This window comes from Streptomyces sp. SAS_281 (assembly GCF_052542855.1).
Genome location: NZ_JBMNDO010000041.1, coordinates 1 through 56,546, shown reverse-complemented (window position 1 = coordinate 56,546; position 56,546 = coordinate 1). Strand labels below are relative to the sequence as shown.

Sequence of the window (56,546 nt, the reverse complement as noted above, 5' to 3'; positions counted from 1 at the left end):
GACGACCTTGCGGATGCGGACGGCCTCCGGGGTCACCTCGACGCACTCGTCGTCGCGGCAGAACTCCAGGGACTGCTCCAGCGACAGCTTGCGCGGCGGGACGATCGCCTCGAACGAGTCGGCCGACGAGGACCGCATGTTCGTGAGCTTCTTCTCCTTGGTGATGTTCACGTCCATGTCGTCGGCGCGCGAGTTCTCGCCGACGATCATGCCCTCGTACACCTCGGTGCCGGGGTCGGTGAACAGCACGCCGCGCTCCTGGAGGTTCGTCATCGCGAAGGCGGTGACGGCACCGGCGCGGTCGGCGACCAGCGAGCCGTTGTTACGGGTCGTCAGGGTGCCGAACCACGGCTCGTGGCCCTCGTGGATGGAGTGCGCGATACCCGTACCGCGGGTGTTCGTCAGGAACTCCGTACGGAAGCCGATGAGACCGCGCGACGGGACGACGAACTCCATGCGCACCCAGCCGGAGCCGTGGTTCGACATGTTGTCCATACGGCCCTTGCGGATGCCCATGAGCTGCGTGACGGCGCCCATGTGCTCCTCGGGCACGTCGATCGTCATGCGCTCGACGGGCTCGTGGGTCTTGCCGTCGACGTCCTTGGTGACCACCTGGGGCTTGCCGATGGTCATCTCGAAGCCCTCGCGGCGCATCTGCTCGACCAGGATGGCCAGCGCCAGCTCACCGCGGCCCTGCACCTCCCAGGCGTCCGGGCGCTCGGTGTCCAGCACGCGGAGCGACACGTTGCCGATCAGCTCGCGGTCCAGGCGGTCCTTGACCTGGCGGGCGGTGACCTTGCGGTCCTTGACCGCGGCCTTGGCCTCCGCGCCCTTGCCGGTGCCGCCCCGGCCGACGAGCGGCGAGGTGTTGGTGCCGATGGTCATGGAGATCGCGGGCTCGTCGACCGTGATCAGGGGCAGCGCGACCGGGTTCTCCGGGTCGGCGAGCGTCTCACCGATCATGATCTCCGGGATACCGGCGACGGCGCAGATGTCACCGGGGCCGGCCACCTCGGCGGGCTTGCGGGTGAGCGCCTCGGTCATCATCAGCTCGGTGATGCGCACGTTCTGCATGGAGCCGTCGCGCTTGATCCAGGCGACCGTCTGGCCCTTGCGCAGCTCGCCCTGCTCGACGCGGAGGAGCGCGATGCGGCCGAGGAAGTTGTCGGCGTCGAGGTTGGTGACGTGGGCCTGGAGCGGCGCGCCCTCCTCGTACGTCGGGGCCGGGACGTGCTCCAGGATCGCGGAGAAGAACGGCTCCAGGTTGGTGGAGTCCGCCGGGACCGTGCCGTCCTCCGGCTTGGTCAGCGAGGCGATGCCGTCACGGCCGCACGCGTAGACGATCGGGAACTCGATCTGCTCCTCGTCCGCGTCCAGGTCGAGGAAGAGGTCGTAGGTCTCGTTGACGACCTCGTCGATACGGGAGTCCGGACGGTCCGTCTTGTTGATGCACAGGATGACGGGCAGGCGCTGCTGGAGCGCCTTGCGCAGCACGAAGCGGGTCTGCGGGAGCGGGCCCTCGGAGGCGTCGACCAGAAGCACGACCGCGTCCACCATCGACAGGCCGCGCTCGACCTCGCCACCGAAGTCGGCGTGGCCGGGGGTGTCGATGATGTTGATGGTGATGACGTCGCCGCCATCCTTGGGGTGGTACTTCACGGCCGTGTTCTTGGCCAGGATCGTGATGCCCTTCTCACGCTCCAGGTCGTTCGAGTCCATCATGCGGTCGTCGAGGGACTCGGCGGCGTGCGCGGCGAAGGAGCCGGCCTGCTTGAGCATGGCATCGACGATGGTCGTCTTGCCGTGGTCGACGTGGGCGACGATGGCTACGTTACGGATGTCGTGGCGCGTGGGCATGGTGTGGCTTGCGCTTCTCTCGGATCGGGGATTCAGGCGCCTGGGTCGGTCTTGAGTCCTCGTACGCCCGCCGGGCGGACGCGCCACGGCTAGTCCCATGGTACGGGGCGGCCGCTGCTGCGGCTTCCCGGGCGGTTTCTAGCGGGCGCAGGAGAGCCTGACGGCCTCGCGCTGCGCGGCGGACGCGTCCTTGTCCAGGCGCTCGTCGCAATTGACCGCGCCCCCGCCGGAGGACCCCCAGGTCGACACATGCCCGATGACCGGCTTCCCGCCCCCGGCGCACCTGTAGCGGAAGTCCGTCTCGATCAGCTTGAAGTGGCTGAAGCTCACCAGCCGCACGCTGCCCTTCCCCCCGCTGACCAGGCCCAACGGCTCGTCGAGCGGCGCGTACGTGCCCGGCTCCCCGAGGGCGGAGCCCTCCTTCGGATCGCCGTCCGCGGGCACCAGTCCGAGCTTCGTGCCGAGGGCGTGGAGGACGAGGTCCGGGTCCAGGTCCGCGCCCTCGGTCACCACGGAGGCCGGGTCCGTGCGCAGCCGCCGGATCGGTTTCGTCAGGCTGCCGGGCCCGGTCAGGGTCTGCGCCTCGGCGACCCCGTTGATCACCCAGTTCTGGCGCAGGTTGAACCAGGTGTACGTGCCGCCCCGGCATGCCCGCGGCTCCCGGGCGACGGCCTTGTCGGCCGTCGCCGCCGACGACCGGGCCGGGGCCGGGTCGTCGGCGGCCCGGCCGTCCGGCGTCGAGGTGCAGCCCCCGACGAGAAGGCCCGCCGCCGTCAAGACCGCAGCCGTGGTGACCGCTCGTGTCCGCTTCATGGCCCTGCCCCCGTGGTCCGTTCTTCCGGTGGAATTCACCGGTGGTCGGGACCACGGTTGCCGTAACGGACTTCACGGACAAGTGACTTGAGCAAGTCCAGAGGTGCGGATGTCCCCTACTTCTTCTTCTGGGCCGGAGCGCCCGCCGCCTGCGGGGCCTTGTAGCCGATGTCCTGGTAGTGCGGCACCCCGAAGCCGAAGGCGCCGACGTTCACGAGCTGCTTGCCGGTGGCGACGAGCTGGGGGCGCTGGAAGAGGGGGATCGATCCCGCGGCGGCCCAGATGCGGGCGTCCGCCTTGCGCATGAGGTCCTGGGCGGCCTTCTCGTCCAGCTCCGACGCCGCCTGGTCGAAGAGCTGGTCGATGTGGTCCGTACCGACGCGGGTGTAGTTCTGCTCGACGAGCAGCGAGCCGTCGGACGCGGGCAGCGGCTTGGCGAAGATCGGGCGGTCGTCGGTGGCCGGGTAGGCGGTGGCGGGCCAGGAGTACAGGGCCATGTCGTAGTCGCCGGAGGCCACGTGGTCGCGGAAGTAGCTGTCGTCGGAGACCTTGGTGATCACGGTGCGGATGCCGATCGTGTCGAGCATCGCGGCGATCTTCTCGCCGACGGTACGCAGCCCGGCCGAGCCGGGCCCGGCCGGCAGGACGAAGCGCAGGCTCAGCGGCTTGCCGTTCTTGCCGAGCGGACCGCGTGCGGTGTCGGCCGCCCGGGCCGGAGCCGCGGTGCCCGCCGGGGCATAGGCTCCGGCGGCGCCTCCGGGCTGCCGGTCCTGGGCCCGGACCGCGTCCCGGACGTCCTCCGAGGTGCCGGTGGGGCCGAGGTGCCCGGCCTGGCGCAGCAGGGCGGCGCTCTGCGCGGCGGCGTCGGGGGCCGGGGCGAGGGCGAAGGCGTCGCCGGGCTTGCCGTCGTCGCCCACGATGTAGAGGCCGTCGTCGGCGGGCCCGGCCGGGGCCGCGCGGTCCGCCTTGCCGTCGTCCGCCGCGTCCTTGCCGGCGCTCCCCTTCTTCTCGTCGGCCTTCTTCTCCGCGTCCTTCTCCTGCTTCTCGCCCTCGCTGCCGGCCTTGGTGCCGTCGCTCCGGCTCAGGGCCCCCTCGCGCGTCCAGCCGGCGTCGGCGAGCAGCGCCTGCGCCTGCTCGGTGTCCTGCTTGCCGAGCGCGTCGCTGCCGTCCCGGTAGGCGGGCTGTCCGGCGACGGCGAGGTGGCTGCCGAGCGGCTGCGCGGGCAGTCCGAGCGGCCGCAGCACGGCGTCGGCGAGCTCCTGGCGGTCCAGGGCGCGGGCCACGGCCCGGCGCACCCGGTCGTCGGCGAGCGGTCCGGTCTCGCCGTTCAGCGCGAGCTGGGTGTAGGCGGGCTCCAGGGACTTGCGGACCACGTAGGCGCGCAGCCCGCTCTGCTCGGCGGCGTACGCGTCGGCGGCCCTGGCCTTGTCGTCCCGCGCCTCCTGCTCCTCCTCCGCCGCCTCCTCGTCGGTGCCGTGCGCCACGGCCCAGGAGCGCAGGGCGTCCGCCGGACTCCGGGCGGCGCCGGGGCCGTGGGCGGGCGGTGCGCCGGCCGCGCCCTCGCGGGCCGCCTGGGCGATGCGGTGGGCGGTGGTGGGGTCGATGTCGGCCACGTCCACGGCGCCCTCGGCCAGCGCGTCGGTGCGGTCCCCGGGCTCGACGGCCTTGAAGACCAGCGAGTCCAGCTTGGCGCGCCCGCCCCACCAGCGCGGGTCGCGGGTCAGCGTGACGGACCCGGTCTTCTTGTCCACCTCGCGCAGCCGGAACGGCCCGGCGGTCGCCGCGAGCGTGGTGCGCGCGCCGTCGTTGAACGCGTCCGGGGAGCCCGTCACCTGCTTCGGGTAGAGCGGCGAGAACAGCGAGCGCCAGTCCGCGTACGGCTTGGCGAAGGTGACCTTGACCTCCAGGTCGTCGTGGCCCCGCTCGATCTTCTCGATGCGTTCGTACCCGGCGTTGCGGGCGGTCCAGAACGCGGAGTCCTTGCCGCTCAGGGCCCGCCACTGGGCAACGAAGTCCGGGGCGCCGATGCCCCGGCCGTCGCTCCAGACGGCCTGCTGGTTGAGCCGGTAGACGACGACCTGGCGTGGCTCGGTCTCGGTCACCTTCGCGGATTCGAGGTAGTCCGGGTTGAGCTGCGGCCGGCCCTGGGCGTCGAGCGGGAAGAGGCTCGGGAGCAGGGCGCCGGTGATCCGGGTGGTGGCGCTGTCGGCGTCCGCCTGGAAGGCGTTGAAGGTGGCGGGCAGCGCGTCGATCGCCCAGGTGACCTTGCCCCCGTCGGCCACCTGGGCGCGGGCGGCGCGGGCCACGTCCTGCGGTACGGCGGCGACGGCCGCGGTCTCGTCCCCGCCCGAGCTGCATCCGGCCAGTACGGGGAGGGTGAGGACGCCTGCGGTGAGGAGGGCGGGGATGCGCCTCTTCCGGGCCGTCCCGCGCGGGATGCCGACGTGGGCCATGGCTGATACCTCCGGGGACGGCCCGGCCCGCGCCGGGATGGGGCCTGATTGAGCGTTTTTGGTGGCATTTGCAGTTGATCACACTGGTTTCGCCCCTCTACTGAAAACGCCCTCGCGCGGGAAGGCCGCGCCGACACGGCGCGTACGCCCCGAAGCCCACCCGTACGGCGGAGCGCCGCGGCCCGGGTGGGGGCCGCGCCGCTCCGTTCCGAGCGGGTCCGGTCAGCCGAGGAGCTTGACGATCTCGTCGGTCGTGCCGGTCTCGCCGAGGCGCGGGAAGATCCGCTGGAGGCTGTTGTCGTGGGCCTCGCCGCTCATGTCGGTCATCGCGTCCGTGGCGAGGGTCACGTGGTAGCCGTGCTCGTGCGCGGAGCGGGCGGTGGATTCGACACCGATGCTGGTCGCGATGCCGGCCACCACGACCTGGGTGACGCCCCGGCGGCGCAGCTGGAGGTCGAGGTCGGTGCCGTAGAAGGCGCCCCACTGCTGCTTGGTGACGATGATGTCGTCCTCGCCCGGGCCCATCTCGGGCACGATCTCGGCCCAGTCGGCGGCCGGCTTCCCGGACCGGGCCGGACCCTCGGTGCGGCCCGGGGCGCCGCCGGTGACGCGGACGAGGACGACGGGCAGGCCCTTGGCCCGGAAGGCGTCGGCGAGGGTCGCGGCGTTGGCGATGACGTCCGCGGCGGGGTGGGCGGTGGGCAGGGCGGTGATGCCCTTCTGGAGGTCTACGACGATCAGCGCGGTGTGGGGGTCGAGGACGGTGGCGGTCATGGTGGTGCTCCTTGGGGTGGTGCTTGCGGATGATCAGGTACGCCCGCGCAGGGCGCGGTCGGTGACGGTGAGGACGATGAGCAGGACGCCCAGGACGGCGGCGACGGCGGCCATCAGGTGCAGACCCCGGTCGCCGGCCGACTGTCCGTAGGCCAGGGCGATGAGGCTGGAGGCGGTGATCGCCCCTATGTACTGGGCGGTGCGCTGGAGGCCGGCGGCCGAGCCGACGGAGGCGGGCGGCGCGTACGCCTGCACGGCCGCCTGATTACTGGTCCCGATCAGCCCCTGCGGGATGCCGAAGCAGGCGCCGGCGAGCAGCAGGAGGGCGACCGGTGCGTCGCCGGACAGCAGGAACAGCATTCCGGCTCCGGCGGTGAGCAGGACGCAGGCCAGGACGAGCGGGCCCCGGATGCCCTTCGTACGGGCGCCGAGCAGCGAGCACACCAGCGCCGCGACGGACATCGGCAGCATCAGGAGCCCGGTGTGCCCGGACGAGTAACCGCGGGCTTCCTCCAGCCACTGCGTGTATCCGTACATCACGCAGTAGATCAGCAGGTAGCTGATGCCGTGCCGGAGGTACGTACGCGAGAGCGCGCCGTTGCCCGCGAGCATCCGCAGATCGATGAAGGGGGCGGGGGTCCGCAGCTGCCACCACACGAGGGCGGCGCCCAGCGCGGCGAACGGCGCGAGCAGCCACCACACCGGGTGCGCGAGGTCGAGCAGGAAGAACGCCAGGACGGTGAGCGCGCTCGCGAACAGGCCGATGCCGAGCGGGTCGAGCCCCAGCCGGGGCGCCGGGCCGCCGGCCGCACGGGCGCGGGGCGGGTCGGCGGGGATCCAGCGCAGGGCCGCACCGAGGGCGATCAGCGCCACGGGCACGTTGACGGCGAAGATCCCGCGCCAGCCGGCCGTCATGACGAGCAGTCCGCCGAGCGTGGGCCCGACCGCCGCACTGCCGAGCGCGGCGAAGGAGAGCCGGGCCAGCACCGGGCGCGGGGTCGGCCGCCCGATCCGGGCCGACTCGTCGCGCAGCACCGCCATCGCGGCCGGGTAGGCCGCCGACGTACCGATACCGAGCAGCAGCCGCGAGACGATCAGCTGGCCGAAGCCCTGCGCGAAGGTGCCGACCAGGCCGGAGGCGACGACCACGACGAGCCCGGCGACGAAGACCCGGCGCGGCCCGAGGACGTCGGCCAGCCGGCCCAGGACGGGCTGGGCGACGGCGCTGGCCAGGTAGAGGACGGAGATCAGCCAGGCGGTGTCGGCGGCGCCGACGGAGAAGTGGTGCCCGATCGCCACCAGCGCGGTGGAGATCATCGTGGTGTTCAGCGGGTTGAGCAGCGAGCCGAGCAGCAGCGGTGCGGTGAGCCGGGCGCCGAAGCCGGGGTCGGACGCCGTCCGGTCCGGGCGGGCCGCCGCGCGCACCGCCCCGGGGAGCGCCTCGCGAGCGGTCACGAACCGACCAGGCGTTCGATGAGGGCCACGGCCTCGGTGACCGTCCGCCGCTCGTGCCCGTCCAGCTCGGCGGCGACGGCCTCGGCCAGCCAGTTCCGCTTGGCGGCCCGGACCTGGGCGAGCGTGGTGCGCCCGGCGTCCGTGACCGACATGACGGACTTCCGCCCGTCGGCCGGGTCCGGCGCCCGCTCGACCAGCCCCTGCGCCTCCAGCGCCCCCAGGGTCAGCCGCATGGACTGCGGGCGTACGAATTCGGCGCGGGCCAGGTCCGCGGTGGTCGCGGCGCCCCCGTCGTCCAGCCGGGCCAGCACGGAGCGCTGGGTCGGCGTCAGCAGCGACTCCGAAGAGGAGGAACGCAGCCGCCGCAACAGCCGGCCCACCACGGCGGCCAGCTGGTTCGCCACCTCTTCGGCCGTGGGGTCGGGGGCCGCACCAGATGCTTGCGTCATACATTCACCGTACGAGAAAGACAGGCCACCTTGCAAGGCAGCCTGTCGTTCCCCGCCTGGACGGCTACCGCGCCGGCCACGTCCCGAAGAACGCCCGCCGCGCCTCCGCCGGCGCGGCCATGTCCTCGGGCAGCCCCCTGTGGACGAAGTGCCCGGCCGCCGCCGCCAGCAGCTCCCGCTCCCCCGCGACAGCGTTGTGCACTGCGAACCGCCCCGGCGGCGGCACGGCTGCGACGGGCCCATGGCGAAGGCGCTGCCCCCGGTCGCCTCGTGTCGCGGCCGCCCGGAGAGGGACATAGCCTCTCAAACGTGACGCCGCCCGTGAGCCGAACCCGGATTTTCATACCGGGCCGGGCCCTGCTCGCCGTGCTCCTGACGGTGTGCTGGCTGGCCCTCGCCCCCGCACCGGCCGCCCGCGCCGACGACCCCGTCACGCTGTCCCGCGACGGGCAGATCACCGACAGGGCGGGCGCCCTCGGCGACCGCCGCCCCCCGGTGGTCACCGCCCTCGACCGGCTCTACGCCGAGCACCGCCTCCAGCTCTTCGTGGCGTACGTACGCGACTTCTCCGGGCGCTCCCCGCAGGACTGGGCCGACGCGACCGCCGACCGCAACGGCCTCGGCCGCGACGACATCCTGCTCGCCGTCGCCACTCACGCCCGGCAGTACGCCTACTCCGTCGACCAGGACGCCCCCCTCACCGACGCGCAGCTCCGGGACGTGGCGAACACCGCGATCGAGCCGGCGCTGAAGGAGAACGACTGGGCGGGCGCCGCGATCGGCGCCGCCGACGGCTACGCCGCCGTCCTCTCCGGCGAGCCCGTGCCCGCCCCGGCGATCACCCCCGGCGCCGCCGACCCGGGCTCCGGCTCGGGCGGCACCAGCACCGGCGACCTCCTCCTTCCGATCGTCCTGCTCTGCGCGGTGGCGGCCGTCGCCGCGTACGCCTTCCTGCGGCGCAAGCGGCGCGCCACCACCCGTACGACGCCCGGCACGACCGGCTGGGGCGGGGCCGCGCCGCCGCCCGCTCCGCTGCCGGAGCTCGACGCGAAGGCCAAGGAGACGCTCGTCGCCACCGACGACGCGGTCCGCACGAGCGAGGAGGAGCTGGGCTTCGCCACCGCCCAGTTCGGGGAGGAGGCCGCCGCGCCGTTCGCCGAGGCGGTGGCGTACGCCAAGGGCGAGCTGACCACCGCGTTCCGGCTGCGCCAGCAGCTGGACGACGCGTTCCCGGAGGACGACGCGACCCGGCGGCGGATGCTGGACGAGATCATCAGCCGCTGCGCGGACGCCGACGGCCGCCTCGACGCGGTCTCCGAGGACTTCGACCGGCTGCGCGAGCTGGAGCGCGAGGCGCCGCAGGCCCTGGCCGCAGCCGAGACCGCGCTCCGCGAGCTGACCGGCCGCGTCCCGGCCGCCCGGACCGCACTCGCCTCGATGCGCGAGCGGTACGCGGACCAGGCGTCGGCCCCCGTCGCCGAGGACGCCGGCCAGGCCGGGGACCGGCTCGACTTCGCGGCCGCCTCGCTCGGCCGGGCCCGGCAGGCGGTGGACGGCGGCGACCACGCGGCGGCGGCCGTCTACGTCCGGGCCGCCGAGGGCGCGCTCGACCAGGCGGGCACCCTGGTCGACGGCGTGGAGCGGCGCGCCCGCGAGCTGGACGAGGCTGCGGACCGGCTGACCGCCGCGCTGACCGAGCTGGACACCGACCTCGCCGACGCGGGCGGGCTGCTCGACGGCACGGCGCGGGGCACGTCCACCGCCGACCTGCGCGGCCGGATCGCCCGGGCGCGGGCGGTGGCCGGCGAGGTGCGCGAGGAGCGGGGCGGCCGGTACGACCCGATCGACGCGCTGCGCCGGGTGGAGGAGGCGGACCGGGCACTGGACGAGGCGCTGGCCGGAGCCCGCGAGCGGGAACAGGGCGACACCCGGGCGCGCTCGCTGCTCGACGGGGCGCTGCTCACCGCGCGCTCGTCGGTGGCCGCCGCCGCGGACTTCGTCACGACGCACCGGGGCGCGGTCGGCAGCACCGCCCGGACCCGGCTCACCGAGGCGCAGCGCCGGCTGGAGCGGGCCGCCGCACTGGCGGGCACCGGCGACCCGCAGGCCGCCCTGGCCGAGGCGAGCCGCGCGGACGCGCTGTCCCGCGAGGCGCGCGACCTGGCCGAGCAGGACGTGCGCGGGTACGGGTACGGCGGGCGCGGCGGCCCCGGGGGCATGGCGGGCGGAGGCGGCGGCATGGGCGGCGCGGTGCTGGGCGGCATCCTCCTCGGCGGCCTGATGGGCGGGGGCTGCGGCCGGGGCGGCTTCGGGGGCGGATTCGGCGGCGGCGGGGGCTTCGGCGGCGGCGGGCCCGGCAGCTTCGGCGGCGGCGGGACGCGGGGCCGCCGGGGCGGCGGCGGACGCTTCTGACGCGGGAAGCCGTCCCGTAGAGGCGGGAAGCGTCCCGTAAGACGCGGGGAGCCGTCCCCGGACACGCGGGAAGCGTCCCGTAAGACGCGGGAGGCCGTCCCGTAGACGCGGGAGGCCGTCCCGTAAGACGCGGGAGGCCGTCCCCGTACCCCTCATGCGTGAATCCACGAGCAGCACCACCCGACAGGAGAGGCCCCCATGAGCAAGCAGACCATCCTCGGTCGTGTCACCCAGCTGGCGAAGGCCAACATCAACGCGCTGCTCGACCAGGCGGAGGATCCGCAGAAGATGCTGGACCAGCTGATCCGCGACTACACCGCCAACATCGCGGAGGCCGAGCAGGCCGTGGCCGCCACCATCGGCAACCTCCGTCTGATGGAGCAGGACCACCAGGAGGACGTGGAGGCGGCGCGCGAGTGGGGCGGCAAAGCGCTCGCCGCGAGCCGCAAGGCGGACGAGCTGCGGGCGGGCGGCTCCGGTCCCGAGGCCGACAAGTTCGACAACCTGGCGAAGGTCGCGCTGGGCCGGCAGCTCCGGTCGGAGACGGAGGCCAGGACCGCCGAGCCGACCATCGCCGCGCAGACCGAGGTGGTCGACAAGCTCAAGGCGGGCCTGGACCAGATGAAGGCGAAGCTCTCCGAGCTGAAGGCCAAGCGGGACGAACTGGTGGCGCGCGCCAAGTCGGCGCAGGCGCAGAACCGGATGATGGACGCGGTGAAGAGCATCGACGTCCTGGACCCGACGAGCGAGCTGAGCCGGTTCGAGGACAAGGTGCGGCGCGAGGAGGCGCGGGCCCTGGGCAAGCAGGAGCTGGCGGCCTCCTCGCTGGACGCGCAGTTCGAGGAGCTGGACGCGCTGGGCGACAGCGCGGAGGTGGAGGCCCGGCTCGCCGCGCTGAAGACCACCACGTAGGGCCGGGCCGGTCAGAACATGCTCAGCAGCTCCTCCACCGAGCGCTCGGCGGCCGGCCGCCCGTCGGGCAGCGGCAGTTCGAACCAGACGGTCTTGCCGCGCGGGGTCCGCCGCGCCCCCCAGGCCGCGCTGAGGAGCCCCACCAGCTGGAGGCCCCGGCCCCCCTCGTCCGTGTCCCGGGCGCGCCGGCGCCTCGGCTGGACGAGACCGGCGTCCCACACCTCGCAGACCAGGGTGCGGTCGCGCAGCAGGCGGAGCCGGATCTCGCCCTCGCCGTAGCGCAGGGCGTTGGTGACCAGCTCGCTGACCAGGAGCTCCGTGGTGTCGACCAGGTCATCGAGGCCCCAGCTGGTCAGCTGGCCCCGGGCCAGTTCGCGGGCGCGGCCGACCGAGCGGGGCTCGCGGGGCAGCCGCCAGTCGCCGACGGCCTCGGTGGGCAGGCCCTGGATGCGGGCCATCAGGAGCGCGATGTCGTCCTCGCCGTGCCGGGTGTGCAGCGAGCCGAGGACGCGGTCGCAGACGTCCTCCAGCGGCTGGGCCGGTTCGATCAGGGCCTTGCGGAGGGCGGCCAGCCCCTCGTCCAGCGGGTGGTCGCGGGACTCGACCAGGCCGTCGGTGTAGAGGGCGAGGAGCGCGCCCTCCTTCAGCTCGACCTCGACCTCCTCGAACGGTTCGCCACCGACGCCCAGCGGCATCCCCGGCGGTACGTCGAGGAGCAGCGCGGCCTCGCCCGGCTCGACCACGACGGGCGGCAGATGGCCCGCGTTGGCGAAGGTGCAGCGCCGGGTGACCGGGTCGTAGACCGCGTAGACGCAGGTCGCCAGGTACACCTCGGAGAGGTCCGCCTCGCGGGACTTGTGCGCGGCGCGGGCGGGCCACTGGGCGCCCCCGCCTCCGGGCGCCGAGGCGGCACCGGGGGTGCCGAGGCCGCGGGCGACCTCGTCCAGCGCGGACAGCACCTCGGCGGGTTCCAGGTCGAGCAGGGCCAGCGTGCGCACGGCGGTGCGCAGTTCGCCCATGGCCACGGCGGCGCGCAGGCCGCGCCCCATCACGTCGCCGACGACGAGCGCGGTGCGGTGTCCGGGCAGCTCGATCACGTCGAACCAGTCGCCGCCGACCTCGTTGGCGGTGTTGCCCGGCAGGTAGCGACAGGCGATGTCGAGCCCGGCGGCCTCCGGGTCGCCGGGGGGCAGCAGGCTGCGCTGGAGGATCAGGGCGCGTTCGTGCTCGCGGCGGTAGAGGCGGGCGTTGTCGATGCAGACGGCGGCGCGGGCGGCCAGCTCGGTCGCGAGGGCCCGGTCCCGGGCGTCGAACGGCTCGCTGCCCTTCGTACGGGAGAAGCGGACGAGCCCCACCACGGTGTCGTGGGCGACCATCGGCACGGCCAGCGTGGACTGCACGAAGCCCCGGTCGTCGCCCGGGACGTCCTCCACGCGGCCGGTGCGCAGCGCTACGGCGCACGGCGAGCCGAAGGGGTAGCGGTGGACGGCGCCGAGGGCGGGGGGCGGGGCTCCACCGCCCGGCGGTCCGGAGTCGGAGGCGCCGGGGAGGGGGTGGGGCAGGGCGTCGGACACCGCGCTGGCGAAGGCGACGCGGCGCAGTTCGGCGGAGCCGCCGACCGCCTCCTGGCTGAGCGGGCTCCAGCCGCCGGGCACCGCCTCGTCCCCGGTGAGCAGGGCCTGGTAGAGGTCGACGGAGGCCAGGTCGCAGAAGACCGGGACGGCGACGTCGAGGAGTTCGCGGGCGGTGGTCTCCAGTTCCAGGGAGTTGCCGATGCGGGCGCCGGCCTCGTTGAGCAGCGCGAGGTTGCGGCGGGCACTGGCGGCCTCGCGGGCGGCGGTGTGACGCCGGGTCACATCGGTGGCGAGTCCCGCGATGCCGATGGGGCGGCCCGATCCGCTGTGCACCCGGTAGAGGTTCATCGACCAGTGGCGGCGCTCGGTGTCGCCGGGAGCCATGCCGACGAGCTGGAGGTCGGTGACGGAGTTGCCCGTCTCCAGGACCCGTTCGAGCGTGGCGGTCAGGCGGTCGGCCTCGGTGCCGGTGAGGTAGTCGCCGACCGTGCGGCCCCGGTGGTCGTCGGCCCGGCCGCCGAAGACGGTGGCGAAGCGCTCGTTGGCCCGGACGACGGTGAGGTCGGTGCCGAACAGCACGAAACCGAAGGGAGATTGGCCGAATATCGCCTGCGAGGCGGCGAGGTCCGTCTCGATGCGGCGCAGGGCACGGACGTCCACGACGATGCAGACCGCCGCTCGTTCGCCGGTGGCCGTCTCACTGGGCATCACATAGATCTCGGCGAGCCCGTGCGCCCCGCCCTCGCCGGGCATCCGGAACGGGACGAGTCCCGTCCACTCCTTGCCGTCGAGTACCTCGCCGACCCGGCGGTGGCCCTCGCCGCGGACCTCGCCGGGCAGGAACGCCTCGACCGGGTCCTTGCCCACGGCCTCGTGGGCGGCCACGCCGAAGAGACCGGCGGCCCGGCGGCTCCACTGCTCGATCAGCCCGTCGGGCCCGATCGAGAAGGAGGCGACTCTGATGTAGTCGTAGATCGAGCCGGGCGGACTGCTCTGCCACACGACGTCGCCCGCTGTCCCAGGTATTTCGCTCACGCGACCGTCCCCTCCAGCTCACACACCGGACCGGTCATGCCCGCAGTATTCAGCACTACGGCCCCGTCCGGCACGGCGTTCACGATCACAGCACGGTCTCAGTCCCTTTCAGCCAGGTTCGGCCCCGACCTCCGGTGATCGCTGTGCGTCCCACCTCACTCCTAACCAGGCAGGGCCAGCTCGAACCACACCGTCTTGCCGCTCTTTCCCCGCCGGGTCCCCCAGCGCCGTGCCGCACAGGCCACGAGCTGCAGTCCCCGGCCGCTCTCGTCGTCGGGTCCCGCCGTACGTTCGGTGGGCGGGTCGGGGAGGGGATCGGAGACCTCCACGAGGAGACCGGGCCGGGCGGCGGAGCCGTCCCCGTCCCGCCGGGGGCGCAGCAGCCGTACCCCGATGGGGCCGGGTGTGTAGCGCATGGAGTTGGTGACCAGCTCGCTGACCAGCAGCAACGCCTCGTCACCGACGGCGGCGTCGAGCCCCCAGCCACGCAGGGTGTCCTGGACGGCATGCCGGGCGGTGCGCACGGCACCGGGGACAGCCGGAAAGCTCCACTCGGCGCGATCGCCTTCGGTATCGGTCACGCCGATCACTCCCAGAGCCGGCAACGGTGACGTCCTGTACGCGGGGGCAAACAGCACATACCCGATATCAGGGGTCAAATACCGCCGGGCTCGACACGCGGGGCGTACGGGTGTACGGCGGCGCGCACGTACGGGTGCCCGGGAAGCGGGGGCGCACACCCCCGGCTCCGCGCGCCGCACCATGATCCTCCCGCCACGCTCAGGCCAGGTCGCCCGACGCCCTGAGGTCGTCGAAGAGCAGCTGGTCGACGGGCGGCACCCGGTCGCGGTCGGCGTACGAGAACCACGCCACGTCCTCGATCTCGCTGCTGGCCCTCAGCTCACCGCTGAACCCGGCGGTGTAGCAGGCCATCCGGACCACCGCGCCGTCCGGGAGGCCGGGCCCGCCGGCCTCGTACGTCCCCACGTGCGCGACGGACTCCGCGTCGATGCGGACCGTCAGCTCCTCCTCGATCTCGCGCACGAGCGTGTCGAGGTCGCTCTCGGCGCCCTCCCGCTTGCCGCCCGGGATGTAGAAGACGTCCTTCCCGCGCGGGCGCGCGCACAGGATGCGGCCCCCCTCGATCCGCACCCACGCCACCGTGTCGATCAGCACCGGCACCTCCCCGCCCTCCAGTTCACCGATCGCCTCGGCCAGCCACTTCTTCTCCTCCGCGCCCGTGGCGCGGGCGATGCGCAGCATGCCCCGCCGGAAGAGCGTGGACGCCCCCTCGGCCCGCACCGGCTCGCCGTCCCGGCAGAAGAAGCTCGCACACTGCCGGGCATCGCGGTGTTCTTCGCGTCCCATGTGGTCGACGGCATCCTGAAGGGCGCGGGCGACACCCGCACCCCGATGCGGCTCGCGCTCCTCACGGGCCTCGGAGTGCGCCGCCGCCGCCGTCATGTACCGGCGCACGGCGCGTCCGGGACAGCCCCCACTCCCGCCCGGGCGCCCGACGGACCCTCACCCCGGAGCGATTCGGGGAGTGCACCGGCGCATTGATCTCCCGCGTCGCACCCCCTACGACTGGGCGGCCTGCCCGACCCGCTCCACCCAGTACAGCTGCTTGTGTCCCCGGTCCTGCAACTTGTCGGCCGCACGCTGGGCCTCGCCCTGCGTGGCGTACCTGCCCACGCGGTAGCGGTTGCCGTTGTCGTCCTGCCGTATCACCAGCCAGGGAAGCACGGCACCGCTGTCACTCATCGTGTTTCTCCCGAGCATCGCGCCCCTCCCCTGAACGATGTGCACGCTTCTAAGGAACTCCAGGAAACCCCGGTACGCATATGCCTGAGCCTACGCCTGACCTTCACTCACCGGATACGCCTTTGCACAAAGAGGTACCGATCCGGCCAGGAACGGACCAACGCCCCGGGGGGGTATTCTCGCGAATGCACCCCCGGGGCGTGGCGATGGGAGCGGGAGCGGGACATGACAATCAGAGAGGAGCCGAGCCCGCCCCGGTCACCTCACGGGAAGCCGGTACCCCACCCGGTAGCGGTCGGCCGGCACCACCACGTCGGCGGTCTCGACGGGCCGCCCCGAGGCGTAGAAGGTGCGCTCGACCACCATCACCACATGGCCGGGGACCCCGCCCAGCGCCAGGAGCTCCTCCGCAAGCCCCGGGCGTGCGCCCACCTGCTCGGCCACGTTGTCCACGACCACATCGATGGCGGCCATCCGCTCGACCACCCCGCAGCCGCCCAGCGGGCCCTCCTCCGGCAGCATCACCGGCGTGCGCCCCGTGATCGCCAGGGGCTCCCAGGAGGTGGAGAGCATCACCGGCTCGCCCACCTCCCGGAACACGTAATGGGTGCGCATGACACGGTCGCCCGGTTCGATCCCGAGCCGGGCGGCGACCTCGGCGCTCGCGCCCTCCTGCTCGCTGCGCGACTCCCAGGTCCCGCGCGCCCCGTCCGCCGCCTGCTCCTGGCGGAACGGACCCGCACCGGCCTCGGGCCGGAAGCCGGAGCGCTCGACCATGCGGGGCACCGGCCGCTCGCGTACGTACGTGCCCGAGCCGGAGCGGCCCTCGACCAGGCCCTCCGCCATCAGGACCTTGCGCGCCTCCAGCGCGACGGTGTCCGAGACCCCGTACTCCTCGCGGATGCGCGCCTGCGACGGCAGGCGCGTATGCGGCGGCAGCACGCCGTTGACGATCTTCTCTCTCAGATCGCTCGCCACGCGCAGATAGGCGGGCTGCTCACCGAAAGCCACAGGCCACTCCCCAAGAGGTTGACGGACTGCGACAGCGTCGCAACCGTGGGTTCCGAACCGCAAGCGCAGGCCACAGTTTCACTCGAAGTGATGACATCGAGCGGGCCTGCGCATAGCCCGCGACGCACGGCCCGGATCCCCTTCGAACCGCCTTTGCCAAACCCTTGACCGCGTTTGGTCCAGACCAATAACTTCTGGCCTCATGCGTCGAAGAACCTTGTCTTCACTCGCCATCGCCGCCTGCGCCATCACGCTCGCGGCCTCCTCCTCCCCCGCCGCCAACGCCTCGTCCGGGCACGGCGGGAGCCACGGACACCACGGCGGCGGCAGCGGCCACCACGGCTCCGCGCCCGACTACAAGCGCGTCGGCTACTTCACCCAATGGGGCGTCTACGGGCGCGACTTCCAGGTCAAGGACCTGGAGACGAGCGGCACGGCGGCCAGACTCACCCACATCAACTACTCGTTCGGCAACGTGAGCGCGGACGGCAAGTGCTTCACGGGCAATGTGCCCGGCGAGGCCGACGCCTGGGCGGACTACGTCCGTCCGCTCGACGCGGCCGGCTCCGTGGACGGGGTCGCCGACACCGATGACCAGAAGCTGGCGGGCAACTTCAACCAGCTGCGGGAGCTCAAGGCGGCCCACCCCGGCCTCAAGGTGATGATCTCGCTCGGCGGCTGGAGCTGGTCCACGCACTTCTCCGACGCGGCCCGCACCGAGGCGTCGCGCAAGGCGCTCGTCGCCTCCTGCATCGACCTGTACATCAAGGGCAACCTGCCGGTGGACGGGACGCGGGGCGGCGAGGGCGCGGCGGCCGGGCTCTTCGACGGCGTCGACATCGACTGGGAATGGCCGGGATCGGCCGGTGACGCCGACACGGTGTACCGCCCGGAGGACAAGCGGAACTTCACCGCCCTGGTCCACGAGTTCCGCACCCAGCTCGACGCGTACGCGAAGCAGACCGCCCAGGCGCAGAAGGGCCGCCACCACGGCGCGAAGCCCAGGCACTACGAGCTCTCGGCGTTCGTCCCCGCGTCGCCCGAGAAGATCGACGCGGGCTTCGACGTACCGCGCATCATGCGGGACTTCGACTTCGTGAACCTCCAGGGCTACGACTTCCACGTCTCCGGCGAGGCGAGGACCGCCCAGCAGTCCGCGCTGTACGCGAAGGGCGACTACAGCGTCGACCGGACCGTGCGCGACTGGCTGAAGCGGGGCGCGCCGGCCCGCAAGCTGGTGATGGGCATGCCCTTCTACGGCCAGGGCTGGACGGGCGTGACCGGCGGCGGCGACGGCCTCGGCCAGCCGGCGGCGGGCCCCGCCCCGGCGACCTGGGCGGCCGGTTACGAGGACTACAAGGCCCTCAGGAAACTGGCCGAATCCGGTGCGTACAAGGTGCACCGCAACGTCCGCGACGGAAGTGCCTGGCTGTTCGACGGCACCACTCTGTGGACGTACGACGACCCCCAGGTGCTGCGCACCAAGACCGCGTACATCCGCGACCACCGGCTGGGCGGCGCGATGTTCTGGTCGCTGGACGGTGACACGGAGGACGGCGAGCTGATCACGGCCGTCGACCGCGGGCTCTCCCGCCGGTAGGAACGCCCCGAGGGGCGGCTGCGCACCGGCAGCCGCCCCTCCGCCGTGGCTACGGTCACCAGTCGACGGTCTCCGTCCAGATGGACTGGATGGAGCCCGAGCCCCACGGGTTGGTGGCGACGGACGCCTGGCCGACCGGGGCCCAGTCACCGAGGACGATCCGCTGCGGAAGGCGCGGGTCCGGGGCGTTGAGCACTGCGTGGACGCGGTGGTGGCCGGTGCCGCCCGTGCACAGGCTGGAGATCGTGCTGCCGGCACCGCCGCCGTAGGAGACCGTGCAGCCGGTCGGCGCCGCCTGGGCGGAGGGGGCGGCCGTCAGCATCGCGCCGACCGCGGCCATGGCGACGACCGCGGCACTTGTCACACTGCGCTTCCCGAACATGAGACTCCTTGGGTCCAGTGGGTGGGTCCAGTGGTGTGGTACTCGCCGCGATCCGCCCAACTGCCCGTATGTGCAGGTTTCCTGACACATCAGGAGATCGCGTGAAGGATCCTGCCCACATTCGGCCACACTGGCAAGAGCGCTGCCCAGATTTGGTCCAGTCCAATCGCCCCAGGCCCTTTCGCGAGGTAGGCGCGAAGCCCGGGCGGAGACCGCGCGGGGCGCGGGGGTCCGCCCATGCACCTGATGACCCGTCACGATGCTTACGCACAAGCCCTATTGACGAGCACACGCCCATGAGTATGGTCTAGACCTAGGTGAGCCACGGTCGCCCTGGGCGGCCTGCGGCGTGCGGGGGGACTGCGGGCGGCACCCCTTCGCCACCGGCCGTACCCCTGCCCCCACCGCGCCGGCACCCCCCTGACGAGGCCGCTGCCCGGTGCGGGCATGTCCAACCGCTGCCGTCACCCCGCGGCAGTCCCCAGCGAAGGAGTTGGCATGAACGCGAAGCGAAAACTGGCCCTCGTACTCGGTGCGGGAGTCGCCCCCCTGCTCGCGGTGGTCCTGCCGGCCACCACGGCCAGTGCGCACGGTTACGTCTCCTCGCCGCCGAGCCGCCAGGCGCAGTGTGCGTCGGGCGTGGTCGACTGCGGCCAGATCAAGTACGAGCCGCAGAGCGTCGAGGGCCCCAAGGGCCTGCGGAGCTGCAGCGGAGGCAACGCGCAGTTCGCCGAGCTGGACAACGACAGCAAGGGCTGGAAGGCCACCCCGGTCGGCAGCTCCGCGGACTTCTCCTGGACGCTGACGGCCCGCCACGCCACGAGCACCTGGCAGTACTACATCGGCGGGTCGAAGATCGCCGAGTTCAACGACAACGGCGCCCAGCCCGGCGCCACCAAGACCCACCACGTGAACTTCGGCAGCTACTCCGGCCGCCAGAAGGTGCTCGCCGTCTGGAACATCTCGGACACGGCCAACGCGTTCTACGCCTGCATCGACGTCCAGATCGGCGGGGGCGGCACCCCCGGCGGCGGTGACGGCGGTGACCCGGGCGACTGCGCCGCCTCGGCGTGGGAGGCCGGCCGCGTGTACAACGGCGGTGACACCGTCTCGTACAACGGGCACACCTGGCGCGCCAAGTGGTGGGTGCAGGGCGAGCAGCCCGGCACGACCGGCGAGTGGGGCGTCTGGGAGGACCTCGGCACCTGCTGACCCACACCTCTCCGCGGGGCTCCGGCCCCGCGGAGAGGTGCGCACGGGCCGGGCTCATGCCGCGTACGACCCGGTCCGCGCGCTGCCCCCGGAGGCGAGGACCTTGCGCGTGACGCGCTCGGCGATCGCGGCGACCAGGGCGCGCGGCCGGCGCGGCAGCAGGTGCGCGGACAGGGAGTTGCCGAACCCCGGGGTGACGTAGGCGCGGTCCCGGTCGAGGGCGGCCAGCGCGGCGCGCACGACCGGCTCCGGCGTGCTCATCGACCCGTTGACGGCCGCCTCGCGGGTCCCGATGGCCTCGAAGAACGGGGTGTCGACGGGCCCGGGGCACAGGGTGAGCACCCGCACGCCGCGCCCTCGGCACTCCTGGCGCAGGGACAGCCCGAAGTTCAGCACGAACGCCTTGGCCGAGCTGTACACCGCGAAGTACGGGGCGGGCTGGAAGGCCGCGGTGGACGCGACGTTGACGACGGCGCCGGTCCCGCGTTCCAGCATGCCGGGGAGCAGGGCGTGCGTGAGGCCGACGAGCGCGACGACATTGACCATCAGCTGGTCGTGGTCGCGCCCCGCGTCGATGTCCTCGAAGCGGCCGCAGGTCCCGAACCCCGCGTTGTTGACCAGCAGCCCGATCCGCAGGCCGAGCGTGTCGAGCCGGTCCGCGACGGCACGGGCGGCGCCGGGCTCGGCGAGGTCCTGGACGAGGACGTGAGCGCGTACACCGTGCTCGGCCTCCAGCCGCGCGGCGAGAGCGGTGAGCCGGTCCTCCGAGCGTGCGACCAGGACCAGGTCGTGCCCACGGGCGGCGAGCTGAGCGGCGAACTCCGCGCCGAGCCCGGAGGAGGCACCGGTGACGAGAGCGATTGCAGGCATGGCGGGTCTCCTTGACGAGGCTTCGACGGACTGAGCATCTGCAACAAGAGAGTACCCATTGCTCGATTATCTGCAACACCAATGTTTCAGATATTCCAGAGATGGCGCACGGGTGTTACGTTTCATGGCCTAGGGCGGCGAGGAGACGAGGAGAACGTCATGGGCGGGGAGACAACGGCACGGCCGCTGCGGGCGGACGCGGAGCGGAGCGTGCGCCTGATCCTGGAGGCGGCGGAACGCCTGCTGTCCAAGGACCCCGGCGCATCGATGGAGCAGATCGCGGCCGAGGCGGGCGTGTCCCGCACGACGATCCACCGCCGCTTCGCACACCGCCAGGCACTGACCGACGCCCTGGCCCTGTCGGCGGCCCGCCAGCTCGCCCAGGCCGTGGAAGACGGCCGCCCCACCACCGCCCCGCCCCTGGTGGCCCTGCACCGCATCACCGCCAACGTCCTGGAGGTCAAGGGCGCGTGGACGTTCGCCCTGAGCCTGCCGGCCACCCCCGGCACGGAGGCGGCCGCGCTCCACGAGACGATGACCGAGCACTGCCTCACGGTCCTGGAACGCGCCCGCGAGGACCACCTCATCGCCCCTACGGCCGACCTCCACTGGCTCCAGCGCGTCTACTACGCGTTGCTCGGCGAGACCCTCCACGGCAACCCGGCCGACCCGGTGACGGACCCGGACGCGCTGGCGGCCCGGGTGGTGGAGACGTTCCTGCGGGGGGCGGGGGGCTGAAAAACTTGCGCCCGGCGCCGCACTGCGTATCAGCCCGGCCAGCCCGCAATGGCTTCGGCCGGCGCCTGCCCGCCCTCCTGAACCGCAGTCCCGACGACCAGAGCGGGCAAGGTCCGCGCCACCTGCAGCAGAACACCCTCATCGGGCGGTGACGCGGCGAACCGGGCGTCGATCGTCTCCGCCGCTCCCCGCAGAACGGGCGCGGTGGCCACGTCCTGCTGGTGCCGGTCCAGTTCGGCACGGAACTCGGCGAGCAGGTCGCGTACGCCCCCGGGGCCTGCGGCGTTCCGGACCGGCGCCGACTGGTGCACAGCGCAGATGTCCCGTCCGACGACATGAGGACGACGTGCCTCTTGGCGTCGTCGCTCCGGTGCGTTTCCCGGCGGCGACGACCGGAACCGGGCCGCAAACGCGATATTGCTCGCACGTCTCCGCACCTGTGCGGATCGTCCGAATCCAACCCCTTCGGCCGGCCTCATCGGATCAGTTGTGTACACATGGCACACTCGGTACGCTTGATCGCATGACGCAGCCGCAACCCATGGAGTCCATCCGCGCCGTCCGCGCGCACTTGGCCGAGGTCGTGGAGCGTGCCGACCGGGACGACGTACCCACCGTGATCACCCGACGGGGCAAGCAGGTCGCCGCCGTCGTCTCCATCGAGGTGCTGCGCAGGTACCAGGAGTGGGAAGAGCGCGAGATCAACCGGATCATCGACGAGCGTATGGCCAACCCCGCACCCGGCATCCCGATCGAGGACGTCATGAGGGAGACGCTGGAACGCGGTGAGTAAGTACCGAACCGTCTTCCGCCCCGAGGCGCAGGCGGAGCTCCGGAAAATCCCTCGCGGCACAGCCCTGCGCATCCTGGCCAAACTGACTGAGCTGGAGAGCGATCCTCTGGGCTTCAACACCACCGCGCTCGTCTCACAGCCGGACCGCCGCCGCCTGCGCGTGGGCGACTACCGGGTCGTGTACACGATCGACAACGGAGAGGTCGTGGTGTGGGTCGTCCACATCGGACACCGCTCCACCGTGTACGACACCTGAGCTGTACTGATCCCACGCCTGCGCCCTCGGCACGGGATGGAGCAAGGGGGCCGACTCCCACGGAGTCGGCCCCCCTTCTGCGCCGCACGCTCGCCACGCCAGCGACGCGGCGACGCGTCATCCGCTCACACGTTGAAGCGGAACTCCACCACGTCCCCGTCCTGCATCACGTAGTCCTTGCCCTCCATGCGGGCCTTGCCCGCTGCGCGGGCTTCGGTCACCGAGCCGGTTTCCACCAGGTCTTCGAAGGAGATGATCTCCGCCTTGATGAAGCCCTTCTGGAAGTCGGTGTGGATGACGCCGGCCGCCTCGGGGGCCGTGGCGCCCTTCTTGATCGTCCAGGCGCGGGTTTCCTTGGGGCCGGCCGTGAGGTACGTCTGGAGGCCCAGGGTGTCGAAGCCGACGCGGCCGAGGGTGGCGAGGCCGGGTTCTTCCTGGCCCATGGACTGGAGGAGTTCCAGGGCTTCGTCGTCGTCCAGCTCGATCAGCTCGGACTCGATCTTGGCGTTCAGGAAGATCGCCTCGGCGGGGGCGACCAGGGCGCGCTGTTCGTTCTTGAAGTCCTCGTCCACCAGCTCGTCCTCGTCCACGTTGAACACGTAGATGAAGGGCTTGACGGTGAGGAGGTGGAGCTCGTGGAGGAGGCGGCCCTTCTCCGTGGAGGCCGTGATGCCCGCGTGGAAGAGGGTGTCGCCGGCTTCGAGGATCTTCTGCGCCTCCTCGACCGCGGCCAGGACCGCGACCTTCTCCTTCTGGAGGCGGGACTCCTTCTGGAGGCGCGGGACCGCCTTCTCGACCGACTGGAGGTCCGCGAGGATCAGCTCCGTGTTGATGGTCTCGATGTCGTCCTTGGGCGAGACCTTGCCGTCGACGTGGACGACGTTCTCGTCCTTGAAGGCGCGGATGACCTGGCAGATCGCGTCCGACTCGCGGATGTTCGCGAGGAACTTGTTGCCCAGGCCCTCGCCCTCGCTCGCGCCGCGCACGATCCCCGCGATGTCCACGAAGTCCACCGTCGCCGGCAGGATCTTCTGCGAGCCGAAGATCTTCGCCAGGACGTCCAGACGGCGGTCCGGGACGCCGACCACGCCGACGTTCGGCTCGATCGTGGCGAACGGGTAGTTGGCCGCCAGCACGTCGTTCTTGGTCAGGGCGTTGAACAGGGTCGACTTGCCGACATTCGGCAGTCCGACGATTCCGATACTAGTACTCATGCCACAAACGTCCGCTCAGGATCAAGAAGGGTGGGATCGGCCGCGACGGCAGCCCAGGCGTGCCATCGTCCACGTGCGCGTATCACGGTACAGGGACCGCGGCGAGTAGCTCTCCTTGGTCAGAACCAGTGCAGGCAGTGCGGGGCGAGGTCGCTCCCGAACAGCGCGTCCGCGCGGGCGGCCGCGGCCGGGTCGTGGGACCGGATGTGGCCGGCCCGTACGAGCGTGCTCGGGCGGGTGCCGCCGAGGTAGACCGCGCCCAGGTCCCGTACGTCCAGGGACAGGTCGGGCCGCCGGTCCGTGGCCGCGCACTCCGCCCTGCCGTCGCGGACGGTCAGCAGATAGCGGCCGTGCTCGCCCAGGAAGGGGTCGTCGACGTCGAGGACGAGCTCCCCGTCCGTGAACCAGCCGCGCGCGGTCAGCGCACGCGGTACGTCGAGGAGGCGCACCCAGAGCCAGTCGGTGAGGCCGCCGACCTCGCCGGCCCGGAGGTCCGCGAGCTGCCAGCGCAGCGGGTGCTCGGGCGGGAGGTGCAGGAAGACGACCTGGGAGACCAGATCGTGCCCGAGGGCGTACCGGGCGAGGGCGGTGAAGGCCGCGTCGCCGACGGCGATGGTCTCGTCCACCGTCAGGGTGCCGGACTCGGTCGAGTAGCTGGCGTACCCGTCCGGAGTGCCGTCGGCGTCCCGGTGGACGGCCACGTAGCGGGGTGCCCGGGAGACCGGCGGCCGGCCCGCGCCCAGCTCCCACCAGCGGTGCGGCCGGGACAGCGCGCCGGGCTGCGCGCGGCGGTACCGGTCGTAGACCGCTTCGAGGATCTCGCCGCAGTCGGCCCGCCGCAGGACCTCGACGGAACCGGTGCCGTCCGCAGCCGCCTCCCCCCGCGGATCCGCCCACTCCGCCCGGTGCCGCGGCACCGTCAGCCGGGCCGTGGACGTCGCGGGGCCGTACCCGAACCGGCCGTAGATCCCCGCCTCCGAGGCCAGCAGCACCGACAGGAACTCGCCCCGCTCCCGCACCCCGGCGAGCTGGTGGCGCATCATCGCGCCGAGCACGCCGCGTCGCCGGTGCGAGGGCACGACGCCGACGGCGGTCACTCCGGCGGCCGGGACGGGCTTCCCGCCGGGCAGCGTGAGCTCGAAGGAGTACGCGGCGGCGGTGCCCACGGGCTTCCCGTCCGGGGCCACGGCGAGCAGGCCGCGGTCCATCTCCAGCGCCGACCACCAGCGTCCGCCGTCCGCGACCGGGGTCTCCGGGAACTGCCCGAAGGCCGTGTGGACGGTCGCGACGAAGGCCTCGAAGTCCTCGTCGGTCGTGGGGCGGATCTCCATCACTGCCGCTTCTCCTCAGGGTCGGAAAGGGGCCCAGCGTACGGGTGGCCCCGCGCCGGGCGCACCGGATTACTCGTGGGCGGTGCGCAGGGTCACGGCACCGCGGAAGTCCCCCGGCGCCATCGTCGACATCGCGTCGAGCGACGCGTCCGGCACCGGCAGCAGGTGCGCGTCGACCCAGGTGTCTCCGGTCGCGCCGTTGGCCCAGGGGTCGTCGATCACCACGGCACCGGGCAGGACGCCGTGGCACAGCACCCAGTGCGGTACCTCGAACCCCTGCATCGCGGCGAGCGAGAGCAGCAGGAGTACGTGCTCCCGCCGGCCGATCGCGTCCCGGACCGCGCTCAGGGGGAGGTGGCCGGGGTCGACCGGGACGCCGATGCGCCCGGCCTCCGTGCGGGACGCCTGCTGGAGCAGCGCCCGCCACTCCCGGTCGCCCGGGGGGAGGTGGTCGAGCATGACCGGCCGGTCCGTGTCGAGGTGGACCGTCACCCCGTACGACGGCCGTGTCCGGCGCAGGGCGACGCCCAGGCCGACGGGCTCGCAGGCCATGAAGTTGGTCGCGTCCCGCCACAGCGTCAGCTCCGCCCGGCGGTCCAGCGCCTCGCAGGGCAGGACGCCCGCGTGCACCTGCGCGACGAGGGCGGTGACGGCGCCGCAGCTGAAGTGGGTGGTCTGCCCGTAGTACGGAGGCGCGGACACCGCGTCGTCGTTGAGCCAGCGGACGTAACCGGTGGCCGGCCCGTTCGCGCCCTCCGACCGCGAGAGCGGCGGGTCCAGGGGCGTGAAGCCCGCGGCGGCGGCCTCCTCCGGCGTGGCCGTCCAGCCCTCCCACTTCAGCTGGACGGCTCCCCGCCCGCGTGCGTGGGCGGCGACGGCCCCGATGACGGCCGGTACGTCACCGACGGCGTCCACGATCTTCAGGTACGCCGTCCCCGGGCGGGCGGTCACGAGCGCGGCACCCGTCCACTCCTCGCCGTCACCTCGGACGGCGACGATGTGCGGGGCGTGGGCGGAGCGGTCGACGGCGCTCCAGCGCTCGGCCACGTCGGGGGGTGGAGCCGGTGCGGTGCCGGGCTCGTACGGCACGACGATGCTGTTCACGGACGGCATGGGCCCTTCTTGCGGGGAGGACGGCATTCGAGTGCTCCGGAAGGTCAGGCGCGGGACTGCTTGAGCACCCACACGAAGTACGGCGCGCCCACCAGCGCGATCATGAGCCCCGCCGGCACCTGGGAGGGAGCCGCAACGGTGCGGCCGAGCGCGTCCGCCACGCACACCAGCACTCCGCCGAGCAGCATCGCGACCGGGATCGTCCGGGCCTGCCGGGCGCCCACCAGGGAACGGGCGAGGTGCGGGGCGACGAGGCCCACGAAGCCGACGACACCGACGGCGAGCACGCTGAGCGCGGCGAGCACGGCGGCGACCGCCAGTGCGGCGAACCGGGTGCGCCCCACCCTGACGCCGACGATGCGCGGGGTGTCCTCGTCGACGGCGAGCAGGTCGAGCCGCTCGCGCATGGACAGCAGTACGGGCAGTGCGAGTGCCAGGGCCACGGCGACCGGGACGGTGTCGGAGAACGTACGGCCGTAGGTCGTGCCGGAGAGCCAGGTGAAGATGCGGGGGGTGTTGTACGGGTCGGCGCGCAGCAGGAGGAAGGTGGTCACGGCGCTGAGGCCGTACCCCGCACCGATGCCGATCAGTACGAACCGGTCGGGCAGGAAGCCCCCGCGCCAGGCCAGCAGGGCGATCACCGCGAAGGTGGCGAGCCCGGCCGCGACGGCGACCGCGACGAGCACCGTCCGCCCGCCGCCGAGCCCCGAGGTGACGACGCCCGCGGCACCCAGTCCGGCGCCCGCCGTGATGCCGAGGATGCCCGGCTCCGCGAGCGGGTTGCGTACGGTGCCCTGCACCACGCTTCCGGCGAGGCCGAGCGCCATGCCGGCGAGGACGGCGGCGGTGACCCGGGGCACCCGGTCGTCGAGGGCCGCCCCGATGAGGTCGGGGGCGGTGCCCTGGATCCAGAGGGCGAGGTCGCCGGTCTTCAGCCAGAGGCTCCCCGCCAGGGTCCCGACGAGGGCGGCCACGGCCAGCAGGACCGCGGCGCCGGTCACGACGAGGAGGTAGGCGCGCCGGGACCGTGCGGCGACCCGGGCCCGTGGCGGCTGCTGGATGCGGCCCGTGTCGCGCAGCCGCAGCGCGAGGACCACGATCACGACGGAGCCGAGCAGCGCGGTCGGCACTCCGGTGGGGATGGAGGCCGCCCCGTCCGCCCCCTGCACGGCGCGCAGGACCGCGTCCGCGAGCAGGATGAGCAGCGCGCCGAGCAGGCCGGCCGCGGGGATCAGGAACAGATGCCGGCGCAGCGCGTGGATCCGCCCGGCGATCAGGCGGGCCAGGACGGGGGCGCCGAGGCCGACGAACGCCATCGGGCCCGCGAGGGTCACCGAGGTGCTGGTCAGGAGGACCGCGCAGACCACGGCGAGGACCCGGGTGCTGCGGATCGGCACGCCGAGGGTGGCCGCGGTGTCGTCGCCCAGGTTCATCACGTCCAGCCGCCGGGAAAGGGCGAGGGCGGCGCAGAGCACCAGGACGACGAGGGGGACGGCGCGCAGCGACGCGTCGATGTTCAGCTGCGAGAGCGAGCCGCTCCCCCAGGCGTAGAGGCCGGTGGTGTTCTGCTCGAACAGGATGAGGAGCATCCCGGTCGCGGAGTCCAGGGCCATCGCCATCGCCGATCCGGCGAGGATGAGGCGGGTGCCCGAGGTGCCCGCCGCCCGCCCCGCGAGGAGCAGGACGAGCGCCGCCGCGGCCAGGCCGCCGGCGAAGGCGACGGCGCCCGAGGCCCACAGCGGTACGGAGAGGCCGAAGGCGGCGACGAGCGACACGGCGAAGTAGGACCCGGCCGAGACCGCGAGGGTGTCGGGGGAGGCGAGCGCGTTGTGCGTGACGGACTGGAGCAGCGTGCCGGCGCAGCCCAGGGCGAAGCCCACCGCCACACCGGCGAACAGGCGCGGCAGGCGGGAGCCGGTGAGGATCTCGCCGACCGGCGCGCCGTCGGCGCCGTCCCGTTCCCCGGCGAGGTGGCGCACCAGGTCGCCGACGCCGACGCCCGAGGTGCCCTGGGTCAGGTGCCACAGGCCCACCAGGACGGTGGCGGCGAGGAGGACCGCGAGGACGGCCGCCCCGGCGGGAGCGCCGCCGCGGTCCTCGATCGGACGCGACGGCGCTGCCGCTGTGCGTACGGCGCTCACTTCTTGTCGAGTACGTCGACGTAGGCGTCGATCGCCTGCTCGTTGGAGCGGGGGCCGCCGGCGCCCCAGACCCGCGCCGGGAACGCGTGGGCGCGGCCTTCCTCGACTGCCGGGAGCTTCTTCCAGATCGGGTTCTTCCGGAGCGCGGCGACATAGCCGCCGGCGCCCTCGTCGTTGGCGTAGAAGAGGTTGGCGCCGCCCACCGCGACGAGTCCCTCGACGTCCGTCTGCGCGAGGCCGTAGGCGGGGTCGACTCCGCCGTCGCCGTGCTCCTTGTCGACGCTGCTGGTCCACGCGGGCTTCAGGCCGAGTTCCTTGCCAAGCTCGGTGAAGAGGGCGCCGTCGCTGTAGGGGCGGACGGTGAGGTTGTTGCCCTCCAGCCAGCCGTCGAAGAACACGAAGTCCCTGGTCGGCAGGTCGGCGTCGGTGACCTGCTGCTTCGCCTTCGCGAGGTGGGCGTCGAACTCCTTGAGCACCTGATCGGCGCGCTCGGTGCGTCCCGTGGCCTCGCCGATCATGCTGAAGACCTGGCGCATGTTCCCGATGGGGTCCTTCGGGTTCGCGCCGCGCGTGGCGAGCACGGGGACGCCCCGCTTCTCCAGCTTCTTGATCATCTCGTCCTTGGCGTCGAACGCCTCCACGACGATGAGATCGGGCTCGGCCGCGTACAGGGTGTCGAGGTCGGGCTCCTCGCGGGTGCCGATGTCGGTCACCCCGCCGGGGAGCTTCTCCGCGCTGACCCAGGTGCTGTAGCCCTTGGCGTCGGAGACGGCGGCGGGGGTGACGCACAGGGTCAGCGCGTCCTCGACCTGCTGCCATTCCAGGACCGCGATGCGCTTGGCGGGCTTGTCGAGCTTCACCTGCCGGCCGACGCCGTCCGTGAGGGAGACCGGCGCGGTCGACGTGGTGGTGGTGTCGTCGGCGCAGCTCTTCGACGCGGGGGCGGCCTTGGCGCCGCTCCTGGCCGTGACGTCGTCGGCGTCGGTCGTGCCGCAGGCGGCGAGGGCGAACAGGGCGAGCCCGGTCGTGGCTGCGGCCGTCAGACGGCTGGCGCGGTTCATGGAGGGTCCTCTTTCTCAAATTTTCGAAGGGTGCGCCGGAGCGCCGCACGGCTGCTCCGGAAGGGGTGGCGTCCTCGTCAGGTGAGGTGGCGCCCGAGGGGGTCGATGCGCAGCCGGCCCGTACGCGGGTCGCGGGCGACCTCGACGCGGATGTCGTAGACCAGGCCGATGTTCTCGGCGGTGAGTACGTCGGCGGGGGCGCCCGCCGCGTGGACGCGGCCGGCGTGCATGAGGACCAGCGTGTCCGCGACGCGGGCGGCCTGGTCGAGGTCGTGGAGCACGATGCCGACGGCGAGGCCGTGCTGCTCGACGAGGTCCCGCACGAGGTCGAGCGTCTCGAACTGGTAGCGCAGGTCCAGGTGGTTGGTCGGTTCGTCCAGCAGCACGACGCCGGTGTCCTGGGCGAGGCAGGCCGCGAGCCAGACGCGCTGCATCTCCCCGCCGGACAGCTCCCCGACCTGCCGGCCCGCCATGTCCCGTACGCCGGTGACGCCCAGGGCGCGGTCGACGGCGGCTCCGTCCTCGGGGGTCGGTCCGGCGAAGCCGCGCCGGTAGGGGTGGCGCCCGAACGCCACGACCTCCGCGACCGTCAGCCCCTGGGGCGCGGGCCGCGACTGCGAGAACAGGGTGACCTCGCGGGCGAACCCGCGGGGGCTGAGCAGGGCCGCGTCGCGCTCGGCCGCTCCGTCGGGGGCGCCGAGGGTGACCCGGCCGCCGTCCACCTGGTGCAGCCGGGAGAGCGCGCGGAGCAGCGTGGACTTCCCGCTGCCGTTCGGCCCCACGAGGGCGGTCGCGCGGCCGGGCTCCAGGGTGACCGAGACGCCGTGGACGACCGGCTCGCCGCCGTAGCGCAGGACCAGGTCGCGCCCGTGGAGCGCGGCCGCCGGTCCGGCGGGGCCGTCGGCGGGTCTTCCGGCACGGCGGAAGGGGCTGGTGAACATGAGGAGGTCCGGGTGGTCGGAGGGGAGCGGAGTGGGGCACCCCCCGCCCGGCCTTCACCGGCCGGGCCGCACGCTCTCCCGTGCGCGGGCGGCACCGCATACGGGCGTACGCGGGCAGCGCCGGGCACGGCGAGCAGCAACTAAGGGTTACCTAACTCGATGAAGACTATATTCCGCTTGTCAGGCAGACAATCCGGCGTTCTCGCCACCCGATACGGGATTCCGGACACCCCCGGGAGCCGCGTCCACCGCGCCGGAGAAGGCGCCGGGCGTGGTGCCCATGACGCGCCGGAAGGCGGCGATGAAGGAGCTGGGCTGCGCGTAGCCGAGGCGCTCGGAGACGGACATCACATCAAAGCCGTCGGACAGAAGCGTCAGCGCCCGGTGCACCCGCAGCATCTGCCGCCACTGCGCGAAGGAGAGCCCGGTCGAGCGGCGGAACGCGCGGGTGATCGTGCGCTCGCTGGTCCCCAGCCCCCGCGCCCACTCCTCCAGTGAGCGGCCGTCGGCGGGATCGTCCAGCAGGGCTTCGGCGATCGCGTCGATCCGGGGGTCACCGGGCAGCCGCAGCGCCAGCTGGTGCTCCGATGGCTCGATCACGTCGAACACGACGGCCTCCGCCCGCAGCCGGGCGGCCTCGGCGAGATCCGTGCGCGACAGGTGGGTCAGCAGCGATACGAGCAGCGGGGACATCGCGATCGCCTTCGGCTCCCCGAACGCGAACGGCGTGCGGTCGGGGGCGAAGAAGGCGCTGTGGAACCGTGCGCCCTCCGTCGCCCGGCCCGCGTGCACCACTCCGGCGGGCATCCAGAGCCCGTGCCCCTCGAACACGGTGAAGACCCGGTCGCCCACCCGGGACGTCAGCGTTCCGCCGCGCACCCAGACGAGCTCGTGCAGCCGGTGCGCGTGCCGGGTCCACTCCGTGGGGGCGGGGACGATCCGGAACTCCGCGACGACGGCTCCGGAGGCCGGCACCCGCTCCGGGAGCGCCCCGGCCCGGCATACGACCGTGCCCGCCTCGCGCCGCCACAGCCCCGGGTTCAGCTCACCGCGGGACGACGACCGGACCATACGAGCGAGTCTAAGCGGCGGGCCCGAACCGGTTCCCGTTGCGCCGTGTGGCATCGAACTCATCGCCAAGCTCGGCCAAAGCGCGTGTCCCGCACCTGATTCCGGCCTCCCGGCGACCTACGTTGTCCCGGTGGAGCAGCACAGGACACGTCCCCCGCAGCGCAGGCAGACCCGGCCGACCCCGTTGTCCCCGCTGGGGGCGGCCGAGGACGCCAGGGAGGCCGACGGCGCGGGGGCCCTCGGTCACCGGGTGATGAGCGCGCCCGCCGGGCGGCCGGTCTCCCCGGCCGTGGGAGCCCTGCGCCGGCTGCCCAATCCCCGGCTCACCGGGATCGGCGCCGGGCTCTTCGCGGCCGCCGCCATGTTCCTGATCGGGTGTGTGGACCTGCTGCTGTTCGACGAGTCCCCCGTCGTGTTCGGCCTGCTGTTCCTGCCGGTCAGCGCACTGACCGCGCTCTGGGTGCGGCCGGCGGACCTGGTGACCGCGCCGATCGGCGTGCCGATCGCCTTCGCGCTCGGCATCGTCCCCATCTCCGGCGGCACCGGCGGACTCGGCGGGCAGACGATGGCCGTCGTCACCGCCCTCGCCGTGCACGCCGGCTGGCTGTACGGCGGCACCCTCGTCGCGGGCGTCATCGCCTCCGTGCGCAAGGTGCGGCTGATGCGGGCCCGGCAGCGGCGCGTGATGCTGGCCGCGCGGACCGGGCGCCCGGCCGCCGCCGCCGGGCCGTCCCCGGCTCCTCGCGCCGCGGCGGCCCGCGCCCCGCGCAGGCCGTCGCAGCGCTGAGCGGTCAGTCCGAGGCCGCGGCCTTGGCGGCCATCGCCGCGCCCACGATCCCCGCGTTGTTCTGCAGCTCGGCCGGGACCATTTCCGCCCGTACGTGTTCGATCAGCGGCAGGAACTTGTCGGCCTTGCGGCTGATCCCGCCGCCGATGATGAACAGTTCGGGCGAGAACAGCATCTCCACGTGGGCCAGGTACTTCTGGACCCGGCGGGCCCAGTGGTGCCAGCCCAGGTCCTCGTCCTCCTTGGCCTTCGTGGAGGCGTGCTTCTCCGCGTCGTGGCCGTTGAGCTCCAGGTGGCCCAGCTCCGTGTTGGGGACGAGCCCGCCGTCGATGAAGAGCGCGCTGCCGATCCCCGTACCGAAGGTCAGCATGATCACCGTGCCCTTGCGGCCCCGGCCCGCGCCGAACGTCATCTCGGCGATGCCCGCCGCGTCCGCGTCGTTGAGCACGGTGACCGGGAGGCCCAGCTTGTCGCCGAGCAGGGCACGGGCGTCCTGGTCGATCCAGCCCTTGTCGACGTTGGCCGCGGTGCGGGTGAGGCCGCCCGTGACGACGCCCGGGAAGGTGATCCCCACCGGGCCCTTCCAGTCGAAGTGGCCGACCACCTCGGCCACGCACCCGGCGACGTCCTGGGGCGTCGCCGGGTGCGGTGTCAGTACTTTGTGGCGCTCCCGCGCCAGGTCTCCGCGGTCCAGGTCCACGGGAGCGCCCTTGATCCCGGATCCGCCGATGTCCACGCCGAAGATCTCCATGTGATCCACGGTACGGGCACCGGCGCGCGCTCACTCCCGGAACGGCGCCCGAAGGCGCCGGCTACTCGCCCTGCAGGGCCGCCGCCTCCGCGCGCAGGTCGCGGCGCAGCTCCTTCGGCAGCGAGAAGACGATCGACTCCTCGGCGGCCTTCACGATCTCGACGTCCTCGAAACCCCGCTCGGACAGCCACGCCAGCACGCCGTCCACCAGCACCTCGGGCACGGAGGCACCGGAGGTGACGCCGACCGTGGAGACGCCGTCCAGCCACGCCTCGTCGATCTCGTCCGCGCCGTCGACGAGGTGGGAGGCGCCCGCGCCCGCGCCGAGGGCGACCTCGACCAGGCGGACGGAGTTGGAGGAGTTCTTCGAGCCGACGACGATCACCAGGTCCGCGTCGGCGCCCATCTGCTTCACCGCGGTCTGGCGGTTCTGCGTGGCGTAGCAGATGTCGTCGCTCGGCGGCGAGATCAGCAGCGGGAACTTCTCCTTGAGCGCGCCGACCGTCTCCATCGTCTCGTCCACGGAGAGGGTGGTCTGGGAGAGCCAGACGACCTTCGACGGGTCGCGCACCTCGACGTTCGCAACGTCCTCGGGGCCGTCGACCAGGGTGATGTGGTCGGGGGCCTCGCCGGAGGTGCCGATGACCTCCTCGTGGCCCTCGTGGCCGATCAGGAGGATGTCGAAGTCCTCCTGGGCGAAGCGCACGGCCTCCTTGTGGACCTTGGTGACGAGCGGGCAGGTCGCGTCGATCGTGGCGAGCTTCCGCTCGGCCGCCTCCTCGTGCACGGTCGGGGCGACGCCGTGCGCGGAGAACATCACGATCGAGCCCTCGGGGACCTCCGCCGTCTCCTCGACGAAGATCGCGCCCTTCTTCTCCAGGGTCTGCACGACGTACTTGTTGTGGACGATCTCGTGGCGCACGTAGACCGGTGAGCCGTACTGCTCCAGGGCCTTCTCCACGGCGATCACGGCACGGTCCACGCCCGCGCAGTAGCCACGGGGAGCGGCGAGGAGGACGCGTCGGGGGGTCGTAGCAGTCATGCGTCCCATCGTAAGGCCGTACTGGACGGGCGCGGCGTGCGGCGGGTCGCGAGACTGATCTTGACGCGACCAATGGAGGGCACATGGCCGACAGCGGTACGGAATCCGGCAGCGACGGCTCCACGGAGCAGGCCCGCCTGCGGCGGACCCTCGGCTTCCGGGACCTGGTGGTCTACGGGCTGCTCTTCATCGCCCCCATGGCCCCCGTCGGCGTGTTCGGGACGCTGGACGCGAAGTCGGACGGGGCGGTCGCGCTGGTGTACGTCGCCGCGACCGTCGTGATGGCGTTCACCGCGTTCAGTTACGCGCAGATGGTGCGGGTCGCCCCGATGGCCGGGTCGGTGTTCGCGTACGCCCGCAAGGGGCTCGGCGAGGGGCCGGGGTTCATCGCCGGGTGGATGGCGATGCTGGACTACCTGCTGATCCCGGCCGTCGCGTACCTCTTCTCGGGGATCGCGATGAACTCGCTGGTCCCCGGCGTCTCACGGTGGGTGTGGACGGCGCTCGCGGTGGTCCTGACGACGCTGCTCAACCTGTGGGGGGTGCGGGCGGCCGCCCGGGTGGGCTTCGCGGTGCTGGCGATGGAGATCGTGGTGCTGCTGGTGTTCGTGGTGTCCGCCGTGGTGGTGCTCGTACGGGACGGGGCGCAGCGCGGCTGGCTGTCGCCGCTCACCGGGGATTCCGGGTTCTCCACGACGGCGGTGCTGGGCGCGGTGTCCGTGGCGGTGCTCTCGTATCTCGGGTTCGACGCCATCGCCTCGTTCGCGGAGGAGGTGACGGGCGGTTCGGCGCAGGTGGCGCGGGCGGTGCTGTTCTGCCTGGTGCTCGCGGGGACGCTGTTCGTGGCGCAGGCGTATCTGGCCGCCCTGCTGGAGCCGATGACGTCGGCGGAGCTGACCGCCGATCCGGGGGCGCAGGGTTCGGCGTTCTACGACACGGTGGACGCCGCGGTCGGGACCTGGCTGCACGATCTGGTGGCGGTGAGCAAGGCGATCGGGGCCGCGTTCGCGGCGCTGGCGGGGCAGGCGGCGGCGGGGCGGCTGCTGTTCGCCATGGCCCGTGAGCGGCGCCTGCCGGGGCTGCTGTCGCGGGTCGATCCGCGGTCGGGGGTGCCGCGGGTGGCGATCCTGATCGCGGCCGTCGTGACGCTGGTGGCGGCGGTGTGGGCGGCGCGGCGCGACGACGGGCTCGACCATCTGGTCTCGGTCGTGGACATCGGCGCGCTGACGGCGTTCGTGCTGCTCCACGCGTCGGTGGTCGGCTGGTTCGTGGTGCGGAGGATGGAGGGGGCGCCGAGCTGGTGGCGCCATCTGGTGGTGCCGGTGGTGGGTGCGGCGGTGCTGATCGCGGTGATCGTGGAGGCGACGGGGAGCGCACAGGTGGTGGGTGCCTGCTGGCTGGTCGTGGGACTGGTGGTGGTGCTGGCGCAGCGGGGGCGGCGGGGCGTGGCCCCGTGAACCGTGACGGGTCCCCTTGTCGGTCCCGGCCGTTACGCTCGCTCGCATGGCTCTGAACACTTCTCCGGAAGCCCCGCTGCCCGTCGGTGACGTGTCGTGGCTCATCGGCGGCTGGATCGACCGGCTCGGTTCGGTCTGGGTCGAGGGTCAGATCACGCAGCTGTCCCGGCGGCCCGGCGCCGGGGTGGTGTTCCTGACGCTGCGCGACCCGTCGCACGACATCTCGGTGAGTGTGACGTGCTTCCGGCAGGTCTTCGACCGGATCGCCGACGTCGTCTCGGAGGGTGCGCGGGTCGTCGTGCTCGCCAAGCCGGAGTGGTACGCGCCCCGGGGGCAGCTGTCGCTGCGGGCGACGGAGATACGGCCGGTCGGCATCGGCGAGCTGCTGGTGCGCCTCGAGCAGCTGAAGAAGTCCCTGGCCGCCGAGGGGCTGTTCGCCCTGGACCGCAAGAAGCCGCTGCCCTTCCTGCCGCAGCTGATCGGCCTGGTCTGCGGCCGGGCCTCGGCGGCCGAGCGCGATGTCCTGGAGAACGCCCGCCGACGGTGGCCCGCCGTCCGCTTCGAGGTCCGCAACACCGCCGTGCAGGGGGTGCACGCGGTGAACCAGGTGGTGGGGGCGGTCAAGGAGCTGGACGGCATCCCGGACGTGGACGTGATCGTCGTGGCGCGCGGCGGCGGCAGCGTCGAGGACCTGCTGCCGTTCTCGGACGAGGAGCTGATCCGTACGGTCGCGGCCTGTCGTACGCCGGTGGTCTCGGCGATCGGGCACGAGCCGGACTCCCCGCTGCTCGACCTCGTCGCGGACGTGCGGGCGTCGACGCCCACGGACGCGGCGAAGAAGGTCGTGCCGGACGTGGGCGAGGAGCTGGACCGGGTCCGGCAGCTGCGGGACCGGTCGCTGCGCACGGTGCGGGGGCTGCTCGACCGGGAGGAGCGGGGCCTGGCCCACGCGCTGGGGCGGCCCTGCATGGAGCACCCGCTGCGGATGGTGGACGAGCGCGAGGCGGACGTCGACGCGCTGGCCGGGCGCGCCCGTCGGGTGCTGGGCCATCTGCTGGACCGGGCGGACTCGGAGCTGGCCCACACCAGGGCCCGGGTCCTCGCGCTGTCGCCGGCCGCGACCCTGGAGCGCGGTTACGCGGTGCTCCAGCGCGCCGACGGGCACGTGGTCCGGGAGCCCGCGGACGCGGGCGCGGCCGGGGAGACGCTGCGGGCCAGGGTGTCGGGGGGCGAGTTCGCGGTGCGGGTCGCGGAGTAGGGGCCCGGGGCCCGCCGGGGCCCGGAAACGGGGTACAGGCCGGACGGATACCGACGCATAGGGTGGGACACATGACGGACGACGTAACGGCGGCCTCCGCCGCGACGGGCCCGCTGGGCTACGAGCAGGCGCGCGACGAGCTGATCGAGGTGGTGCGCCGGCTGGAGGCGGGCGGGACCTCGCTGGAGGACTCCCTCGCGCTCTGGGAGCGCGGCGAGGAGCTGGCGAAGGTGTGCCGGCACTGGCTGGAGGGTGCCCGCGCCCGGCTCGACGCCGCGCTGGCGGACCCGGCGGAGAACGAGGGGTGACGGTTATTCCGCTTCTCCGCCGTGAGTCTCCCCACTCCCGTTTTAGTTGAAAGTTAATGCACTTTCCCCGTACGGTGATCGTCGTGGCCCGGTCCTCCGTGTCCGTGACCCGATCCCGCCGTGTACGTCCGGAAGGTAATACGCACGATGTCCCTCGTTCTTGACCCCGCCGCCCAGGACCTCCTCTTCCGCGAGGCCCGCACCGCCAACACGTTCACCGACGAGCCGGTGACGGACGAGCAGGTCCAGGCCATCTACGACCTGGTCAAGTACGGCCCGACCGCCTTCAACCAGTCGCCGCTGCGCGTCGTGCTCGTGCGCTCCGACGAGGCCCGCGCGCGTCTCGTCCAGCACATGGCCGAGGGCAACCAGCCCAAGACCTCGACCGCGCCGCTGGTCGCGATCCTGGCCGCGGACAACGAGTTCCACGAGGAACTGCCGGCCCTGCTGCCGCACTTCCCGCAGGCCAAGGACATGTTCTTCTCGGAGCGCCCGGTCCGCGAGTCCGCCGCCTCGCTGAACGCCGCCCTGCAGGCCGCGTACTTCATCATCGGTGTCCGCGCCGCCGGTCTGGCCGCCGGCCCGATGACCGGTTACGACGCCGCGGGCATCGAGAAGGAGTTCCTGGACGGCGACCACAACGTGCTGATGGTCGTCAACATCGGCAAGCCGGGCGAGGACGCCTGGTTCCCGCGCCTGCCGCGCCTGGCGTTCGACGAGGTCGTCAAGACCGTCTGAGCCACGGCCGCCCGAACGGCGAACACGGGGAGGGCCCCGGAGCGAGTGCTCCGGGCCCCTCCCCGTATCCGTACGCCGTACGGCGTCAGGACGTCTTCAGCGCCGCCGCCATCTCCGCCAGCCGCTCCGCCGGGGCCGAGCCGGTCACCACCGTCGTGGCGCCCTTCTCCTCGCGCACCAGCGCGTCGTACTTGGGGCCCTCCCAGCGCTGCCAGGTCTCCCCGGCGACCTCCTGGGTGCGCCCGGTGTCCTCGGCCTCCTGGCTCACCTGGGCGATGTAGGACTTCGCCGGAGCCGTGGACTGCTCCACCGCGACGTACTTGCCGTCGGGGTCGAGGAAGCCCAGGTGCCAGCTGTTGCCCTTGTCCCGCTGGTATGTGACCGAGGTGGGCTTCCAGCCCTCGGGCAGGCCGCTGGGGGCCGCCACCGGGTACGGGGCGGCGCGCCGCGCGGTCAGGAGTTCGACGCGGTAGTCGACCGCCTTGACCGGATCGGCCTTGTCGTCGTGCGGGATGAAGATGTAGACGACACCCGCCACGGCGGCGATCGCCAACAGCGACAGGATCATGTCCCGGACGGTCTGCTTGCCTTGCTTGCTTGCCACGCCCCCATCGTCGCATCAGCCTCCGTGCGTCCGAACCGGGGGCCGCCCCGCTCAAACGTGACCCGGTCTGCTCATTTTATCGGCCTGGCGATAGAGTCAGATCACCCTCATCCGGTCGTCGCCGTACAGAAAGGTGCGCTCCGATGTCCGAGCATCATCTGCCGTCCCAGCTGGAGGTCTCCCCGGAGGCCCCCGACCGCAACCTCGCCCTCGAGCTGGTCCGGGTCACCGAGGCCGCCGCCATGGCCGCCGGGCGCTGGGTCGGCCGCGGGGACAAGATCGGGGCCGACGGCGCCGCCGTGAACGCCATGCGGACCCTGGTCTCCACCGTGTCCATGAACGGCGTCGTCGTCATCGGTGAGGGCGAGAAGGACGAGGCGCCCATGCTGTTCAACGGCGAGCACGTCGGGGACGCCACCGGGCCCGAGGTGGACATCGCCGTCGACCCGATCGACGGCACGACCCTCAACGCCAAGGGCATGCCGAACGCGATCGCCGTCCTGGCCGCCGCGGACCGGGGCGCGATGTTCGACCCGTCCGCCGTCTTCTACATGGACAAGCTGGTCACCGGCCCGGAGGCGGCCGACTTCGTGGACATCAACGCCCCCGTCTCGGCGAACATCCGCCGCGTCGCCCGGGCGAAGAACTCCACGCCCGAGGACGTCACCGTCGTCGTCCTGGACCGCCCGCGCCACGACGGCATCGTCAAGGAGATCCGGGAGACCGGCGCCCGCATCAAGTTCATCTCCGACGGCGACGTGGCCGGTTCGATCATGGCCGCCCGCGAGGGCACCGGCGTGGACCTGCTCATGGGCATCGGCGGCACGCCCGAGGGCATCATCTCGGCCTGCGCCATAAAGTGCCTCGGCGGTGTCATCCAGGGCAAGCTCTGGCCGAAGGACGAGGCCGAGCGGCGGCGCGCCCTGGACGCCGGCCACGACCTGGACCGCGTGCTGTCCACGGACGACCTGGTCAGCGGGGACAACGTGTTCTTCGTGGCGACCGGGATCACCGACGGCGAGCTGATGCGCGGGGTGCGCTACCGCTCGGAGACGGCGACCACGGAGTCCATCGTCATGCGGTCCAAGTCCGGCACCATCCGGACGATCAGCTCCACCCACCGGCTGTCGAAGCTGCGGGCGTACAGCGCCATCGACTTCGACCGCGCGAAGTAGCACCGCGCGCCCGGGCGAAGAGGCGCCCCCCATGTGCGGTGGGGGCGCCTCTTCGTACGTACGGATACGGGACCGGCGGCCCGGTCAGCCCGCCGCGGCCACCCGGCCGGACGCGCCGGCGGCCTTCAGCTCCACGTCCCGCCGCCTGCGCCGGGCCAGCGCCACGCGGCGCTCGGCGGCCGTGAGACCGCCCCACACCCCGTAGGGCTCGGGCTGCATCAGGGCGTGCTCGCGGCACTCCACCATCACGGGACAGCGCGCGCAGACCCGCTTCGCGGACTCCTCGCGCGAGAGGCGGGCGGCAGTCGGCTCCTTCGACGGAGCGAAGAACAGCCCGGCCTCGTCCCGGCGGCACACCGCCTCCGAATGCCAGGGGCCTGCCTGGTCCTCCCGAGCGGGGATCCGCTGCGGGGGGACGGCGGCGACCTGCAGGGGCTGATGCGGCAGTTGCAGCACGGTCCACTCCTGACGACGGCTTCGCGAGCGAGAGGCGATGCAGCAGTCCCTACCCGCTGTGCGTGCGCCTATGCACTGAGTGGCACTCAGGTCCGTTCCGCGCAACTGCGGTCGAGTCCCTTTTCGGCCGGATGAAACCGACTCCGCGCGCCCGGCCCGCAGAGCGTCAGTGGCCGAGGTGCTTGCGCAGCCGGTCCTGGAGATCCGCGACGAACTTGCCGCGCTTCGGCTTCGCCTCGACGCTGCCGAACACCGAGTACCCGTTGACGACGACCACGGGTGCCTCGGGGTCGGCGGATTCCAGCGTGCGGACCTCGAAACTGCCGAAAACGCCCGTGCCGCTGCCGCGCAGCGAGATGTTCTCCGGGACCCTGATCTCCACGCTGCCGAAGACGGACGTCGCGTTGATGACGGTGAGACGCTGTCCGAAAAGCGCCTCCGTCAGGTCGATTTCCACACTGCCGAACAGCGAGAAGGCGTTCGTCCGGGCGCCCACCCGCCAGCGGCCCCTGCGGGTCGAGCTGCTGAAGATCGCCACCAGGTTGTCGGCGGGACCGGCCGCCGGCTCGGGGCCGTACGCGTACGGCGTGCCGGCGGCGGCCCTGGGCGTGCCACCCGGCGCGGGCAGGTCCCGGACGAGCGGTTCGAGCTCGCCGACGGTCTTGGCGCGGTAGACGGATTCGACCCGCTCCGCGTGCTCGTCGGCGGTCAGCCGGCCCTCGGCCAGCGCCTCGCGCAGGATGTCCGCGATCCGGTCGCGGTCCGCGTCGGAGGCACGGATGGCGTCGGTGTCCGCCGGTGCGGTGGGCTGCTGGGGCTGCTTCTCGAGGTCCACCTCCCCAGCGTACCGAAACGCGATAGATCGCGACAGAGGCGGTGAGCCCTACCTCACAAGCCCGCCGCCCCCCACGCGTCCTACCCTGGTGGGTGCGCTGTCCAAGGGTGGCCAGCCGCTGTCTGCCGAGTGAGGAATGGCCGTAATGCCAGAGTTTGCGTACTCCGATCTGCTCCCCCTGGGAGAGGACACCACGCCGTACCGTCTGGTCACCGCCGAGGGTGTGTCCACCTTCGAGGCCGACGGGCGTACGTTCCTCAAGGTCGAGCCGGAGGCGCTGCGCACCCTGGCCGCCGAGGCCATGCACGACATCTCGCACTACCTGCGTCCCGCGCACCTGGCGCAGCTGCGGCGGATCGTGGACGACCCGGAAGCCTCGTCCAACGACAAGTTCGTCGCGCTCGACCTGCTGAAGAACGCGAACATCGCCGCCGCGGGCGTCCTGCCCATGTGCCAGGACACCGGCACCGCGATCGTCATGGGCAAGCGCGGGCAGAACGTGCTGACCGAGGGCGGTGACGAGGAGGCCCTGTCGCACGGCATCTTCGACGCGTACACCGAGCTCAACCTGCGCTACTCGCAGATGGCCCCGCTGAACATGTGGGAGGAGAAGAACACCGGCTCGAACCTTCCCGCGCAGATCGAGCTGTACGCCACCGACGGCGGTGCGTACAAGTTCCTCTTCATGGCCAAGGGCGGCGGCTCGGCCAACAAGTCGTTCCTCTTCCAGGAGACCAAGGCCGTCCTCAACGAGGCGTCCATGATGAAGTTCCTGGAGGAGAAGATCCGTTCGCTGGGCACCGCGGCCTGCCCGCCGTACCACCTGGCGATCGTCGTCGGCGGTACGTCCGCCGAGTTCGCGCTGAAGACCGCCAAGTACGCCTCCGCGCACTACCTGGACGAGCTGCCCGCCGAGGGCTCCCCCACCGGGCACGGCTTCCGCGACAAGGAGCTGGAGGAGAAGGTCTTCGAGCTGACGCAGAAGATCGGCATCGGGGCGCAGTTCGGCGGCAAGTACTTCTGCCACGACGTCCGCGTGGTGCGCCTGCCCCGGCACGGCGCCTCGCTCCCCGTCGCCATCGCCGTGTCCTGCTCGGCGGACCGCCAGGCCACCGCGAAGATCACCGCCGAGGGCGTCTTCCTGGAGCAGCTGGAGAAGGACCCGGCCCGCTTCCTGCCGGACACCACCGACGAGCACCTCGACACCGAGGGCGACGTCGTCCGGATCGACCTGAACCGGCCGATGGACGAGATCCTCGCGGAGCTGACCAAGTACCCGGTCAAGACCCGGCTCTCGCTGACCGGTCCGCTGGTCGTGGCGCGCGACATCGCGCACGCCAAGATCAAGGAACGCCTGGACGCGGGCGAGGAGATGCCGCAGTACCTGAAGGACCACCCGGTGTACTACGCGGGTCCGGCGAAGACCCCCGAGGGCTACGCCTCCGGTTCCTTCGGCCCGACGACGGCCGGCCGCATGGACAGCTACGTCGCGCAGTTCCAGGCGGCGGGCGGCTCCAAGGTGATGCTGGCGAAGGGCAACCGCTCGAAGCAGGTCACCGACGCGTGCGGCGAGCACGGCGGCTTCTACCTCGGCTCGATCGGCGGCCCCGCGGCCCGGCTCGCGCAGGACTGCATCAAGAAGGTCGAGGTCGTCGAGTACGAGGAGCTGGGCATGGAGGCGGTCTGGCGGATCGAGGTGGAGGACTTCCCCGCGTTCGTCGTCGTGGACGACAAGGGCAACGACTTCTTCACCGAGCCCGCCCCGGCGCCCACCTTCACCAGCATCCCGGTGCGAGGTCCTGGCCTGGGCTGAGCGCTGTGCGTGCGCAGTAGTGAGGAGGGGCGCGAACCGCCGGTACGCCGCGCGGTGAGCGCCCCTTCCGTCGTCCGGTGGCCGGGTACGCGGCCTCTTCGTACGGCACCCTCCTGGAACAGGGGGGCGCCCGGTCTCCGCGACGGCGGCGGGACGTGAGGCGCGCAAGGTTCGGGGCCCCTACACGCACATCGGAAATCAGCCAATCTCGCGCAGCCGCCACGACGCCCACGCAAGCGCGCCGGCCGGACCCGCGGGGACCCGGCACGGACCGGGGCAGGGCCCGGGGCGCCCATCCGGCCGTCGCGGCGCCCCGCGGCGCACCGCCGCTTTCGCGCACCGGGCCGTCCGCCGGGCTTGCGGAGCAGCAGGCGAATGCGGTGGGTTGTCCGGCGTTGCCGGAGAACTCCTGCCGCCCTCGCCGACGGCCGCAACCCCCACGCGGCTGTCCGAACCCGCACGGCCCTCAGAACCCCGGCCGCGCCACCCTCACCGTCCCACTCCGGAAAGGCGGACACCGCATGACGCCGGTCCCCCACCGCAGCCATGCCGACGACCTGCTCACCTTCATCGCCGCCAGCCCCTCCCCGTACCACGCCGTGGCGAGCGCGGCCCAGCGGCTGGAGAAGGCGGGCTTCCGAGAACTGCGCGGCACCGACGACTGGACGGGCACCGCGGGCGGCGCCTTCGTCGTCAACGGGGGCGCGCTGATCGCCTGGTACGTTCCCGAGTCGCTGCCCGCCCACACCCCGTTCCGGATCGTCGGCACGCACACCGACTCGCCGAACCTGCGGATCAAGCCGACGCCCGACACGAGTTCGGCGGGCTGGCGGCAGGTCGCGGTGGAGATCTACGGCGGGGTGCCGCTCAACACCTGGCTCGACCGCGACCTGGGCATCTCCGGCCGGCTCGCGCTGCGCGCACCGGGCGGCGGGACCGAGTCCCGGCTGGTGCAGATCGACGAGCCGCTGCTGAGGGTGCCGCAGCTGGCGATCCACCTGGACCGCACCGTCAACGACGGGCTCGCCCTGGACCGGCAGCGCCACATCGCACCCGTCTGGTCCCTCGGCGCGGCCGACGAGGGCGCGCTGCTGCGCCGGGTCGCGGCGGCGGCCGAGACGGAGCCGGGCGATGTGCTGGGCTGGGACCTGATGCTGCACGACGTGCAGCCGCCCGGATACCTGGGCGCGGAGCGGGAGTTCCTGGTGTCCTCGCGGCTGGACAACCTGGTGTCGGTGCACGCCGGGGTGACCGCGCTGACGGCCGCCGCGACGGCCGCCGAGCCGCCGGCCTACATCCCCGTACTCGCGGCCTTCGACCACGAGGAGGTCGGCAGCGGCTCGGACACGGGGGCACAGAGCCCGATGCTGGAGCGGGTGCTGAGCCGTTCCGTGTCGGCCCGGGGCGGCAGCGCGGAGGACTGGTCGCGGGCGCTGGCCGGCGCGTACTGCGTATCCGCCGACATGGCGCACGCGGTGCACCCCAACTACGCGGAGCGCCACGACCCGGGCCACCAGCCGCTGCCCAACGGCGGCCCGACGGTCAAGGTCAACGTCAACCAGCGGTACGCCACCGACTCGGCCGGGATCGCCCTGTTCGCCTCCGCCTGCGAGCGGGCGGGCGCGCCGTGGCAGCCGTTCGTCTCCAACAACGCGATGCCGTGCGGCACGTCGATCGGCCCCCTCACGGCGGCCCGGCTGGGAGTGCCGACGGTCGACGTGGGGGTGCCGGGGCTCTCGATGCACTCGGCCCGCGAGCTGTGCGGTGCGCGGGACCCGGGTCATCTGGCGGCGATCCTGACGGCGTTCGTGACGTCCGGATAAGGGGCACGGCCCCCGGTGCCCGGTCCTCGGGAACGGTGGACGCGGTACCGGTCCCACCGGGCCGGGCGGTCGGGGCCCCGTAGCCGCGATCGTCCCGGCGGGCCGCCGTCCTGCTGCGGCGGCCCGGCGGGTTCCGCGCCCGGTGGGCCTCGTTCCCTCCCCCGCGGCGGCTACCCTCGGCGAGTACTGGCCGGTGAGGGCCCGGGGAAGGTGGGCCAGGACGAGCGCCCGCCCCGCCCACCGCCACCGGCCAAGCGGCTTCAAGGAGGTTGGACGATGACGGATCAGGGAACGGCCGAGGGCTACCGCGTCGAGCACGACTCGATGGGCGAGGTCAGGGTCCCCGCCGAAGCGAAGTGGCGCGCCCAGACGCAGCGGGCCGTGGAGAACTTCCCGGTCTCCGGCCAGCGCCTGGAGCGGGCCCACATCGAGGCCCTGGCCCGGATCAAGGCGGCCGCCGCCAAGGTCAACGCCGAACTGAAGGTGCTCGACCCGGACATCGCCGAGGCCGTCCAGGAGGCGGCCGGCGAGGTCGCCGAGGGGCGCTGGGACGCGCACTTCCCGGTCGACGTCTTCCAGACCGGCTCGGGCACCTCGTCGAACATGAACACCAACGAGGTCCTGGCCACGCTCGCCACCGAGCGCCTGGGCCGCGCGGTCCACCCCAACGACCACGTCAACGCCTCGCAGTCCTCCAACGACGTGTTCCCCTCCTCGATCCACATCGCCGCGACCGCCGCGGTCACCGCCGACCTGATCCCCGCCCTGGACCACCTGGCCGCCGCCCTGGAGCGCAAGGCGGAGGAGTTCGCGACGGTGGTGAAGTCCGGGCGGACCCACCTGATGGACGCCACGCCCGTGACCCTCGGCCAGGAGTTCGGGGGGTACGCCGCCCAGATCCGCTACGGCGTCGAGCGGCTGCGCGCCTCACTCCCCCGGCTCGCCGAACTCCCCCTCGGCGGCACGGCCGTGGGCACCGGCATCAACACCCCGCCCGGCTTCTCCGCCGCCGTCATCGCGGAGGTCGCCCGGGTCACCGGCCTTCCGCTCACCGAGGCCCGCGACCACTTCGAGGCGCAGGGCGCCCGGGACGGCCTGGTGGAGACCTCGGGTCAGCTGCGCACCATCGGTGTCTCGCTCACCAAGATCTGCAACGACCTGCGCTGGATGGCGTCAGGCCCGCGCACCGGCCTCGCCGAGATCTCCCTGCCGGACCTGCAGCCCGGCTCCTCGATCATGCCGGGCAAGGTCAACCCGGTCATCCCCGAGGCGGTCCTGATGGTCGCCGCGCAGGTTACGGGGAACGACGCCACGGTCGCCGCCGCGGGCGCCGCCGGGAACTTCGAGCTGAACGTCATGCTCCCGGTCATCGCGAAGAACCTGCTGGAGTCCGTACGGCTGCTCGCCAACGCCTCCCGGCTGCTCGCGGACCGCACGGTGGACGGGATCACCGCGCACGCCGAGCGGGCCAGGGAGTACGCCGAGTCCTCGCCGTCCGTCGTCACCCCGCTGAACAAGTACATCGGTTACGAGGAGGCGGCCAAGGTCGCCAAGAAGTCCCTCGCGGAGCGCCGGACGATCCGTGAAGTCGTCCTCGAATCGGGCTATGTGGAGCGCGGAGACCTGACCGAACAGCAGCTCGACGAGGCCCTGGACGTGCTGCGCATGACCCGCCCCTGACGGGCGCCGCCGCGCCCGGGCGGCGCGCTCCGTAGGATCTGTCCATGACGGGTATCGGAGAGACCGAGCGCTGGGCGCCGGGTGACCAGATCCTGTGGCGCTACCGGGGCAACGGCCCCAGACGGCCGGATTCCGCCGCTCACGCGTTCCACATCTGCCGCCCGGTCACGGTCGTCCAGGACACCGAGGACCTGCTCGCGGTGTGGGTGGCGCCCGGCACGGAGTGCGTCAAGCCGGTCCTCGCGGACGGCACCGAGGTGCACGCCGAGCCGCTCGCCACCCGGTACACCGCCCCGCGCACGACGGCCCGTTCGCTCTGGCTGGGCAACGGCGTGCTGAAGCTGGCCCGGCCCGGCGACCCCTGGTCCGTCTGGCTGTTCTGGGAGCGGGGCTGGCAGTTCCGCAGCTGGTACGTGAACCTGGAGGAGCCGCGCACCAGGTGGGCCGGGGGCGTCGACTCCGAGGACCACTTCCTGGACATCTCCGTCTACCCGGACCGCAGCTGGCTCTGGCGCGACGAGGACGAGTTCGAGCAGGCACAGCGGGTGGGCCTGATCACGCCGGACACGGCGGGCCGGGTGCGCGAGGCGGGGCGGGCGGCGGTCGGGCTGATCCGCTCCTGGGGGTCGCCGTTCCGGGACGGCTGGGAGGACTGGCGGCCCGATCCGGCGTGGCAGGTGCCCGAACTCCCGGACGACTGGGACCGCCGGCCGGACGGCTCGGACCGTACGGCTTCCGCCATGCCGTCGTGAGACCCTTGATGCACCCCAGGGGGGCAAACGTAGGATCGTCCCGAGGAGCGCGGCCCGGCCCCAACCGGCAGGCGGGGTGCAGGACCTGAAGGCGAGTCACCGGCTCGTCGCGCGGACCGCGTCCTCGGGGCCGCATCGGCGTCACGAGTCGCACGAGTTGCCCGCATCACATGAGCCACTACGAGGGGGTGGAGACGTGTCCGCTGACCGCTGCCGCCCCCACGGAAACGTTGTCACCGGCATCCTGATCGGACATCGCGTTTCGGCCCCGCACGGCGGGGAAAGCGGTGTCAGCCGTTGTTATTGCCGCTCCTGCCGGGGCACAGTAGCGCCCCACAAGGTGATTGCCTCATACAACCGGCCCGGACGGACGGAATCCCACGCGTGACGGAGCATCCCACCTCCCACGAAGGCCGGCAGCCTCTCGCCGCCCGGCCGCAGGAACGCACCCGGCCGCGGCAGCGGGACGCCGCCGTGGCGGCCGCCGCTGCCGCCACGGCGATCCCGGCCCCCGCCAAGGGCCCCGCGACCGCGGCCCCCGACCCCCAGGCGGCGACGCGGCGCGAAGGCGACCGGCTGCGCTTCGTGGGGGCCGCGACCCGGCGGATCGCCCGGGGCATCGACCTGGACGAGATCGTGCTCGGGCTGTGCCGGGCCAGCGTCCCGACCTTCTCCGACGCCATACTCGTCTACCTCCGCGACCCGCTGCCCGTCGGAGACGAGCGGCCGGTCAACCCGTTCGTGCTGCGGCTGCGCCGCTCGGACCGGCTGCGGCTGACCGACGAGGAGACCGAGAGCCTGTCGGAGACGGAGCGGCTGCGGCTGCCCGCCCTCGACCCGCAGGCCGACCTGATGCCCGCCGCCGAGCTGTGCGAGGTGCGGCCCGGGAGTGCGCTCGCCGAGGTGCTGCGCGGGGTGCGCCCGGTCTTCGGCGACTCCGCGGCGGCCCGGGTCGCGCTGCCCGAACTGCTGGGCGCCGACCGCACGGTGCCGCTGGGCCACCGGGTGGTCCTGGCCCCGCTGCGCGGCCGGCGGCGGGTGATCGGGGCGGCGGTCTTCCTGCGCGGCGCCGAGCGCCCGGCCTTCGAGGCCAACGACCTCCTGGTGGCCGCCCAGCTGGCCACGCACACCGCCCTCGGCATCGACAAGGCCGTGCTCTACGGGCGCGAGGCGTACATCGCGGACGAGCTCCAGCGCACGATGCTGCCCGACTCGCTTCCCCAGCCGACGGGCGTGAAACTCGCCTCGCGCTACCTCCCCGCCGCCGAGACGGCCCGGGTCGGCGGCGATTGGTACGACGCGATCCCGCTGCCCGGCAGCCGGGTCGCCCTGGTCGTCGGGGACGTCATGGGCCACTCCATGACTTCCGCCGCGATCATGGGCCAGCTCCGGACCACCGCGCAGACCCTGGCCGGGCTCGACCTGCCCCCGCAGGAGGTCCTGCACCATCTGGACGAGCAGGCGCAGCGCCTCGGCAGCGACCGCATGGCCACCTGCCTGTACGCGGTGTACGACCCCGTCGCGCACCGCATCACCGTCGCCAACGCGGGCCACCCGCCGCCCGTCCTGCTCCACCTGGGCGGCCGCGCCGAGGTCCTGCGGGTGCCTCCGGGCGCCCCGATCGGCGTCGGCGGAGTGGACTTCGAGGCCGTCGAGCTGGACGCGCCCGCCGGTGCGACGCTGCTGCTGTACACCGACGGGCTGGTCGAGTCGCGGCTGCGGGACGTGTGGACGGGGATCGAGCTGCTGCGGGAACGGCTCGCCGCGACCGCCCGGCTGACCGGCCCGGACCACTCGCCGCCGCTGGAGGCCCTGTGCGACGACGTGCTGGACATGCTGGGTCCCGGTGACCGCGACGACGACATCGCGCTGCTCGCCGCCCGCTTCGACGGGATCGCGCCGAGCGACGTCGCCTACTGGTTCCTGGACCCGGACGAGTCCGCCCCCGGCCGGGCCCGCAGGCTGGCGCGCAGGGCGCTCGGCCGGTGGGGCCTGGACGACCTGTCGGACTCGGTGGAGCTCCTGATCAGCGAGGTGGTCACCAACGCCGTGCGCTACGCGGAGCGCCCGGTCACCCTGCGGCTGCTGCGCACCGAGACGCTGCGCTGCGAGGTGGGCGACGACTCCCCGCAGCTGCCCCGGCAGCGCCGCGCCAAGGACATGGACGAGAACGGGCGCGGCCTGTTCCTGGTCAACCGCCTGGCCCGCCGCTGGGGCGCGACGCGCCTGTCGACGGGCAAGGTGGTGTGGTTCGAGATGCCGGTGCGCGGGTAGCGCCCGGCCCCGGGGAACGCGAACGGGGGGTGTACGAGGCTCCTCCTCGTACACCGCCCGTTGCCGTGGTCAGGGGCGGCGGGTCAGCCGGTCAGCTGTCGTCGCTGCGGTCCGGCCGCTTGTCCCCCGAGAGGTCCGGGAGCTCCACGGTGGACGAGGGGTCCGGGCCCGGCCGGTTCGAGGGGCTGGGCGGCGGTTCGCTCGTCGCGCCGCCCGAGGGCGAGGCGGGCGGGGAGCTCTGCGGGGATTCACTGGCCGACGGCGGCTCGGAGGACGGCGACGTCGAGGGCGAGTGGGAGGGCGAGGGCTCGTCGGAGGGCGAGGTGCTGGGGCTCGGCGAGTGGGACGCGGGAGGCGGGCTGACCGCGGCGCCCATGTCGGTGTCCAGGTCGAACTCGCGAGCCTTGCCGACGGAGTGCCCCATGTAGTCGGCCCAGATCTCGGCGGGGAAGCCGCCACCGTTGACGCGTCCGCCGCCACCGGCGCCCTGGAGGGTCACCTGCGCGTTCTTCTTGATCTTCTTGCCGTCGTCGTCGGTGCGGTCGAAGGCGGCCTCGCCGAACAGGCCGACCGAGGTCACCAGGTCCGGGGTGTAGCCGGTGAACCAGGCCGACTTGTTGTCGTCCGAGGTACCGGTCTTGCCGGCGATGTCCTTGTCGGAGAGCCCCTCCGCGTTGCGGACCGACCCGCGGGCCGTACCGTCGTCGACCACGCCGGTCAGCACGGAGGTCACGGAGTCCGCGGCCTGCCGGGAGATCACCTGGTCGCCGATGGCGTCGGGCATGTCGAGCGCGGCGTCGCCCTGGTGCACGGCCGACTTCACGATCTGCGGGGTGACCTCCTTGCCGTGGTTGTCGAGCGTGGCGTAGACCCCGGCCATCTCCAGCGGGCTCGCACCCATGGAGCCGAGGGTCATCGCGGGTGCGGCTTCCAGCTTGTCCACGTCCATGCCGAGCTCGCCGGCGGTCTTCATCACCTTGTCCATGCCGACGTCCACGCCCATCTGCGCGAAGACGGAGTTGACGGACGCGTTCATCGCCGCCTGGACGGTGATCTGCCCGTAGTTGTGGTCGTCCTCGTTCTCCGGCGCGAAGTACCTGTCGCCGCCGACGACCGGGCGCTTGCTGGTGCCGTCGTAGCGGGTGTTCGCCGTGATCCGCTCACCGTCCTGGGTCTTCGACTCCTCGTCGAGGGCGGCGGCGAGGATGACCGGCTTGAAGGTGGAGGCGGGCTGGTAGTCGGTGCGGGCGGCGTTGGACACCCAATGCTCGCTCTGGCCGCGGCCGCCGTACAGCGCGAGCACCGCGCCGGTCTTCGGGTCGACCGAGGCGGCGCCCGCCTGGATGTCCTTGTCGAGCTTGCGCTTCTTGGTGTCCAGCTTGTCGAGCAGCTTGGTCTCGACCGACTTCTCCAGCCGCGCCTGCTTCTTCTTGTCGATGTTGACGGTGATCGTCCAGCCACCGAGGTCGAACTGGTCCGCGGTGAGGCCCGACTGCTTGAGCACCGCGTTGCGGGCCGCCTCGACGATGTAGCCCTTCTGGCCGGCCGTCCCGTTGAGCGGCTTGGGGTCGTGCGGCTTGGGGAACTTCAGCCCCTGCCGCTTGCCGGCGTCGAGCCAGCCCTCCTCGACCATGTTGTCCAGCGTGTACGCCCAGCGCGCCTTGACGAGCCGCTTGCCGTTCGGACCGGCGACGGCCCAGTCGTACTGGCTCGGCGCCTGGAGCAGCGCGGCGAGGTAGGCGCCCTGGGAGACGTTCAGGTTCTTGGCGTCCACGCCGTAGTACGCCTGCGCGGCGGCCTGGATACCGAACGCGCCGCGGCCGTAGTAGCTGGTGTTGATGTACCCGGCGAGGATTTCCTTCTTGGTCTTCTTCTGGTCCAGCTTCAGCGAGATGACCAGCTCTTTGAGCTTCCGGGTGACCGTCTGGTCCTGGTCCAGGTAGTAGTTCTTGACGTACTGCTGCGTGATGGTCGAGCCACCCTGCTTGCCCTTGCCGGACAGGGTGTTGAGCAGGCCGCGCGCGGTGCCCTTGAAGTCGACGCCGTGGTCGTCGTAGAAGGACTTGTTCTCGGCGGCGACGAAGGTGTCCTGGACCTCCTTGGGCACCTCGGCGAGGCTCACGATCTCTCGGTTGACCTCGCCGGTCCTGGCCAGCAGGCTCCCGTCGGCGTACTTGTAGACGTTCGCCTGCATCCGCGCCTTGGGATTGCCCCCGGGCACGTCCACAACCATGTAGAGCACGGCGAAGGCGCCCATGCCCAGCAGGATCACCCCGAGGGCGGTGCCCAGTAGTTTGCGCCAGGTGAAGAGCCTGCGTATGCCGCTCTTCTCAGCCCGCCGCTGGGCTCGTCGCGCTTCCGCTCGACCCATCGCTTGGTCGCTCCCGTTTCTCTGCTCTGCTCTGCCGAATCAGCCCGGACCTGCCAGCTAACACCGTGGGCAAGCCCGAAAAGCCGACGATCCGAGATTTTACGGACGTGAGAATCAGCACCCGCCCCCGATGGAACCGACTCCTGAGGGGTGCGCAAGGTTGCGAAAACCGTTAATGTGTAATCACATTGCTAGCGACCGGCTAGCTGACCATCACGGGGGCCACCATGACCGACCCGCACGAGCCCGACACCACCGCCCAGCCGTCCGCCGGGCTTGCCCCGGACGCGCCCGAGATGCCGGAACCGCAGGTCCGAGAGGTGAAGGCGCACAGCATCGCCGGCGGCCTCGGGCTGCTGCTGACCGTGCTCGGCGTGATCGCCGGCATCGCCCTCGCCGTCATCGGGGGCGTCATCGGCTCGAACGGGAACAACGCCGTCGGCATCCCGCTCTGCGTCCTGGGCGTCCTGCTCGCCCTCGCCTCGTTCTTCTGCATGGGCGGTGTGAAGATGGTCGCACCGGGCGAGGCGCGGGTGATCCAGCTGTTCGGCCGCTACGTGGGCACCATCCGCACCGACGGACTGCGCTGGGTGAACCCGCTGACCTCCAGCCGCAAGATCTCCACCCGGGTGCGCAACCACGAGACCGCCGTCCTCAAGGTCAACGACGCCTACGGCAACCCGATCGAGCTCGCCGCGATCGTCGTGTGGAAGGTCGAGGACACCGCCCAGGCGCTCTTCGAGGTGGACGACTTCCTGGAGTTCGTGGCCACCCAGACCGAGTCCGCCGTCCGGCACATCGCCCTCGAGTACCCGTACGACGCCCACGAGGAGGGCGGCCTCTCGCTGCGGGGCAACGCCGAGGAGATCACCGAGAAGCTGGCCGTCGAGCTGACCGCCCGGGTGCAGGCGGCGGGCGTGCGGATCATCGAGTCGCGCTTCAGCCACCTCGCGTACGCCCCCGAGATCGCCTCCGCGATGCTCCAGCGCCAGCAGGCCGGCGCGGTCGTCGCGGCCCGGCAGCAGATCGTCGAGGGCGCGGTCGGCATGGTCGAGATGGCGCTGACCCGGATCGCCGAGCAGGACATCGTGGAGCTCGACTCGGAGCGGAAGGCGTCCATGGTGAGCAATCTGATGGTGGTCCTGTGCGGTGACCGCGCGGCCCAGCCGGTCCTCAACACGGGCACGCTCTACCAGTGACCGAGGAGAGCCCGGGGGAAGGGCCCCGCGCCCGGCCGCGGCAGCGCAAGCAGATGCTGCTGCGGCTGGACCCCGCCGTGCACGACGCGCTGGCCCGCTGGGCGTCGGACGAACTGCGCAGCGCGAACGCGCAGATCGAGTTCCTGCTGCGGCGGGCGCTCGCCGAGGCCGGCCGGCTGCCGGGCGGAACCTCGCCCATCCCCCGCCGGGGGCGCCCGCCGAAGGCCGCGCAGGAACCGCCGGGCGAGGAGTGAGACAGCAACGGCCCGTCCCTCCGGGGACGGGCCGTTGACGTGCGCCGTCCGGCTGCACCCCCCGTGTATACACAGTAGGTATACACACCATGTAGAGTGCTCCGCATGTCAATCGGCCACACCTTGCTCGGGCTCCTGGAGTCCGGCCCACGCCACGGTTACGACCTCAAGCGGACGTTCGACGAGAAGTTCGGGCACGACCGCCCCCTGCACTACGGGCAGGTCTACTCGACCATGTCCCGGCTGCTGAAGAACGGCCTCGTCGAGGTCGACGGCGTGGAGAGCGGGGGCGGCCCCGAGCGCAAGCGGTACGCGATCACGGACGCCGGCATCACCGATGTCGCCACCTGGCTCGCGCAGCCCGAGAAGCCGGAGCCGTACCTCCAGTCGACCCTGTACACCAAGGTCGTCCTGGCCATGCTCACCGGCCGCGACGCGGGCGACGTGCTGGACGCCCAGCGCTCCGAGCACCTGCGCCTGATGCGCATCCTCACCGACCGCAAGCGCCGCGGCGACCTCGCCGACCAGCTGATCTGCGACCACGCCCTGTTCCACCTCGAAGCCGATCTGCGCTGGCTGGAACTGACCGCCGCCCGCCTCGGCCAGCTCCAGAAAGTGGTGGCCCCGTGACCCCCGCCGGCTCCCTGCTCTCCGCGCACGACCTGCACAAGACCTACGGCTCGACCCCCGCCCTCGACGGCGCGTCGTTCTCCGTCCACCCCGGCGAGGTCGTCGCCGTGATGGGCCCCTCCGGCTCCGGCAAGTCCACGCTGCTGCACTGCCTCGCCGGAATCATCACCCCGGACTCCGGCACCATCACCTACGACGGCCGCGAGCTCTCCGCCATGTCCGACGCGGAGCGCAGCGCCCTGCGCCGCAGCGACTTCGGGTTCGTCTTCCAGTTCGGCCAGCTCGTGCCCGAGCTCACCTGCGTGGAGAACGTCGCCCTGCCGCTCCGCCTCAACGGCACCCGCCGCAAGGACGCCGAGCGCACCGCCCGCTCCTGGATGGAGCGCCTGGAGGTCGAGGACATCGGTGCCAAGCGCCCCGGCGAGGTCTCCGGCGGCCAGGGCCAGCGCGTCGCCGTGGCCCGTGCGCTCGCCGCGTCCCCGAAGGTGATCTTCGCGGACGAGCCGACCGGCGCCCTGGACTCCCTCAACGGCGAGCGGGTCATGCAGCTGCTCACCGACGCCGCCCGCTCCTCCAACGTCGCGGTGGTCCTGGTGACCCACGAGGCCCGCGTCGCCGCCTACTCCGACCGCGACGTCACCGTGCGCGACGGCCGGGCCCTGAATCTGGAGCACGCCGTATGACGCTCCTGGACGAGAAGCGGACCCAGGCCCCCGCGCCGCCGGCCCGCCCCTCCCGCACCGCGCCCTGGCTGCGCGACCTCGCCCTCGGCGTCCGGTTCGCCGCCGCCGGCGGACGCGAGGGCTGGATCCGTACGATGCTCACCGCCGTCGGCGTCGGCCTCGGCGTCACGCTGCTGTTCCTCGCCGCGTCCGTGCCGCACGCGCTCGACGCCCGCAACGACCGCGAAACGGCCCGCAGCGAGACCAAGATCTCCGAGAACCCGGACGCGCAGGGCAGGAAGTCCGACACCTCGGTCCTGCGGATCGGTGCGGACACCGAGTACCACGACCGCAGCATCAGCGGCTATCTGATGCGCGCGGAGGGCAGCCACCCGGTGCTCCCGCCGGGCATCGACGCCATGCCCGCCCCCGGCGAGATGGTCGTCTCCCCCGCCCTGAAGGACCTGCTGAACGACCCCGCCAACGCCCTGCTCAAGGAGCGTTACCCGTACAAGATCACCGGCACCATCGCGGATGACGGACTGCGGTCGCCCAACGAGCTGTGGTTCTACGCCGGCAGCGACACCCTGACGCAGGCCACGGGCGGCCACCGCGTCACCGGATACGGCGACCCCGAACCGACCCCGCCGCTCGCCCCGCTGCTCGTGGTCCTGGTGATCATGGTCTGCGTGGTGCTGCTCGCGCCCGTCGCCATCTTCATCGCCACCGCCGTGCGCTTCGGCGGCGACCGCCGCGACCGCCGGCTAGCCGCGCTGCGCCTGGTCGGTACGGACATCAGGTCGACCCGCCGGATCGCGGCGGGCGAGGCGCTCTTCGGCTCGGTGCTCGGTGTGCTGATCGGCCTCGTCCTCTTCCTGGTGGGCCGGCAGTTCGTCAGCTACATCGAGGTCTGGGACGTCAGCGCCTTCCCCACGGACCTCGCCCCCGACCTGCGGCTGTGCCTGCTCGTCGCGGTCGCCGTCCCGCTGACCGCCGTGCTGGTCACGCTGTCCGCTATGCGCTCGGTGGTCATCGAACCGCTCGGGGTCGTACGCAACAACCGGGCCCGCAAGCGCCGTCTGTGGTGGCGGCTGGCGCTCCCCCTCGCGGGGCTCGGCCTGCTCGCGCTCAAGGGCCAGTCCGGCGAGTACGAGGTCGTCAACCCGTACCCCATCACCATCGGCGCGGTCCTGGTCCTCCTCGGACTCGCCCTGCTGCTGCCGTGGCTGGTCGAGGCGTGCGTGAACCGGCTGCGCGGCGGCCCGGTGCCCTGGCAGCTCGCCACCCGCAGGCTCCAGCTGAGCAGCGGGACCGCCTCCCGGGCCGTCAGCGGCGTCACCGTGGCGGTGGCCGGCGCGGTGGCCGTGCAGATGCTGTTCGCCTCGATGAACGCCGACTTCAACAAGGCCACCGGACAGGACCCCAGCCGCGCCCAGTTCTACGCCGTGTCGGAGAAGGTCAGCGGCAACGCCGCCGTGGAGAACATCAAGGAGTTCCGCGCCACCAAGGGCGTCACCCAGGTCATCGGCATGGTCGAGGCGTACGTCACCAAGCCGGGGAAGTACGGCGACGGCGAGATGCAGCCCACCACGTCGCTGAACGTCGGTGACTGCGCCACCCTGCGCGAGGTCGCCCGCATCGACTCCTGCGAGGACGGCGACTCCTTCGTCGTGCACCCCAGGAACGACAAGGACATGGCCGGCTGGATGGACAAGACCGCCCGCAAGGGCAAGGAGGTCGAGTTCGAGTCGGGGAGCGGCCGGAAGCTGCGCTGGACGCTGCCCGCCGACGCGAAGACCGTCCTCAGCCGCAAGGACCCGCTCGGCGAGGACCGCTGGGGGATCATGGTCACCCCGGGTGCGATCGACGCGACTACCCTGCCGGGCGCGATCACCGCCTCACAGATCCGCGTCGACGAGAGCGTCCCGGACGTCGCCGAGTACGTACGCAACACGGCGGCCCGCATCGACCCCGGCATGCGCCTGGTCACCCTGACGTCCGTCTCACGCGACCGCCAGTACGCCAGCGTCCAGACCGGCCTCCAGGTCGGCGCCACGGTCACGCTGCTGCTGATCGCGGCCTCCATGCTGGTCTCCCAGCTGGAACAGCTGCGCGAGCGCAAGCGGCTGCTCTCGGTCCTGGTCGCCTTCGGCACCCGGCGGACCACCCTCGCCTGGTCGGTGCTCTGGCAGACCGCGCTCCCGGTGGTCATCGGGCTCGCGGTGGCGGTGGCCGGCGGCCTCTCGCTCGGCGCGGCGCTGTGCTGGATGGTCGGCAAGTCGGTCGACGACTGGCTGGTGTTCCTGCCCCTCGCGGGAGCGGGCGGGGCGCTCATCCTGCTGGTCACGCTGCTGTCCCTGCCGCCGCTGTGGCGCATGATGCGCCCGGACGGACTGCGCAGCGAGTGACGCCGCGGGGGGGGGGGGGGGGGGGGGGGGGGGGGGG

At 72.5% G+C, this 56,546-nt stretch carries 51 protein-coding genes and 1 pseudogene (1 of these 52 running past the window's edge); 23 read left to right on the top strand and 29 right to left on the bottom strand.

All coding sequences use genetic code 11. The features are described 5' to 3' along the window. From typA to ACN6LM_RS17850, 7 genes are all read right to left on the bottom strand, one after another. Positions 1-1,857, bottom strand: partial view of a translational GTPase TypA gene (gene typA / locus ACN6LM_RS17880; protein WP_445066346.1) — the 5' portion only. Its footprint begins 51 nt before the window's first position; only the first 1,857 of its 1,908 coding nucleotides appear in the window; its start codon is at positions 1,855-1,857; its stop codon lies beyond the left edge, outside the window. 138 nt (positions 1,858-1,995) lie between these two features. Next, complete coding sequence (locus ACN6LM_RS17875) at positions 1,996-2,670, bottom strand: hypothetical protein (protein WP_445066345.1); 675 nt, start codon at positions 2,668-2,670, stop codon at positions 1,996-1,998. Between the two features lie 116 nt (positions 2,671-2,786). After that, entirely contained in the window at positions 2,787-5,123 is a 2,337-nt protein-coding gene (locus ACN6LM_RS17870; RefSeq protein ID WP_445066344.1) for an ABC transporter family substrate-binding protein, read from the bottom strand. A 222-nt stretch (positions 5,124-5,345) separates the two neighbouring features. Further along, entirely contained in the window at positions 5,346-5,897 is a 552-nt protein-coding gene (locus ACN6LM_RS17865) for an isochorismatase family protein (RefSeq protein ID WP_445066343.1), read from the bottom strand. Positions 5,898-5,930: 33 nt separating this feature from the next. Continuing rightward, positions 5,931-7,352, bottom strand: coding sequence for an MFS transporter (locus tag ACN6LM_RS17860; RefSeq protein ID WP_445066342.1), 1,422 nt, complete (start codon positions 7,350-7,352; stop codon positions 5,931-5,933). Further along, positions 7,349-7,801: a MarR family winged helix-turn-helix transcriptional regulator gene (locus ACN6LM_RS17855; RefSeq protein ID WP_445066341.1), complete on the bottom strand. Its 453-nt coding sequence runs from the start codon at positions 7,799-7,801 to the stop codon at positions 7,349-7,351. The genes ACN6LM_RS17860 and ACN6LM_RS17855 overlap by 4 nt, the downstream gene beginning before the upstream one ends. A gap of 64 nt (positions 7,802-7,865) precedes the next feature. Continuing rightward, positions 7,866-8,003, bottom strand: coding sequence for a hypothetical protein (locus tag ACN6LM_RS17850; protein ID WP_445066340.1), 138 nt, complete (start codon positions 8,001-8,003; stop codon positions 7,866-7,868). A 119-nt stretch (positions 8,004-8,122) separates the two neighbouring features. Here ACN6LM_RS17850 and ACN6LM_RS17845 point away from each other — a divergent pair, with 119 nt between their 5' ends. Together ACN6LM_RS17845 and ACN6LM_RS17840 are read left to right on the top strand one after the other, a co-directional pair. Beyond that, complete coding sequence (locus ACN6LM_RS17845) at positions 8,123-10,213, top strand: TPM domain-containing protein (protein ID WP_445066351.1); 2,091 nt, start codon at positions 8,123-8,125, stop codon at positions 10,211-10,213. Positions 10,214-10,411: 198 nt separating this feature from the next. After that, positions 10,412-11,125, top strand: a complete 714-nt coding sequence (locus ACN6LM_RS17840) for a PspA/IM30 family protein (protein WP_445066339.1) — start codon at positions 10,412-10,414, stop codon at positions 11,123-11,125. An 11-nt stretch (positions 11,126-11,136) separates the two neighbouring features. On the opposite strand, the gene ACN6LM_RS17835 is transcribed toward ACN6LM_RS17840, so the two are convergent. The 6 genes and pseudogenes from ACN6LM_RS17835 to ACN6LM_RS17810 all read right to left on the bottom strand — a co-directional run bounded on the left by ACN6LM_RS17835 (position 11,137) and on the right by ACN6LM_RS17810 (position 16,509). Further along, complete coding sequence (locus ACN6LM_RS17835; RefSeq protein WP_445066350.1) at positions 11,137-13,701, bottom strand: SpoIIE family protein phosphatase; 2,565 nt, start codon at positions 13,699-13,701, stop codon at positions 11,137-11,139. 194 nt (positions 13,702-13,895) lie between these two features. Then, on the bottom strand, positions 13,896-14,324 hold the full coding sequence (locus ACN6LM_RS17830; protein ID WP_445066349.1) for an ATP-binding protein: 429 nt from the start codon (positions 14,322-14,324) through the stop codon (positions 13,896-13,898). 190 nt (positions 14,325-14,514) lie between these two features. Continuing rightward, complete coding sequence (locus ACN6LM_RS17825; protein WP_330315321.1) at positions 14,515-14,916, bottom strand: NUDIX hydrolase; 402 nt, start codon at positions 14,914-14,916, stop codon at positions 14,515-14,517. Between the two features lie 9 nt (positions 14,917-14,925). Then, positions 14,926-15,066: pseudogene (locus ACN6LM_RS17820) on the bottom strand (helix-turn-helix transcriptional regulator); the annotation flags it as partial. A gap of 249 nt (positions 15,067-15,315) precedes the next feature. Beyond that, on the bottom strand, positions 15,316-15,516 hold the full coding sequence (locus ACN6LM_RS17815) for an SPOR domain-containing protein (RefSeq protein ID WP_164403001.1): 201 nt from the start codon (positions 15,514-15,516) through the stop codon (positions 15,316-15,318). A gap of 240 nt (positions 15,517-15,756) precedes the next feature. Then, positions 15,757-16,509, bottom strand: a complete 753-nt coding sequence (locus ACN6LM_RS17810) for a GntR family transcriptional regulator (RefSeq protein WP_445066338.1) — start codon at positions 16,507-16,509, stop codon at positions 15,757-15,759. A 202-nt stretch (positions 16,510-16,711) separates the two neighbouring features. Between ACN6LM_RS17810 and ACN6LM_RS17805 the strand changes: the two genes are divergently transcribed. Beyond that, complete coding sequence (locus ACN6LM_RS17805; RefSeq protein ID WP_445066337.1) at positions 16,712-18,109, top strand: glycoside hydrolase family 18 protein; 1,398 nt, start codon at positions 16,712-16,714, stop codon at positions 18,107-18,109. A 55-nt stretch (positions 18,110-18,164) separates the two neighbouring features. On the opposite strand, the gene ACN6LM_RS17800 is transcribed toward ACN6LM_RS17805, so the two are convergent. Then, positions 18,165-18,491: a hypothetical protein gene (locus ACN6LM_RS17800; RefSeq protein WP_445066336.1), complete on the bottom strand. Its 327-nt coding sequence runs from the start codon at positions 18,489-18,491 to the stop codon at positions 18,165-18,167. Positions 18,492-18,989: 498 nt separating this feature from the next. Between ACN6LM_RS17800 and ACN6LM_RS17795 the strand changes: the two genes are divergently transcribed. Further along, entirely contained in the window at positions 18,990-19,703 is a 714-nt protein-coding gene (locus tag ACN6LM_RS17795) for a lytic polysaccharide monooxygenase (protein ID WP_445066335.1), read from the top strand. Between the two features lie 54 nt (positions 19,704-19,757). On the opposite strand, the gene ACN6LM_RS17790 is transcribed toward ACN6LM_RS17795, so the two are convergent. Then, a complete protein-coding gene (locus ACN6LM_RS17790) occupies positions 19,758-20,573 on the bottom strand; it encodes an SDR family NAD(P)-dependent oxidoreductase (RefSeq protein WP_445066334.1) in 816 nt (271 codons plus the stop codon). Positions 20,574-20,732: 159 nt separating this feature from the next. Between ACN6LM_RS17790 and ACN6LM_RS17785 the strand changes: the two genes are divergently transcribed. Further along, positions 20,733-21,311, top strand: coding sequence for a TetR/AcrR family transcriptional regulator (locus ACN6LM_RS17785; RefSeq protein WP_445066333.1), 579 nt, complete (start codon positions 20,733-20,735; stop codon positions 21,309-21,311). Between the two features lie 29 nt (positions 21,312-21,340). Here the strand turns inward: ACN6LM_RS17785 and ACN6LM_RS17780 are convergent, their stop codons facing one another. After that, entirely contained in the window at positions 21,341-21,622 is a 282-nt protein-coding gene (locus ACN6LM_RS17780) for a hypothetical protein (protein ID WP_445066332.1), read from the bottom strand. Between the two features lie 212 nt (positions 21,623-21,834). Between ACN6LM_RS17780 and ACN6LM_RS17775 the strand changes: the two genes are divergently transcribed. Both ACN6LM_RS17775 and ACN6LM_RS17770 read left to right on the top strand, forming a co-directional pair. Further along, a complete protein-coding gene (locus ACN6LM_RS17775; protein ID WP_445066331.1) occupies positions 21,835-22,104 on the top strand; it encodes a type II toxin-antitoxin system Phd/YefM family antitoxin in 270 nt (89 codons plus the stop codon). Beyond that, positions 22,097-22,360 carry a type II toxin-antitoxin system RelE family toxin gene (locus ACN6LM_RS17770; RefSeq protein WP_147970689.1) on the top strand — a complete coding sequence of 88 codons (264 nt, stop codon included), beginning with the start codon at positions 22,097-22,099 and terminating at the stop codon, positions 22,358-22,360. The genes ACN6LM_RS17775 and ACN6LM_RS17770 overlap by 8 nt, the downstream gene beginning before the upstream one ends. Positions 22,361-22,485: 125 nt before the next feature. On the opposite strand, the gene ychF is transcribed toward ACN6LM_RS17770, so the two are convergent. The 7 genes from ychF to ACN6LM_RS17735 form a co-directional block, all read right to left on the bottom strand. After that, complete coding sequence (gene ychF / locus ACN6LM_RS17765) at positions 22,486-23,574, bottom strand: redox-regulated ATPase YchF (protein ID WP_445066330.1); 1,089 nt, start codon at positions 23,572-23,574, stop codon at positions 22,486-22,488. Positions 23,575-23,693: 119 nt separating this feature from the next. After that, positions 23,694-24,905 carry a GNAT family N-acetyltransferase gene (locus tag ACN6LM_RS17760; RefSeq protein ID WP_445066329.1) on the bottom strand — a complete coding sequence of 404 codons (1,212 nt, stop codon included), beginning with the start codon at positions 24,903-24,905 and terminating at the stop codon, positions 23,694-23,696. Positions 24,906-24,974: 69 nt separating this feature from the next. Further along, complete coding sequence (locus ACN6LM_RS17755) at positions 24,975-26,045, bottom strand: peptidase C39 family protein (protein ID WP_445066328.1); 1,071 nt, start codon at positions 26,043-26,045, stop codon at positions 24,975-24,977. A gap of 17 nt (positions 26,046-26,062) precedes the next feature. Beyond that, positions 26,063-28,159 carry an iron ABC transporter permease gene (locus ACN6LM_RS17750; protein WP_445066327.1) on the bottom strand — a complete coding sequence of 699 codons (2,097 nt, stop codon included), beginning with the start codon at positions 28,157-28,159 and terminating at the stop codon, positions 26,063-26,065. Further along, positions 28,156-29,220, bottom strand: coding sequence for an ABC transporter substrate-binding protein (locus ACN6LM_RS17745; protein ID WP_445066326.1), 1,065 nt, complete (start codon positions 29,218-29,220; stop codon positions 28,156-28,158). The genes ACN6LM_RS17750 and ACN6LM_RS17745 overlap by 4 nt, the downstream gene beginning before the upstream one ends. A 77-nt stretch (positions 29,221-29,297) precedes the next feature. Further along, on the bottom strand, positions 29,298-30,161 hold the full coding sequence (locus ACN6LM_RS17740; protein ID WP_445066325.1) for an ABC transporter ATP-binding protein: 864 nt from the start codon (positions 30,159-30,161) through the stop codon (positions 29,298-29,300). 180 nt (positions 30,162-30,341) lie between these two features. Beyond that, positions 30,342-31,232 (bottom strand): helix-turn-helix domain-containing protein, encoded by an 891-nt coding sequence (locus tag ACN6LM_RS17735; RefSeq protein WP_445066324.1) that lies wholly within the window; start codon positions 31,230-31,232, stop codon positions 30,342-30,344. A 253-nt stretch (positions 31,233-31,485) separates the two neighbouring features. Here ACN6LM_RS17735 and ACN6LM_RS17730 point away from each other — a divergent pair, with 253 nt between their 5' ends. Continuing rightward, positions 31,486-32,019, top strand: a complete 534-nt coding sequence (locus ACN6LM_RS17730) for a DUF6542 domain-containing protein (protein ID WP_445066348.1) — start codon at positions 31,486-31,488, stop codon at positions 32,017-32,019. Between the two features lie 4 nt (positions 32,020-32,023). Here ACN6LM_RS17730 and ppgK read toward each other — a convergent pair whose 3' ends face one another. Together ppgK and ACN6LM_RS17720 are read right to left on the bottom strand one after the other, a co-directional pair. After that, positions 32,024-32,770 carry a polyphosphate--glucose phosphotransferase gene (gene ppgK, locus ACN6LM_RS17725; protein WP_445066323.1) on the bottom strand — a complete coding sequence of 249 codons (747 nt, stop codon included), beginning with the start codon at positions 32,768-32,770 and terminating at the stop codon, positions 32,024-32,026. Positions 32,771-32,831: 61 nt separating this feature from the next. Next, entirely contained in the window at positions 32,832-33,821 is a 990-nt protein-coding gene (locus tag ACN6LM_RS17720; RefSeq protein WP_445066322.1) for a 4-hydroxy-3-methylbut-2-enyl diphosphate reductase, read from the bottom strand. 74 nt (positions 33,822-33,895) lie between these two features. Between ACN6LM_RS17720 and ACN6LM_RS17715 the strand changes: the two genes are divergently transcribed. The 4 genes from ACN6LM_RS17715 to ACN6LM_RS17700 all read left to right on the top strand — a co-directional run bounded on the left by ACN6LM_RS17715 (position 33,896) and on the right by ACN6LM_RS17700 (position 37,573). Further along, positions 33,896-35,269 (top strand): APC family permease, encoded by a 1,374-nt coding sequence (locus ACN6LM_RS17715; RefSeq protein ID WP_445066321.1) that lies wholly within the window; start codon positions 33,896-33,898, stop codon positions 35,267-35,269. Between the two features lie 46 nt (positions 35,270-35,315). Then, positions 35,316-36,527, top strand: a complete 1,212-nt coding sequence (xseA, locus tag ACN6LM_RS17710) for an exodeoxyribonuclease VII large subunit (protein ID WP_445066320.1) — start codon at positions 35,316-35,318, stop codon at positions 36,525-36,527. Between the two features lie 71 nt (positions 36,528-36,598). Then, complete coding sequence (locus ACN6LM_RS17705) at positions 36,599-36,835, top strand: exodeoxyribonuclease VII small subunit (protein WP_445066319.1); 237 nt, start codon at positions 36,599-36,601, stop codon at positions 36,833-36,835. Positions 36,836-36,982: 147 nt separating this feature from the next. Next, positions 36,983-37,573, top strand: coding sequence for a malonic semialdehyde reductase (locus ACN6LM_RS17700; protein WP_365678058.1), 591 nt, complete (start codon positions 36,983-36,985; stop codon positions 37,571-37,573). Between the two features lie 85 nt (positions 37,574-37,658). Here the strand turns inward: ACN6LM_RS17700 and ACN6LM_RS17695 are convergent, their stop codons facing one another. Continuing rightward, positions 37,659-38,177 carry a DUF4245 domain-containing protein gene (locus ACN6LM_RS17695; RefSeq protein ID WP_445066318.1) on the bottom strand — a complete coding sequence of 173 codons (519 nt, stop codon included), beginning with the start codon at positions 38,175-38,177 and terminating at the stop codon, positions 37,659-37,661. A gap of 143 nt (positions 38,178-38,320) precedes the next feature. On the opposite strand from ACN6LM_RS17695, the gene glpX reads away from it, so the two are divergent. Then, positions 38,321-39,352, top strand: a complete 1,032-nt coding sequence (gene glpX / locus ACN6LM_RS17690; protein ID WP_445066317.1) for a class II fructose-bisphosphatase — start codon at positions 38,321-38,323, stop codon at positions 39,350-39,352. Positions 39,353-39,436: 84 nt separating this feature from the next. Here the strand turns inward: glpX and ACN6LM_RS17685 are convergent, their stop codons facing one another. Together ACN6LM_RS17685 and ACN6LM_RS17680 are read right to left on the bottom strand one after the other, a co-directional pair. After that, positions 39,437-39,808, bottom strand: a complete 372-nt coding sequence (locus tag ACN6LM_RS17685; protein ID WP_445066316.1) for a WhiB family transcriptional regulator — start codon at positions 39,806-39,808, stop codon at positions 39,437-39,439. 166 nt (positions 39,809-39,974) lie between these two features. Next, complete coding sequence (locus tag ACN6LM_RS17680) at positions 39,975-40,643, bottom strand: DUF1707 SHOCT-like domain-containing protein (protein ID WP_445066315.1); 669 nt, start codon at positions 40,641-40,643, stop codon at positions 39,975-39,977. A gap of 136 nt (positions 40,644-40,779) precedes the next feature. Here ACN6LM_RS17680 and ACN6LM_RS17675 point away from each other — a divergent pair, with 136 nt between their 5' ends. The 5 genes from ACN6LM_RS17675 (at position 40,780) to ACN6LM_RS17655 (ending at position 48,985) form a co-directional block, all read left to right on the top strand. Continuing rightward, complete coding sequence (locus tag ACN6LM_RS17675; RefSeq protein WP_445066314.1) at positions 40,780-42,456, top strand: fumarate hydratase; 1,677 nt, start codon at positions 40,780-40,782, stop codon at positions 42,454-42,456. A 521-nt stretch (positions 42,457-42,977) separates the two neighbouring features. Further along, positions 42,978-44,279, top strand: a complete 1,302-nt coding sequence (locus ACN6LM_RS17670) for a M18 family aminopeptidase (protein WP_445066313.1) — start codon at positions 42,978-42,980, stop codon at positions 44,277-44,279. A 276-nt stretch (positions 44,280-44,555) separates the two neighbouring features. Beyond that, entirely contained in the window at positions 44,556-45,959 is a 1,404-nt protein-coding gene (locus tag ACN6LM_RS17665) for a class II fumarate hydratase (RefSeq protein ID WP_445066312.1), read from the top strand. Between the two features lie 44 nt (positions 45,960-46,003). Then, on the top strand, positions 46,004-46,711 hold the full coding sequence (fomD, locus tag ACN6LM_RS17660) for a cytidylyl-2-hydroxypropylphosphonate hydrolase (RefSeq protein ID WP_445066311.1): 708 nt from the start codon (positions 46,004-46,006) through the stop codon (positions 46,709-46,711). A 384-nt stretch (positions 46,712-47,095) separates the two neighbouring features. Beyond that, on the top strand, positions 47,096-48,985 hold the full coding sequence (locus ACN6LM_RS17655; protein WP_445066310.1) for a SpoIIE family protein phosphatase: 1,890 nt from the start codon (positions 47,096-47,098) through the stop codon (positions 48,983-48,985). Between the two features lie 91 nt (positions 48,986-49,076). Here ACN6LM_RS17655 and ACN6LM_RS17650 read toward each other — a convergent pair whose 3' ends face one another. Further along, positions 49,077-51,356, bottom strand: coding sequence for a transglycosylase domain-containing protein (locus ACN6LM_RS17650; protein WP_445066309.1), 2,280 nt, complete (start codon positions 51,354-51,356; stop codon positions 49,077-49,079). Positions 51,357-51,583: 227 nt separating this feature from the next. Here ACN6LM_RS17650 and ACN6LM_RS17645 point away from each other — a divergent pair, with 227 nt between their 5' ends. From ACN6LM_RS17645 to ACN6LM_RS17625, 5 genes are all read left to right on the top strand, one after another. Further along, positions 51,584-52,555, top strand: a complete 972-nt coding sequence (locus tag ACN6LM_RS17645; RefSeq protein ID WP_445066308.1) for an SPFH domain-containing protein — start codon at positions 51,584-51,586, stop codon at positions 52,553-52,555. After that, a complete protein-coding gene (locus ACN6LM_RS17640) occupies positions 52,552-52,809 on the top strand; it encodes a hypothetical protein (RefSeq protein WP_445066307.1) in 258 nt (85 codons plus the stop codon). The genes ACN6LM_RS17645 and ACN6LM_RS17640 overlap by 4 nt, the downstream gene beginning before the upstream one ends. Before the next feature lie 105 nt (positions 52,810-52,914). Beyond that, entirely contained in the window at positions 52,915-53,439 is a 525-nt protein-coding gene (locus tag ACN6LM_RS17635; protein WP_425817064.1) for a PadR family transcriptional regulator, read from the top strand. Then, positions 53,436-54,122 (top strand): ABC transporter ATP-binding protein, encoded by a 687-nt coding sequence (locus ACN6LM_RS17630; RefSeq protein WP_445066306.1) that lies wholly within the window; start codon positions 53,436-53,438, stop codon positions 54,120-54,122. Before ACN6LM_RS17635 ends, ACN6LM_RS17630 begins: the two co-directional genes overlap by 4 nt. Continuing rightward, the gene (locus ACN6LM_RS17625; RefSeq protein WP_445066305.1) at positions 54,119-56,509 is read left to right on the top strand and encodes an ABC transporter permease; all 2,391 of its coding nucleotides are present in this window, start codon (positions 54,119-54,121) and stop codon (positions 56,507-56,509) included. Before ACN6LM_RS17630 ends, ACN6LM_RS17625 begins: the two co-directional genes overlap by 4 nt. Positions 56,510-56,546 lie beyond the last annotated feature (37 nt).

Excerpts from the sequence above, each read along its gene's own strand:
- ACN6LM_RS17875 (WP_445066345.1), bottom strand. The coding sequence starts at position 2,670 with ATGAAGCGGACACGAGCGGTCACCACGGCTGCGGTCTTGACGGCGGCG.
- ACN6LM_RS17785 (WP_445066333.1), top strand. The coding sequence starts at position 20,733 with ATGGGCGGGGAGACAACGGCACGGCCGCTGCGGGCGGACGCGGAGCGG.
- ACN6LM_RS17720 (WP_445066322.1), bottom strand. The coding sequence starts at position 33,821 with ATGGGACGCATGACTGCTACGACCCCCCGACGCGTCCTCCTCGCCGCT.
- ACN6LM_RS17840 (WP_445066339.1), top strand. The coding sequence starts at position 10,412 with ATGAGCAAGCAGACCATCCTCGGTCGTGTCACCCAGCTGGCGAAGGCC.
- ACN6LM_RS17815 (WP_164403001.1), bottom strand. The coding sequence starts at position 15,516 with ATGCTCGGGAGAAACACGATGAGTGACAGCGGTGCCGTGCTTCCCTGG.
- ACN6LM_RS17730 (WP_445066348.1), top strand. The coding sequence starts at position 31,486 with ATGAGCGCGCCCGCCGGGCGGCCGGTCTCCCCGGCCGTGGGAGCCCTG.
- ACN6LM_RS17775 (WP_445066331.1), top strand. The coding sequence starts at position 21,835 with ATGACGCAGCCGCAACCCATGGAGTCCATCCGCGCCGTCCGCGCGCAC.
- ychF (WP_445066330.1), bottom strand. The coding sequence starts at position 23,574 with ATGAGTACTAGTATCGGAATCGTCGGACTGCCGAATGTCGGCAAGTCG.
- ACN6LM_RS17625 (WP_445066305.1), top strand. The coding sequence starts at position 54,119 with ATGACGCTCCTGGACGAGAAGCGGACCCAGGCCCCCGCGCCGCCGGCC.
- fomD (WP_445066311.1), top strand. The coding sequence starts at position 46,004 with ATGACGGGTATCGGAGAGACCGAGCGCTGGGCGCCGGGTGACCAGATC.
- ACN6LM_RS17675 (WP_445066314.1), top strand. The coding sequence starts at position 40,780 with ATGGCCGTAATGCCAGAGTTTGCGTACTCCGATCTGCTCCCCCTGGGA.
- glpX (WP_445066317.1), top strand. The coding sequence starts at position 38,321 with ATGTCCGAGCATCATCTGCCGTCCCAGCTGGAGGTCTCCCCGGAGGCC.
- ACN6LM_RS17855 (WP_445066341.1), bottom strand. The coding sequence starts at position 7,801 with ATGACGCAAGCATCTGGTGCGGCCCCCGACCCCACGGCCGAAGAGGTG.
- ACN6LM_RS17805 (WP_445066337.1), top strand. The coding sequence starts at position 16,712 with ATGCGTCGAAGAACCTTGTCTTCACTCGCCATCGCCGCCTGCGCCATC.
- ACN6LM_RS17870 (WP_445066344.1), bottom strand. The coding sequence starts at position 5,123 with ATGGCCCACGTCGGCATCCCGCGCGGGACGGCCCGGAAGAGGCGCATC.
- ACN6LM_RS17795 (WP_445066335.1), top strand. The coding sequence starts at position 18,990 with ATGAACGCGAAGCGAAAACTGGCCCTCGTACTCGGTGCGGGAGTCGCC.
- ACN6LM_RS17800 (WP_445066336.1), bottom strand. The coding sequence starts at position 18,491 with ATGTTCGGGAAGCGCAGTGTGACAAGTGCCGCGGTCGTCGCCATGGCC.
- ACN6LM_RS17700 (WP_365678058.1), top strand. The coding sequence starts at position 36,983 with ATGTCCCTCGTTCTTGACCCCGCCGCCCAGGACCTCCTCTTCCGCGAG.
- ppgK (WP_445066323.1), bottom strand. The coding sequence starts at position 32,770 with ATGGAGATCTTCGGCGTGGACATCGGCGGATCCGGGATCAAGGGCGCT.
- ACN6LM_RS17705 (WP_445066319.1), top strand. The coding sequence starts at position 36,599 with ATGACGGACGACGTAACGGCGGCCTCCGCCGCGACGGGCCCGCTGGGC.
- ACN6LM_RS17745 (WP_445066326.1), bottom strand. The coding sequence starts at position 29,220 with ATGAACCGCGCCAGCCGTCTGACGGCCGCAGCCACGACCGGGCTCGCC.
- ACN6LM_RS17740 (WP_445066325.1), bottom strand. The coding sequence starts at position 30,161 with ATGTTCACCAGCCCCTTCCGCCGTGCCGGAAGACCCGCCGACGGCCCC.
- ACN6LM_RS17790 (WP_445066334.1), bottom strand. The coding sequence starts at position 20,573 with ATGCCTGCAATCGCTCTCGTCACCGGTGCCTCCTCCGGGCTCGGCGCG.
- ACN6LM_RS17665 (WP_445066312.1), top strand. The coding sequence starts at position 44,556 with ATGACGGATCAGGGAACGGCCGAGGGCTACCGCGTCGAGCACGACTCG.
- ACN6LM_RS17735 (WP_445066324.1), bottom strand. The coding sequence starts at position 31,232 with ATGGTCCGGTCGTCGTCCCGCGGTGAGCTGAACCCGGGGCTGTGGCGG.
- ACN6LM_RS17755 (WP_445066328.1), bottom strand. The coding sequence starts at position 26,045 with ATGCCGTCCTCCCCGCAAGAAGGGCCCATGCCGTCCGTGAACAGCATC.
- ACN6LM_RS17715 (WP_445066321.1), top strand. The coding sequence starts at position 33,896 with ATGGCCGACAGCGGTACGGAATCCGGCAGCGACGGCTCCACGGAGCAG.
- ACN6LM_RS17760 (WP_445066329.1), bottom strand. The coding sequence starts at position 24,905 with ATGGAGATCCGCCCCACGACCGACGAGGACTTCGAGGCCTTCGTCGCG.
- ACN6LM_RS17865 (WP_445066343.1), bottom strand. The coding sequence starts at position 5,897 with ATGACCGCCACCGTCCTCGACCCCCACACCGCGCTGATCGTCGTAGAC.
- xseA (WP_445066320.1), top strand. The coding sequence starts at position 35,316 with ATGGCTCTGAACACTTCTCCGGAAGCCCCGCTGCCCGTCGGTGACGTG.
- ACN6LM_RS17645 (WP_445066308.1), top strand. The coding sequence starts at position 51,584 with ATGACCGACCCGCACGAGCCCGACACCACCGCCCAGCCGTCCGCCGGG.
- ACN6LM_RS17670 (WP_445066313.1), top strand. The coding sequence starts at position 42,978 with ATGACGCCGGTCCCCCACCGCAGCCATGCCGACGACCTGCTCACCTTC.
- ACN6LM_RS17635 (WP_425817064.1), top strand. The coding sequence starts at position 52,915 with ATGTCAATCGGCCACACCTTGCTCGGGCTCCTGGAGTCCGGCCCACGC.
- ACN6LM_RS17650 (WP_445066309.1), bottom strand. The coding sequence starts at position 51,356 with ATGGGTCGAGCGGAAGCGCGACGAGCCCAGCGGCGGGCTGAGAAGAGC.